Genomic DNA, 55759 nt, shown 5'->3' with positions numbered 1-55759 from the left:
GGGGAGTGGGGGAGCAGGGGAGCGGGGGTGATGGGGAGCAGGGCTGATAGGGAGAAATAACTAATAACAATTCCCAATGCCCAATTCCCCATGCCCAATTCCCAATTCCCCATTATATTGATTATGGTTGATAAGGATTATCCATATGGTGAGACAAGAGGCACTTAGAGTATGGTAGCTGACGTAATCACAAATTCAGTTCCCGTCACTGTTCTGACAGGCTATTTGGGAGCGGGTAAAACAACTCTACTCAATCACATCCTCACCTACGAACATGGCAAAAAAGTTGCTGTGATTGTTAATGAATTTGGGGAAGTGGGTATTGATAACCAATTGGTTATTGATGCAGATGAAGAAATATTTGAGATGAACAATGGCTGCATCTGCTGTACAGTGCGTGGTGATTTAATTCGGATCATCGGTAACTTGATGAAGCGGCGTGATAAGTTTGACCATTTAGTAATTGAAACTACTGGACTAGCCGATCCTGCACCAGTGATTCAGACATTCTTTGTTGATGAAGATTTGCAAGGACAACTATCTCTAGATGCAGTGATCACAGTGGTAGATGCCAAGCATATTTGGCAACATTGGGATGCAGACGAAGCACAAGAACAGATTGCTTTTGCTGATGTAATTTTACTTAATAAAACTGATTTAGTAGCGCCAGAAGAGTTAGATGAATTAGAAAAACGGATTCGGGCGATGAATGCTATGGCTAAAATCTACCGTACCCGCAACTCAGAATTAGAAATGAATGCCCTTTTGGGTGTGAAAGCTTTTGATTTAGACCGCGCATTGGAAATTGATCCAAATTTCTTAGGTGAAGATGCTCACGAACATGATGATAGTGTCTTTTCTGTGGCTTTAGTAGAAGCTGGTGCAGTCGATGGAGAAAAATTAAACGCTTGGCTTTCTGAGTTACTGCGTACCCAAGGCCCAGATATCTTTCGGATGAAAGGCATTTTAAATATTACTGGAGAAGATAATAGATTTGTGTTTCAAGGCGTGCATATGATATTTGATGGCAGACCCGATCGCCCCTGGAAACCCAGTGAAACCCGTAAAAACGAACTAGTCTTTATCGGTCGCAATCTTGACGAAGCCCAACTCAAACAAGATTTTCTCGCCTGTTTAGTATAGAAGGGAAGTAGGGAGTAGGGAGTGGGGAGTAGGGGAGATGAGGGGGATGAGGGGGATGAGGGGAGAAGTAGGAAGTAACTGCTTTTTCTCATGCCCCATGCCCAATTCCTAATTCCCAATTCCCAATTCCCAATTCCCAATTCCCAATTCCCCATCGCCCCTTATCCCCAGAGGGGGCCCCGAGTTCCCCATTCCCAATTCTCCATTCCCCATTCCCTCTACGATGAACACCACAACCAGCAAATCCAAGGAATTTGAAGAACACTATTCAGCGACGCTTTCAGATTATGTGACGGCGCTTGCATGGTCGCCACAAGGCAAAACTCTAGCAGCAACTACCGCAGCTGGTGAAGTTGTGCTGTGGAATGATGGTGAACTAACAACTTTACAAACTGGTAACGGTAAATCAGTTGACTGTTTGGCTTTTTCCTCGGATGGGAAATTTTTAGCCGTTGGTGGACAGGATGGACAGGTAAAAATCTGGCAGGATACAGAATTAATTGCTACTTTGGAAAATGCCCCAGCATGGGTAGATAAGCTGGCTTGGAGTCACACTGGTAATCAATTAGCTTTTAGTTTGGGACGTTACGTCCAAGTCTGGAATGCAGATACTCGTGAGATTGTCGTCACGCTGAATTTTGACAACTCGTCTGTATTGGGTATTGATTGGCGTAGGGATGGACAATACTTAGCTATTGGTGGTTACAAGGGAGTTAAGATTTGGCACAGTCAAAACTGGGATGAAGAACCATACGTTTTGAATATGTCAACTGTTAGTGTGGCTATGGCTTGGTCGCCAGACGGCAAATTCTTGGCTTCTGGTAACATGGATCGCAGCGTCACAGTTTTGGAATGGAATAACCCCGACCCTTGGGTAATGCGTGGCTTTCCCGGTAAAATTCGCCAATTGGCATGGTCAGAAGCTACCACGCAAGTGGGTGCGCCGCTACTGGCATCTTCCAGCGTTGAAGGTATTGTAGTTTGGGAAAAGTTAGAGGATGATTCTTTAGGTTGGGAAGCACGAGTTTTAACTAATCATGTGGATGTGATCACTGCGATCGCTTTTGCACCAAAAAGCTTCCTTCTCGCTTCTGCTGCTGCTGATGGCTGGTTGTGTATATGGAACGAAGCCAACCAAGTATCCCAAATTATCACAGGTGTTTCAGCAGGATTTTCCAGCCTAGCTTGGCATCCTCAAGGTAAGTTACTGGCCGCAGGCGGCGAAAAAGGCGAATTATTCATTTGGTCAAAAGCTTAGGGACTTCCAGAAATTAAATTATTCAATGAGCAAAAGCGAAGATTTTGATCAAATTCTTCCTCTTTCCCTGCTCCCCTGCTACCCCTAATCCCCAACGCCACATGCTCCACTTGGGGAGCCACCCCTGTGGGCGGGTCTCCCGACTTGAGGGGAGTGGCGTGAGACCCCAAGACCCTTCGGGTGACGCTCGCAAGCTCGCTACCGCTACGCTAACGGCAGTTACTCCACTTGGGGAGCCACTGCGTTGGGCGGCTTTGCCGACTTGAAGCACGTGGCGTGAGACCCCAAGACCGTACTGCCTCACCGCAGTGGCTCCTCACGAGCGGTCGTGGGGGCCCCGAGTTCCCCTGCTCCCCCTGCTTCCCCTAACGATTGGATATTTTTTTAGTTGGAAGTCCCTTAGCGGGGTCAAGGGTTCGGAAACAGTTTAGCAATATTACATAAACAAGTCGGTCTGCATCTGCCTGAAAGCAGCATCACAGATCACTTATCATTACTGAGTAAAAATATTCTGTTAGCAGTCAACAATTTCCCCAAAAATTCACCAATCTGTCGTCAAAACAATTCAATTTTCACACTTTGCGAAACCACCGCTACAATTGCTTTAGATTCACGACTTGATCTGCGAAATTGACCCGTATGAGTACGCCCCATCAATACATTCCACACCTTAACCCGATAATCTTGGTCAATTTGCGACCTTTAGCGTAATTACTTCAGCAAAGGTGGATTTGCACTACACCACTTACCGGAAGCACTACAGGACTGACAAAAAAATATTTCATACTAAATTGTTGATTGTTCACAGTCAACAGTCATCAGTCATCAGCCATCAATCATCAGTCATCAGCCATCAGTCATCAGTAGTTTTGAAACTCTAGCATTTCGCTAATTATCTAGTGATAATCATTATCATTTTATACATCTAGCAGGAATTAAGGATGTCAAAAAGGTTACTATTAAATTATTCCTTACGAGCTAGCCTTGTTGCTTTGACCATTGGATTTGTTGGGTGTGGAAATCAAGCAGCAAGCACCTCTTTTAATCAGTCCGCTAGCATCAACGAAAATTTGCCCAAAGTTGTAGCAACTACAAGTGTACTGTGTGACTTAATCAAACAGGTTGCCGAGAATACAATCAACCTTACCTGCTTAATTTCTCCAGGTCAAGACCCCCATGTCTATCAACCAAAACCAGAAGACCGCAAAGCCATTGAGCAAGCAAAGTTGATTTTCTACAATGGCTACAATTTGGAACCAGGATTGATCAAAATAATTAAAATAACTCAAAACTCTGCAACCAAAATAGCTATTGGTCAACTTGCAGTTCCCAAGCCACAGCAATTTCGGGAAAATGGCCGCAGAGTCACAGACCCTCATATTTGGCACAATGCCAAGAATACTATCAGTATGGTGGAGGTAATTAGCAGCAACCTCAAGAAATTAGAACCCAGCAATGCAGCAACTTATAGTGACAATGCCAGCCAAATCAAAAATCAACTAATCCAAATGGATAGTTGGATAAAGTCAAGAATTGCCAGCATTCCCAGCGGGAAACGCAAATTAGTGACAACCCATGATGCACTTGGTTATTACGCCAAAGCATACGGTCTTTCCTTGGGAGGGGCATTGGCAGGTATTAGCACTGAGGAAAAACCGACAAATACACAAGTTCAAAATTTAGTTAAAGACGTTCAGCAGGCTAAAGCCACGACAATTTTTGTAGAGACAACAATGAATCCTGAGTTAATTCAGTCCATAGCCCAAGAAGCCCAAGTGAAAGTTTCAGAAAGAGAACTTTATACCGATGGACTTGGGGAATCAGGAAGTGATGGGGATACATATCAGAAAATGATGGTTGCTAATACACGCACAATTGTAGAAGGGTTGGGAGGGACTTATTTAAAATTTGAAGCAAAATCTCAATAAGGAAACTTCCAGAAATTAAGTTATCTGGCTTGAAGTTGTTGAATGATGACTGATAGCTTTTGTCGGGGCGTCGCAACCGCGCCCCTACGCCTATCAATTATAAAATTTGTATTACCTGATATCTTGTATCATTCTCAATTAACTCTCAAGTTTCTGCGCTGCCCACCATGCTACTGCTTTTGTTTGCATCTCCTTGATAAAGCCATCTTTGCCATCCATATAACCATAGATATCGTCTGGATACTGTTTGGCTAACTGACGCTTCAATTCACTGTATTTGTGTGCATCTTCAGGATATGCAATCATGTAATCTCGAAAGGCTAAATGCCTTGTTATTTCCGTCGATGAGCTAAGGGCGAACGTGTGAATATGATGTGTTCTAGTGCCTGTTGTATCATGCTTACGGAAGTAACGACGACCTGGGATGCCAAATTCGCCCATGCCTTCATAACCTAATGCAGCGATCGCATCAGTTTGCTGATCTACTTTAGCAATGTCTTTGACCTCAACCAACATATCAATGATGGGCTTGGCATGGATATTAGGAATTGCTGTACTGCCAATATGGTGAATAACAACTAAATTTTCACCAAATGCAAAAGCAACTTGCTTTGATTCATTCTCAAATTTGCCACGCCACGCCGGGTCGTGTGGTACAATTTCTACTTTCATTGCCATGATGACTAATCCTGTAGTCTGGGCAATGAAAATTATACATTTCGCCACTGTTTGACCGCTTTTTGCAATTTTTCAGACAACCATTGATCAAATTGTGGATACACTGGCGATCGCGGCACTAACTCCCACCCACCAGAGTGTAAAATTTCTCTTAATGCTTGCTCCTGAACATGGGGATAGTCAGGATTGACTTCATCTTTTGGCCCAATTCCGCCTAAATCTCTAGCGCCAGCTTCGATACAAGCAAGTAACCAACGGTCATCTTTAACTAAATTCGGCGGAATTTGAATTGTAATATCTGGCGGTAAAATTTGTCGTGCTTTGGCAATGACTTCTGGTAACTGATGGGGGTCAAAAGGTGGTGCATCAAAACTTTGCTGATGTCCTGGGCTGTGGGGTTGCAGGATGACTTCTTGTATGTGATGGTAACGTTGATGCAGTTGGGATATGGCTGCTAATGTTTCCCACCAATCATCAGGGGTTTCCCCAATTCCCAACAGTAACCCCGTTGTAAAGGGAATCTGTAACTCTCCCGCCCATTGTAATTGTTGCAGTCTAACTTGTGGTAGTTTACTCGGCGCGTGCCGATGTACAGTATTTAACAATGCTGGTGTTAACTGCTCTAGCATCAAACCCATTGAAACATTAACATTTTTCAGCTTTTGCATCTCTTCCCAACTCAGCGGCCCCACATTTGTATGTGGTAAAAATCCCATTGCTAGTGCTAATTCACACAAATCATAAATCCGCTGCAACCATGCTTCACGCTTTGGCGATCGCGGATGCACTTCACCACTGAGTATTAGAATTTCACAAACATTTTCGCCTTGAAGTTGTTTTAAAACGCTTTCTGCTGCTAATAGTGTCATCCAGGGACTTTGACCTGGTTCGGTGCGGAAGTTGCAGTAGGTACAGCGATTAAAACACTCGTAAGTGGGAACGATTGTATAAGCAGGGCTATAAGTGACAATGCAAGAATTATTAGTTGGCATAAGACTAAAAGGAATGGGGAATAGAAAATGGGAATTTCCCTGTTCCCTCTTAGATACCACAACATCAAACATCCTCTAACACTTGCAAAATCAATGTTTGGGAGCTTTGCACAGGATTGTTAAGATTTTTTTCTCAAAATACTTTACAAAACGCAATAATTGCTTTACATTAGTTTACAGGTAGAAACACCTACCTAATCCATAAACAATAAACCGCACTTATAAAACCATGACAGCAACCTTACAGCAGCGCTCTAGCGCCAACGTATGGGAGCAGTTCTGCAACTGGATCACCAGCACCAACAACCGCCTATACATCGGTTGGTTCGGCGTACTAATGATCCCCACCCTGCTAGCTGCAACCACCTGCTTCATCATCGCCTTCATCGCCGCACCTCCAGTAGACATCGACGGTATCCGCGAACCAGTAGCAGGTTCCCTACTGTATGGAAACAACATCATCTCCGGAGCAGTAGTACCTTCCTCCAACGCAATTGGCTTACACTTCTACCCAATTTGGGAAGCAGCCTCTCTTGATGAGTGGCTGTACAACGGTGGCCCTTACCAACTAGTAATCTTCCACTTCCTGACCGGCGTATTCTGCTACCTAGGTCGTGAATGGGAACTATCTTACCGCTTAGGAATGCGTCCTTGGATTTGCCTAGCATTCTCTGCTCCCGTAGCAGCAGCAACCGCAGTCTTCTTGATTTACCCAATCGGACAAGGTTCCTTCTCTGATGGTATGCCCTTGGGTATTTCCGGAACCTTCAACTTCATGATCGTCTTCCAAGCAGAACACAACATCCTGATGCACCCCTTCCACATGTTAGGAGTGGCTGGTGTATTCGGTGGAAGCTTGTTCAGTGCAATGCACGGTTCTCTAGTAACTTCTTCCTTAGTTCGTGAAACCACCGAAAACGAATCACAAAACTACGGATACAAATTCGGTCAAGAAGAAGAAACCTACAACATCGTAGCTGCTCACGGTTACTTCGGTCGTCTAATCTTCCAATACGCTTCCTTCAACAACAGCCGTAGCTTGCACTTCTTCCTAGCAGCTTGGCCTGTAATCGGAATCTGGTTCACCGCGTTGGGTGTCAGCACAATGGCGTTCAACTTGAACGGTTTCAACTTCAACCAGTCTGTGATTGATTCCCAAGGTCGTGTGATTAACACCTGGGCTGATATCATCAACCGCGCTAACTTGGGTATGGAAGTAATGCACGAGCGCAATGCTCACAACTTCCCCTTAGACTTGGCTGCTGGTGATGTTGCTCCTGTTGCTATCAGCGCTCCTGCTATCAACGGTTAATTCTAGCCACGTCTAATCAATTAAAAAGCGCTCTCCCAATTGGGGGGGCGCTTTTTGGTGTCGGGCTTTAATTATGGTAGGGTGCGTTGCGCTACGCGACAACACACCCTACTTAGTGATAGTTTCTTAATTACGAATTAAGAATTACGAATTACGAATTAGTATTGCCCTGCAAGCCACCAGTGTGTACCAACAGCAAGCGATCGCCTTTTTGAAAAAATCCCCGCTGTAGCAAATCCATCACACCGTAAAACATTTTAGCGGTATATACGTAATCGAGAGGTATGTCATATTCCTGCCTAAACTGCTGGCTAAACAGTAACAGTTCATCATTTACCTTTGCATAGCCGCCCATATGATAATCACACATCAATTCCCAGGATGGTGGAGAATTTGATGGTTTCGGCAAACCAGAGACCAGATAATTCTTCACCAAGCTGTTGATTTCCTCAGTGAGAAATGCCCCATCTTTGAGGACAGGAAAACCTAGCACTCGCTGCCTTTGATGCAGTGAAAGCGCGATCCCAGCTAGGGTTGTACCTGTACCACAAGCTACGCAGATATAATCAAATCCTGTCGCTTCGCTAGCTATCTCCATACAGCCGCGCACACCATTCAAATTACTACCGCCTTCGGGAATAATAAATACTTCACCGAAACGTTGCTTTAATTCTTCGTGTAACGCTGTTGTGTTTCGTTGTCGGTATTCATTGCGGTCAAGATACACAAGTTGCATACCTTGCTGTATAGCAAAATGCAATGTAGGATTCAACGGTAGCCTTTCCTCACCACGAATCACACCGATAGTACGAAATCCAAAAAGATTACCAGCTGCTGCCGTTGCATAGATGTGGTTAGAATAGGCGCCACCAAAAGTCAGCAGCGTTGTAAAATTCTTCTGCTTAGCCTCCAACAGATTATACTTCAGCTTGAACCACTTATTGCCATTAACCCACGGGTGTATGAGATCGAGACGCAGCACATACAACTCAACGCCAACGCTGTGGGCGATTTTACTGTGGATTTGTTGCCTAGCAGGAGGAGCAAAAGTTAACGACATGAACAAACAATAATATTTTCAGCTTTGAGCGATCGCTATCAAAATACTCTATTTTTCTTTGATTTCAATTTGTAAAGATTTGTTTTTTCAGCCTTTACTCTTTCACTGCCTGACCGTAGTCCTTTGGGGCATTGGGAATTGGGCATTGGTAACTCTTACCCATGCCTCATGACGCCACTTGAGGGGAGTGGCGTGAGACCCTAAGACCCTACTGCCTCACAGTGGCTCCCCCATGCCCAAAAGTATATTAATTTTCTTTGTATAAATATTTCTTTGGATGTATATTATTAATAAATAGTCTCAAATACGTAAATCTACTTACATATAATTTTTATTAATTGTGGAGCAACTTCTGGAAGCAGTAGAAAAAATTCTGCAAGATAGGCCTTTCGGATACATTCAGCGGTTTGTGCTTCACCAATCTTGGTTAGGCAAAACTTATGGGGAGATGGCGAATGGTTCGGGATACCGTAGTGAATATATCAAGGAAGTTGGCTCTCAGTTGTGGCACGACTTGTCCGAAGTACTAGGACAGAGAGTCACGAAAAAGAACCTGCATTTAGTTTTGGGGAAATATCACCAAGACAGTACAGAGCTAAATTTACATCAGCCTCAAGAGGAATTTATAACAGAATATAGACCAGAAAAAGTTTTTTTAGACTCATTCTTAACTAACAAAATGGACTTTCCCAACGGCCCTGTGCCCCTGGATTCTCCTTTTTATATCAATCGTCCTCCCCTGGAACAACTGATTTTTAATGAAATTATGCAACCTGGTTGCTTGCTGCGAATCAAAGCACCCAGGAAAATGGGGAAAAGTTCACTGCTCAACCGGATGATTGCTCACGCTAGAAAGCAGGGTTGTCAAATTGTCTATTTAGACTTTCAAGAAGCTGATGAAGACATTTTTGCTTCGCTAGATAAATTTCTGCGTTGGTTCTGCGTTAATGTCGCCAGGCAGTTGAACCTTGTACCCAGTCTGGATGATTTTTGGGATGCGGAGATGGGCAGCAAGGTGAGCTGCAAAATCTACTTTGAGGGTTATTTACTGCAATACGTTGAAAATAGCCCCATAGTCTTGGCTTTGAATGAAGTCAATCGGATTTTTGAACATCCCAACATTGCTCAAGACTTCTTGCCCATGCTACGATTTTGGCACGAACAAGCAAAGCAGGATCAGACTTGGCAAAAACTGCGAATTGTGGTTGTTCACACAACAGAAATTTATATTCCCCTCCAGCTCAACCAATCTCCATTCAACGTGGGGGTGACAGTTTCACTACCTGCGTTTACCTTAGAACAAGTACAGAGTTTGGCGCAGCGCTACGGACTAGACTGGGCAGCAAACATAGAAGGAGCAAAACGTCTAGCATCCTTGCAAGCAATGATTGGAGGGCATCCTTATCTGGTGAACCTGGCACTTTATCATCTGCGCCAAGGAAAAATGACGCTGGAGGAGTTATTACAAACAGCATCTACACCAACAGGAATTTACAGTCAGCATTTGCGAGAACTATTGACGCTACTGCAAAAAGAACCACAACTTATGTCAGCTATGCAGCAGGTGGTGTCGGTTAATGAAACAGTAGAACTAGATGCGATCGCTGGCTATAAGCTTGAAAGTATGGGTTTAGTGCAACTCGATGGCAATCAAGCCCGCATCAGCTGCGAGTTATATCGCTTTTATTTTCATCAACAATTGGTAAAGCAAAATACTGCTAACGCTTTTGGTACTTCGATTGCAAAGAAACCACAAAAGTATTCCCTTGTCAATACAACTGATATACTGCCTCAGTTCATCAATTTACAATACTTCAAACAATATCTCGAAATGGAGTGGCCGCAGTGGCAAACATCGGCTGTACCCCTATCTCTAATTGTGTGTGAAATTGACTACTTTCACTTGTACAGTGACAATCATGGGTATTTAGTTGCAAATAATAACTTGCAGCGCATTGCCAGTACTATCCGCAACTGCCTGAAACATCAGGCTACTCTCATAGCACACTATGAACAGACCAAGTTTGCTGCAATCTTGCCACAAGCAAACGCTGATATTGCTATTGGAGTTGCAGAAAACATTCGTGAGATGGTAAAAGCATTAGCGATCGCTCACGCTAATTCTCAACTTGATCCACTTCCTACTCCCATTTTCAGTGTTAGTTTAGGAATTGCAAGTGTAAAACCTAGCTATGAAAATTCACCGAGTATGTTGATTGCTGCTGCTGAAGAAGCACTTGTGCAATCAAAGAGAAAAGAGTAGATTCGTCAGTCGCTTTCTATGAGCGACTGGCATCCAGTGCTAACAGCGGCACGACTGATCTTGCAAACAAAAGAAATCAAAGTTTTGATGAATCCTTAAAAATTTCTAGGTAGAAAGCCATTTTTTAGAAATAATTAAGTAGGTGGACATAATTAAATGGAAAACACCAGCTATAGAAATCCACTGGATTTGCCCTGTTTTACCTCCTAGTTTCTACGTTCTACTTACCAAAAAAATTCTAAATAAATGAACAATTATCGTTACCAAGTTGGTGGCACACTAACTACTGATGCTCCTAGTTATATTGAACGTCAGGCAGATGTGGAACTCTACAAAGCTTTGAAGCAGGGAGAGTTTTGCTATGTCCTGAGTTGTAGACAAATGGGCAAATCTTCACTATTAGTAAAAACCAAGCATCGCTTACAACAAGAGGGTTTTAAATGTACCACTATCGATATGACTAATATCGGTTCTGAAAATATAACTCCAGAGCAGTGGTACAAAGGAGTTGTGGGTGATTTATGGTTGGGTTTGAAGCTGTTAGGAAAGTTGAATTTAAAAGCCTGGTGGCAAGAACACAATGATATCTCTTTACTGCAAAAACTCAGTCGGTTTATTTCGGAAATCCTGTTAAATCAATATCCTCACGAAAGACTGTTTATTTTTATTGATGAAATTGATAGTATTAAGAATCTTGGTTTTTCTGTCGATGACTTTTTTAGCTTGATTCGCTTTTGCTACAATCAACGAGCGATCGCTCCTGAATATGAGCGGATTACGTTTGCTGTTTTTGGGGTCGCTACACCAAGAGATTTAATTCAACATCAAAATCATACTACTCCCTTTAATATCGGTAAAGCCATACAAATAGATGGCTTCAGCTTTGAAGAAGCCCAACCCCTAGCTCAGGGATTGGACATTAACGGTATCAATTCCCAAAGAGTTCTCAAAGAAATCTTAGCTTGGACAGGAGGGCAACCTTTTCTTACCCAAAAACTATGTCGGCTGTTTGTCAGTTTATCTCAGGATGATATGGGTAAAAAGCTCAAAGTTCTTCCGGGAACAGAAACATTTTGGGTAGAAAGCGTCGTGCGATCGCATATTATTGATCGATGGGAATCGCAAGATGAACCAGAGCATTTGCGGACAATTCGCGATCGCATCCTCAGAAATGAACATTCTGCCGGGAGATTGCTAGGAATTTATCAGCACATCCTACAAGGCATTGAAGTACCAATTGATGACAGTCAAGAACAAGTAGAACTGTTGCTGTCTGGTTTGGTATCTAAAAAGCAAGGTTTTCTCAGAGTTAAAAATACCATTTACCAAGAAGTTTTTAACATTGAATGGGTGGAAAAACAATTAGCTTACTTGCGTCCCTATTCCGAAGCCCTCAATGCCTGGATAGCCTCAAAGCAAGAAGACAAATCCCGCCTATTGCGTGGACAAGCCTTGATTGATGCCCAAACCTGGACACAAGGCAAAAGCTTGAGTAACTTAGATTATCGATTTTTAGCTGCTAGTGAAGAATTAGATCGTAAAGAAGTACAACAGGCATTGGAGGCAGAACGTGCCAAAGAAGTTGAAGCACGATTAAGTGAACAACAAAAAAGACAGGCTCAACAGCGAAAGTCTACCAAAGTTGTGACATTTTTGTTGCTGGGTATGACTATTAAGTTTATGATTTCTGTCATCTGGGGAGTATCACTTTTAAGGAAAATTGAAGTTTTGGAATCACAGCTTAATCAACAACAGACAAGCTTTCAGGAAAAAATTGGGAATAGAATAAGATGACTGATGACTGGGGATCAGGTAAATCACAACTGACAAATGACAACTAACAACTAACAACTAACAACTGACATCCCTACCATTGTGAAAAAGGATGTTTCACTAAATTGCTGTTGAAATATTTGGGGTCTTCAGAAACTTCTTTGTCTATCCAGTCTGGCAGTGCAATCTGTTGTTTTTCATCAGTGAGTTCGACTTCTGCCAATATTAGCCCTTTATTGACACCATCAAACTCGTCTATTTCCCAAATCAAATTATCCCACTTTACTTTGTACCTGATTTTTTCTATTAAAGGGCGATCGCACAATGTATCTAGCATTTCTTGAGCGTCTTCAATAGGAATAGTGTACTCAAACTCGGCTCTAGAATATTTGACACTGGGGCCTTTAATCGTTAAATAACCTTGGTTGCCTACTATGCGGACACGTACAGTAGCTTCTTTTTGTGTAGCAATGTATCCTTGACGATACAGAGTACCTTCGGTTAGTTTTCTCCAACTATCCCCTTTGACTAAAAATTTACGCTCTATTTCTTTTGCCATTTGAGGTTCGGTTGTTGCTCTGGTTGGTGGAGAATAATTAACTGGATTCTAGCCTCAAAAAGCGTACCATTTTATTAGCCATGTTATCAATATTACGAAATGTAGCTGACGCCAAACCTCGCTAGTTAGATAAAAGGTTTGCGTCAGTATGAAAGTGGGGAAAGTAATTTTTAGCGGTAATTTAGATAATTTGTATAGGCAGTTACAGTATTTTTATTTCATCTTACTATTCCAGCTTTTGAGCAATAAATAGGAGGCAGGAGATAAAGTAGTTACACATTTTAAGCCTTGCGTCGATTGCAAACTGAACTGTATTGGCTTTTGGAATTGCGATCGCTCTTTTTTGCACAGCAATCATCTAGCTGATTGCATTACAGTCATTACCCTGAGATTATGCAATGCTCCCACTTTTCCCACTTTTCCCACTTTTCTTACTTTTTGACCAGAAAAATTTATTGATTTAATCAACTTTTCCCACTTTCGACTAAACTAATTAAAGAAATCAACGGTTGCATTTGCATAACTTAAGTAAGTTTTGTTAAAAGCGTACTTTACCAGCTCTCTTTTCTCACTCACCTTCCCTAATTGATCTTGCCTCTGTCGCGGTCATACCTACCTGGAAGGCAATCCTTGTTCAATTTAAGAATTTGATGGTGACGCTGCTTACTAATCGCCAGACTAAGTAAACAGGGTTTTATCTGTCTAAATGATTACGTACCACTGCCACAGCAGTTTTTGCGAAAATTACTAACTATTTGCAATGAAAGCAAGTTTTTTACCAAGACTTTTCACACTCTGTTTAACCATAGAGTTGTTACTCAGCTTGAGCTTAGCTACTCCAGCTAAACCAGAATTCACAACCAGAAGTGCTACTTTCTCAAAACGGCTTGTTTTTCAAGATAGTTTTAACCCACCAGACACAGACCAACCAAAAGATAGCTCTGGTGCAGGTTCTCGCAGTCGAGTTAAACTTTATCAATAAGAAAAACTGATGAGTGATGACTGTCAGCAGAGTGTTTCATCATCTAGCTACGAATTATGAATTAGTATTAGAAACTATCTGCTCAATTAAAGCTTGATTTTCCAAGCTCTCTGCTTGCTTGAGATATTCGATCGCGATTTGTCCAGCAGCAGGTTGGTCTTTGCTAATAGCAACTAGCAACTCTACAGTTTGACAAAGCTGAATTTTTTCTAACTGCTTATTGGTAATCATTGGCAGAGTCATAGCTGCAACCACAAGCCCAATCATTGGCGGGACAGTGGGAATCCACCAACCGTTTAAAAAGGCAAGGTAAGCAATTGCAATCATTTCTCCAGAAGCGATGGTTACAGCAGCGATTACTGCTCTATGTGACTTGACTCGCCAACTTAAGGCTGCTCCCACCCCAGACCACAGCAAAATCCACAGCCACTCGAATTCTTCAGGCCAAACTCGTAGTGTAGAATGCCCTTCTAGGGCAGCATCTAAAATCTGACTGGTAATGTTTGCATGGACGATCACACCTGCCATTTGTTGGGGAGGGCCAAAAATGCGGTTACTATAGGGTGTTTGAAACATATCGTTGACGCTTTCAGCTGTTGAACCGATTAAAACAATGCGATCGCGTAACTTTTCTGGTGGAATCTTTTTACTTAACAAATCTGCAATGGAAAAGTTCTCAAATTGCGCTTGAGTGCCATGAAAGTTAAGCAAAATTTGATACCCCCCTGTATCAGCCCGTACATAGCCTCCGTCATTGGCTTGAAAGGGAACAAATACTGCTTTCCCCAACTGGATGTAATTAGCATTGTTCGGCAAGGATTTTGGGGTAATATTAGCAGTTTCTAGGTAGTGTAGCGCCAGTCGCAAGCCGAGATTCAAACGTAATTCGCCGTTTGCCAGTCGAATTGAAAGTAAGGCCCGGCGAATCTTGCCATCTCCATCTAGAATCTGATCGGAAAGACCCACTTGGCCCTTTTGAGCTAAAACTGGTGGTGCATAAACCTGGCTACCCACTGCCTTTTCAATACCAATCAAATTGGGAGTAGTGTTAAATTGTTTAACTAATTCTTGATAACCTGGTTCTACAGGCATATCTCGATACAAGTCTAGCCCAATTGCTTTTGGGTTGTAGCTTTTTAAAGTCTCGATGGTTCGAGCCAACACCCGATCTGACAGTGGGTATTGACCAATTTTTTGAATATCTGACTCATCAATTTTAATAATCGTAATCCTCTGGTCAACTTTTGCTGGGGGACGTGCTTGAAACAAGCTATCTAATATGGCCCACTCCATACCTTGTAGTAGTCCACTAAAACGCATTAGCAGCACTAAACTGGTAACTCCCCCAGCAAGACTTGCAATCCAGCCTTTGCCCAAACGTAATTTTTGAGCGTTGCGTCTAGCAGTTCTGCGTGCGTCTGCCAAGATTTGATTAGCTTGTTTAGCAGCAAAGATGGCAAATTCGGCTTTTTCGCGTTCAATTTGTCTTGCCTGTTTTTCTGCTGCTAAATCCAGTTCAATTTGCAGCTTTGCTAGTTCCTGACTAGCAGCTAAAAATCGATAATCTAAGTCACTGAGTTTTTTATTTTTTGACCAATTCAGTGCTGACTGCAATTTTGTTCCTGTCAGCAGTTGTGACTGATCTTGTTCTTTTGATTCTATCCAAGCATTCAAGCGTTTGGCGTAGGGACGCAGATGATCAATTTGTTTGGCAACCCATTCTGAGTTAAAGACAGCTTGATAAATTGGATTTTTTAGTTTTAAATATCCTTGTTGATTGACTACCAAACCTGACAGCAGTAGTTCAATTTGTTCTCGACTGTCATCGGTTGCTACGTCCACTCCTGCAAGAACTTGCTGGTATGTTCCTAAGATGCGTCCTGCAAGTGCCTCGTTACACAGCAGGCGATCGCGAATTGTCCGCAAATGCTCTGGCTCGTCCTGAGATGCCCATTTTTCAATGATGCAAGACTTCACAATACTTTCTATCCAAAATGCCTCAGTACCAGGAGGAATTGTCAATTGTTTACTGACTGTATTTTGACTAGAATTTACTACCAACTGACAAAGTTTTTGCGTCAGAAATGGCTGCCCGCCTGTCCATGCTAAAATTTCTTTGAGAATTGCCTGAGCATTACTGTCTTCAAATGTTAATCCCTTAGCTAATGGCTGAACTTCATCTAAGGTAAAACCATGCAGTTCTATTGCTTTACCGATATTAAACGGGGTGCGCTGAGGATTTTGAATTAATTCTGATGGTGTTGTGACTCCAAAAAGCACAAATGTAATGCGGTTGTATTCTGGATCAATTGCTCTTTGGTTATAGCAAAATCTAATGAGAGCAAAAAAATCATCAACTGCAAAATCTAAGCTTTTAATACTATCAACTTCATCAATAAATATAAATATCTTTTTATCGGGAAATTGGCTCAGCAGTACTTGGGAAATAAACTTATTTAGTCTTTGAGGTAAAGGAATATCTTGTTGCTCTTGCCACCAGGCTTTCAAGTTCAGCTTTCCTAATAACTTAAAACCTAACCATAACTCACCAATCACTCCCTTGTACCACTGCTGTGGGGTAATATTTTCACAGCCAATATTACTCATATCCACAGTTGTACATTTAAATCCTTCTTGTTGTAGACGATGCCGAGTCCTGACTAGCAGCGAAGACTTACCCATTTGCCGCGAGTTGAGAACATAACAAAATTCACCAGCTTGCAGCGCTTCATATAGTTGCGCGTCAGCCTGTCGTTCTACATAGCTAGGAGCATCAACAGTTAAACTACCACCAACTTGATATTTATATTGAATCATTTGACAATCTAGAGATACAGTAAAATGGCCGCACCTGGTATTAATTTGTATAAATACTTATTAGTTAAAGATTATACTAATTATCTTATCGCAATTACTACTTATTTTGGCAAGTCAATTCGTACCTAGTATTTAGGTATGAACCTTAATAATTACGTTACAGTATATCATAAGAAATGTATGCAACAAGTAAGCTACGAATTATCCGAACCTATACGTCGAATTAATTATGCTTTGCAGCTGCCAGGTTCAGTAAATAAAACTTTTTGATACTAATTGATGAAACACGGTAGTAACTAGATAGTCACCCTTGAAGGTACTTGACCGCTGACCGATAACAGTCATCAGCCAAAATGATTATCTCTGCAAATGTGATATGAAAAAACTTATAGATATTTATACTATTTTCTTACTTTTCTTACTTTTCTTACCTGTGAAGCAAGAATTATAATTAATCCTACTTTTATGACATTGATTTTATTGATTGATTTGCCAGTGAATCCCTACTTTGTCAAGTCGAAATTTCAAAAATCAACCTTTTAGCACTTGCTTTTATGAAAAATTTATTTTAAATACATAAAAGGTTGCACAATTTGAAAAACTGTCTTCTGCAATTATTGTAAAAAATTTTGCACAGACACATTAATCAAAGGAGAAACAATGGCTGGATGGGAAGCTTATCATAAATGTTTTAAGTTTCAAACTGGCAACACTAAAGCTTGGACAGAAAGTGCTGGTTGTAACTTCAGCCAAACCAGTGGCGAGCGAGTCTACAAACAGCGCATTACCTTCCCTGAAAAATTTACGGAGTCTGTCCCGACAGTAACCGTTTCACTAGCAGGCGACTACGGACTTCATCAGCGTATAAAACCTCAAGTTAACAACGTTGATAGCAGTGGGTTTGATTTAGAGTACGTTACTAGTTCTGATACCAAAGTATGTGGAGTCTTCGTTTCTTGGATAGCTATCGAACGTACCAACTTGTCTAACACAAATGTTGTTTTAAACCGAATTAATCAAAGATATACGTACGTACACTCATAGTGGAACAACAATTAAGAGAATGTTTCCAAGTCATTTTGAATACTCAAATCCTGACTTGAGGGGAGTGGGGAACTCGGGCCCCCGCGATCGCTTTCCTCGTGAGCCATCGCCGTCTTGGGTTTCCCCCAAGCATAGTTGTACTGAAGCAAAACCGATGAAAAATTTCTTCCCTTGCTCCCCTCCTCAACAGTTCTCCTGCCCAATTGGGTCACTCGCGCTTTAAACTAATTATTGACCTCACCGCTTCTGTGATACTGTCCATGCAACTACTTCAAACTACCGACAAAGATTTTTCTGCCAGATTCAAAACCCTTGTTAGCGATCGCCGGGAAGCTACAGTTGATGTAAGTGGGACAGTACGCGAGATTCTGGCTGATGTCAAGGTGCGTGGAGATGCCGCAGTCAAGGATTATACTAGCCGTTTTGACCACTACAATCCAGAGTCTTTGCATCTGAGCGCCAGCTTAATTGCTGAAAAAGCAGCACAATGTCCCGCCGATGTCAAGGCGGCTCTAGAACTAGCTGCCCAAAGAATTGCAGCTTTTCATCAAAAACAACTACCGCAAGATATTGGCTATACCGATACAGTCGGGGTAAAACTGGGATTGAATTGGGTTGCCTTGTCTCAAGTGGGAATTTATGTACCTGGAGGACGGGCTAGCTATCCTAGTTCTTTGTTGATGAACGCCCTACCCGCCAAAATTGCAGGTGTAGAACGCATTGTGATGACAGTACCAATGCCTGGCGGTGAACTTAATCCCGTGGTGCTGGCTGCTGCCCAAATTGCCGGTGTCACAGAAATTTACAGCATTGGTGGAGCGCAAGCGATCGCCGCATTAGCCTATGGTACAGAAAGCATTGCCCCTGTAGATAAAATTGTTGGCCCTGGTAATGCTTATGTTGCTGAAGCTAAACGTCAAGTATTTGGCACAGTTGGCATTGATAGTATCGCTGGGCCTTCAGAAATTCTCGTGGTAGCCGACAGTCAGAATAACCCAGACTGGATAGCCTGGGATTTATTATCGCAAGCAGAACACGATCCTAGCGCCCAATCAATTTTGATTACTGATTCCGAAACTTTCGCCCAACAGGTAATAGCAGCAGTCGAGCAAATTCTCACCACTCTACCCACCAAACAAGTCGCTGCTGCCAGTTGGCAAAACCATGCAGCCGTGATTATTGTCAGCGATTTAGCACAAAGTATACCACTACTCAATCAACTAGCTCCAGAACATGTGGAATTGTGCGTAGATAACCCACAACTGCTTGCCAATCAAATTAAGTGTGCTGGTAGTCTGTTTTTGGGACGCCATACCCCAGAAGCCATCGGCGATTATTTAGGAGGCCCCAACCATGTGCTACCGACTGCGCGTTCTGCCCGCTTTGCCTCTGGCTTGAGTGTCTACGACTTTCTCAAGCGGATAACTTATTTAGAATGCAATCAACAAGCGTTGCAGACAATAGGTGAAGCAGCCGTGACGCTAGCACAAGCAGAAGGTTTACCCGCCCATGCAGGTAGTGTATCTGTGCGTTTGCAATAGGGGAAGGGGAAGGGGAAGGGGAAGTAAATATTGGCAAGTAGATAAAAGTTTAAGATTGCAACCGAACAATTACTTTTTTCCTTTCCCCTTCTTTTCCTTCCCCTTCAAAAGCTAAAATAATTTCGGAGTTGGATAATGATTATTGAAATTCCGCGATCGCTTTATCAATCATGGGTATTTGAAGTCGATTTTGATGAAGGGGAAACTGGTATCGATATGCTTGATTGTGTTAGTGCTTGGATTGCAGGACACAATCCTCAGATTTTACATACTCCTGAGCCTGTATACCTGCAAGTTCAGGGAACAGATATCTTAATTCCTGTTAAGCAATAGCAGGATATTTAAACAGGGAATTTAGGTAATAATCGTCAAAAGTTATGTCATGTATATCGAGGACATAACTTTCTTGACTTGCCATGCTCTGTATTTAACTAGACTTCTTGTATAAATCTTTTTTTGTCTCACGCAGTGGCTCCACGATAGCGGGTTCGCCGTTAGGCGTTCTCGTACCCCTACGCTTAAGCAAGCTAGCAAGAGCGTCTTTGAAGGAGAAGAGTAGCCGCACCAAGCGTCTACAGCACGAGCGCACTTTGCTATACTTTCTCGCCTACTCTGAAAAGAAAATACATCGTTAGCTCAAACTGCGAGTTGGGAGAGGTACTTCTGTCGAGAAAGCTGTTGATAACTGATCAGTCATTAGTTATCAATCATTAGGCATATTTATGTCTGCAAGTTAACTCATGGAAGATAAAGTTAATAACAACTATATCTTTAGCTAGATGTTTCTGGTATTTGTAACATGTTGTATTGTAACCATATTATTAAGAGCAAGTAACAGAGGAAAAATAAGTTTTTTCACTCATTAATTATACTAATTATACACGGGAGGTATGAAGTTTGATTACTCAAGCAAAAAATATTGAAGTTTCAAAAACTCAAGAAGATCAATTGAGTTTAGAACCGACAAGAGTCAATGATGACTTGACTTTTAATGGACAAAATTTAAAAATAGCACAAATAGCAGCCCCTTGGTTTTCTGTACCTCCAAGAGATTATGGTGGAACAGAAGCAGTTATCAGTAATTTAAGTGAAGAGTTAGTCAACCAAGGACATCATGTTACTCTTTTTGCATCAGGAGATTCCAAGACAAGGGGAGAATTAAAATCTTACATAGAAACTTCACTTTCTATGCAAAAAATTCCTTGGACAAACTATCTTGAAGCTGAATATCACATGATTAACAGCTTTAGAGAAATAGCGCATAATCCACACAAGTATGATATTGTACATACCCATCTTTCCTCTGCATCAGACCTCATCATCTTGAAACTTACAGCTCAGATAGCAGTGCCGCATATATGCACTATACACAGTAATTTTCCTTTTGATAGAAGAGAAAATCATCTAGGTGAGGGAGATAAATACTATTTTCATTGGGCTAAGGATACTCCTCTAATTGCCATCAGTGATAGAGCCAAGGAAAACATGATGAGAGATTCCCAACTACCTTTAAATATTATCGGAGTTATCCCTCATGGTTTACCAGATAATCATTTCGTACAAGGAGAAATATCACCCCAAAAAAATCTGGTTTGGATTGGTAGAATTGTGAGAGAGAAAGGAACTAAATATGCAATAGAGGCAGCAATTAAAGCAAAAAGAAAAATTATTATTGCAGGGATAGTAGATAATTATTTACCTGCTCACATCGATTATTTCTATCAAGAAGTTCTGCCATTAATAGAAGCAAATCCAGATTGTGCCGAATATATAGGCCCGGTCAGTAATGAGGAAAAAATAGAGTTGTTAAAAAGTTCATACTGCTTTTTAAATCCTATACAATGGGAAGAGCCGTTTGGATTGGTGATGATTGAAGCTATGGCTTGTGGTTGTCCTGTTATTTCTTTTAATAGAGGAGCAGCCAAAGAGTTAATTAAACCAGGAATCAATGGAGATTTTGCAGCATCCGTTGATGAAATGGTTGCAAAGATTGAATCAGTAGGAAATAATATTGACCGCAAACAGATGGTTAAAGATACTTGGAATAACTATTCTGTTAAAACAATGGCGAAGCGTTATGTGTTGAAATATCAAGAAGTGATCAATTTTTATCAAAACCTTGGTTATTCACAAAGCATTCAGACTAAATCACTATAGCAATCCTTGTTGATTAGTACTTAGCCAAGTATCATCAATTTCTAGTTGAGGCTGTCAATAGTCAATAGTCTAAAAAAGCTTCCAGCATAGCTGCACTTTGGCTTGGTGCGGTGACAATCCTGCGTCAGTTTTGCTAACGCTAATCAACAGCCAAAAGACTTATATTCTCGACTTCTTCACCATTTTTCATGCTAGCTTGATTTTTGCTGCTTTGTACTAAATAATTTAAATAGTTGTATTGAGATGGTAAAGTAGCACTCAAGTATTCAGCTTTCTGTTTAATTTCATTAAATACAGACACAGCATTGTGGTCATCGATCAGATCTAAAATAGGTAGACTGGTCTCAGGCATGTAGTTTAACCCAAGCAACATCACAGAATAAGAGTAAGACTCGAAACCATGATAGTTCTGATTGATGTTCTTATTGTTTGGAAGTCTACTTTTCCACAGCCTTAACCTTTCACGCAGTTCTTCTGAGACTAGGATATCATGCTTGGTAGCCTTCCAGAATGGTGTGTCGGCTCGATCGCTAGCATAATAATGGAGTGTTAAAAAGTCCCGTACACCATCTATACAATTAGCGATCGCCTGATTATAGCTGCGGATTAGATCCTCATTGAAGGATTTGTCTGGGAAGTGGCTAACTAACTCTTCGATTCCGTGCTGAATAAAGAATATTCCGGTAGACTCTAGCGGTTCTACAAAACCACTAGAAAGACCAATAGCCACGCAATTTTTCACCCATGAATTCCTGTTGCGTCCTATCCTCATCTTGATATGCAAAGCCTTGCAATTATCAGCAGCTTCTCCCAGATGCTTGCGAAATTCCTCTTCTGCTGCTTCTTTAGAGATAAAGGCACTTGAGTAAACATATCCTGTGCCTGCTCGTCCGTAAAGGGGTATGTTCCATACCCAACCAGAACTTAACGCGGTTGCAGTCGTGTAAGGATTGATACCATGTTTTGCCATATCGCTTGGTATTTGCATAGCGATCGCATGATCGCACAGTAAAGATTCTGAAAAAGAAATGAATGGTTCATCCAAAGCTTGGTTGATCAATAAACCACTAAAACCAGTACAGTCTATGAATAAATCTCCACTGATCTCGCCATAGTTTTTAGCCTGAATGCAATCTATACTGCCATCTTCTCTTAAACCGACTTCGACTACATCATCAACAATCAGCTTTACACCCCTGTGCATTGCATAATCTTTCAGAAATTGAGCAAGCAGTTTAGCATCAAAATGATAAGCGTATGGGTACTGAACTTTTAAATTTGATAGTACATTTTTTTCTTGATTTTCCTCTTGATTGAATAACTTTTGAACTTTATCATCAAAGACTTGTCCATTGAAATACCTGGGTGACTTTTGATGATCGCACAGCATCGGAATTAAAAAGCAGGAATAATCAAATGCATCCTGTTCTTTCTTCATTTTCAGCCACCATTCTGAGACATCAAACCCATCTACTGCTTCATATCTCTGGAAAGGGTGATAAAAGTGTCTTCTCTGGGCGTTCCAATTGACAAATTTGATGGCCATTTTATATGTAGCTTGACATTTTGGCATCCATTCGGATTCTTGCAAACCGAGAAAATCAAAGAATAATTTGATAGTGCTAAATGTTGCTTCACCAACACCAATTGTTGTTAAGTTAGATGACTCAACTAAAGTAATCTGCATATTTTTCTTGAAAGCTTTACTCAGATACGCTGCTGTCATCCACCCTGCGGTACCGCCACCTACTATGACAATACTTTCTATGTTCTTTAACATATGAATATTTCCTTGAAAATTTTATAGGATAACTTTCCTGATATCCAAAACTAATTACTTTTATTGTCTGATTCAATAAATTAATTTTTGTATTAAGTTATTTTTATGTATTTACAATTATTTAGATATGGCACAATTTCAATATTCTCAGTTATTATCATTGATATTTTTTTTTAAGATAACTATCTAAAAACAACCTTGTTTTTAGTAGATAAATGCCAAACAACCAACTAAAAAAGACACGAATACACAAAAATACAAAGGATTTTAATTCGTTGATATGTAGGTAGTTATGATGGCTAATTGGCATTTAGTTGATGTAATTACAGATGAAGTTAGAAGTTACAGTTGCAAATTTTTGAATAACAGTAAAATACTGTATTCCAAGCTTGATTGACTGTAATTATTACTGGTTATAGCTACTAAAAATTTTTAATGTCAACAGTAAAATTAATAATTTAAAATGTAGAATCTTGTTGACAAGAATGGCTTAAATGTAGATATGATAGGGATTTCCAGACCATATGGCATGATTTTAGGCGCATCTTAGCTCAATACCTAGATGGCTTGGGACATCGGCTAATCAATGCTTCTGAGTGCAACCTGAAAGACGGCACATCTGACTGAGAGGAAAAGACTCTCGAAGAAATACTATGAAATGAGTGGGAAGCAGTAAATTTTACCATAATAAGGGGTAAATATTGTGACAGAGCCAATCAGAACAGACGTGCTGGAAGGCTTATTTGCAGGCGATGGGGAAATGTGTGCGTTGATGCGATCGCACGACTGGTCACAAACACCCCTCGGCCCTGTCAAGCAATGGCCGCAAAGTTTACGAACTACGGTCAGTATTCTTCTGTCTACGCGTCACCCGATGGTTCTGTTTTGGGGCCCAGACTTGGTACAATTTTATAATGACGGCTACCGTCCTAGCTTAGGAGCGCACAAACACCCCCAAGCCCTTGGACAGCGAGGTTCAGATTGCTGGGCTGAAATTTGGCAAATTATTGGTCCACAAATCCATAATGTGATGACCGAAGGACAAGAGACTTGGCATGAAGACCAACTTGTCCCTTTCCATCGCAATGGTTACTTTGAAGAAATTTACTTCACCTATAGCTACAGTCCAGTCCGGGACGAAACGGGAAGAGTCGGTGGCACACTCGTAGTTTGCACTGAGACCACTGGGCGAGTTTTGAGCAATCGTCGCTTGCAGACTTTGCGGGAACTAGGTGCAAATGTTATGAAGGCCAAAACCGTGGAAAAAGCCTGTGAGATTGCCACAGATAGCTTGTCTATTAATCCTTATGACATCCCGTTTGCTTTATTGTATCTGGTAGACACTAATAGTCAGCAGGCACGGTTGATTAGCACCACAGGCATTGAAAGGGGAACTGATAAAAGCCCCATTCAAGTGAACTTGACACAGGATGATGTCTGGGGTTTGGCGCAAGTTTGCCAAACTGGACAAGCAATGCTGGTGGATGACTTAGAGACTCGATTCCATAATTTGCCTGGGGGAGTGTGGCATACGCCTCCATTGGCTGCTTTGGTGATGCCAATCGCGCAACCAGGGCAGCAACAAGCCTTCGCGGGATTGCTAGTCATGGGTATCAGTCCGTGTCGCGCCTTTGATGACGAGTATCGGGGATTTTTTGATTTGGTTGTCAATAGTGTAGCAACAGCGATGGCTGCGCTAACGCCAAGGGCGATCGCTAATGCCCGTACCTATGAAGCTGAACGCCAACGATCACAAGCTTTAGCAGAGATAGATCGCGCCAAAACCGATTTTTTTAGCAATGTCTCCCATGAGTTTCGCACGCCGCTGACCTTAATACTAGCGCCAGTGGAAGATGCCTTAGCCGACACAGAAGCCCCATTATTCCCCAAGCAACGCGATCGCCTAGAAATTGTACAACGTAATGGCTTGCGGTTGCTGAAACTGGTGAATACACTCCTTGATTTTTCGCGGATTGAAGCAGGACGCGTTCAAGCAGTGTATGAACCAACCGACTTAGCTAGAACTACAACAGAACTTGCTAGTACCTTTCGCTCGCTGATTGAACGTGCTGACATGTCTTTGGTAGTGGAATGTCCGCCTTTGCCCGAAGAGATTTACGTTGATCGGGAAATGTGGGAAAAAATTGTGTTGAATCTGTTATCCAATGCCTTTAAGTTTACCTTGAGCGGCACAATTAGCGTGCGTTTGCAGAGTTTTGGCGATCGCGTTGAACTGGCAATTGAAGATACAGGCATTGGCATTCCACCAGACGAAATTAGCCATTTATTTGAACGCTTCCGCCGCGTTAAAGGTGCCCAAGGACGCAGTTTTGAAGGCTCAGGTATTGGCTTATCCCTGGTGCAAGAGTTGGTGAAACTGCACGGTGGTAGTATCCATGTCACCAGTCAAGTGGCACAGGGTAGTTGCTTCACCGTCTCGATTCCCACTGGATTTGCTCATCTACCTAACCAACGCATTAATGCATCTCGCACACTTGCATCAACTGCCATAGGAGCTACACCTTACGTTGAAGAAGCATGGCGGTGGCTAGCGGAAGTAGGAGATGGGGGAGATGGGGGAGATGAGGAAGCAAAGATAATATCCCCCTCATCCCCCTCATCCCCCAGCCCCAGAATCATCGTGGTGGATGACAATGCTGATATGCGGGACTACGCTAAACGACTGCTGGGGCAACGATATCAAGTAGAAGCTGTAGAAGATGGTATGGCGGCGCTGGCTGCTATTCGTCAACACCTTCCTGATTTGGTTTTGACGAACTTGGTTAGAGCATTTTTTACCGTTAAAGAATGGAGATGCAGTTATTGGCATTAGTACAGTTTGTGAAGAAATCACCGAACGCAAGCGCATCGAAGCTCAACGCCAACAAGCCCAGGAAGAACTCAGACAGTCCAAAGAAGAGTTAGAACTCCGGGTGGCAGAACGCACAGCCGAGTTAAGTCAAATCAACGCCGATTTACAACGCAGTGAGTCAACGCTCCGCAGTTTCTTCAACAGTGGAGCAATGCTGATGGGCATTGTTGAGCTACACAATAACGACATTCTACATATTTCCGATAACCGAGCTGTTGCTGAGTTTTTCGGCACAACTCCCGAAGCAATGCAGAATCGGTTTGCCAGCGATTTAGGCGTACCCCAGCAGACTATCCAGGAATGGGTGAGTTATTATCGTCAAGCCCAACAAGTTCAGGCTGCTGTGCGGTTTGAATATTCCCATGACACACCCAACGGTCAACGATGGCTCGCTGCTAGTGTTTGCCCAATTGCAGTTAGTCCCACTGGCTATCCCAGGTTTTCATACATTGTTGAAGATATAACCGCTTCTAAACAAGATAAAGAGCATATTGAAGCATCTTTACGGGAAAAAGAAGTCTTACTCAAAGAAATTCACCATCGTGTTAAGAACAATTTAGGCATTGTCAGCAGCTTGCTACAAATGCAGTCCAGACGAACTCAAGATGCACAAGCTAATGCCATCCTACGTGATAGCCACAACCGCATTGCCTCTATTGCTCTGGTACATGAAAAGCTCTATTGTTCCCAAGACCTTGCCAATATTGATTTTGCTCACTATATTCGTAACTTAACCGCTCATCTATTTGCTTCCTACAATACCAGCTCTAACCTGATTCAACTCAGTATTAATACTGAAAAAGTTAGCTTGGATATTGAAACAGCTGTTCCCTGTGGGTTGATTATCAATGAACTAGTGTCTAATGCTTTAAAATACGCCTTTCCCGATAATCGTGCTGGTCAAATTAAGGTCAAGTTTTATCAAGAAAACGAGCATAATTTAATACTCATTGTACAAGATAATGGAATTGGATTACCTGAGAACTTTGATCACAAAAAGTCTAAAACGTTGGGTATCAATCTTGTCCAAGGTTTGGTGAAGCAATTAAGGGGAAGCATTGATATTAACTGTCAGCAAGGAACAGAATTTAGAATTTCTTTTGGAAAAAGTAGGACATGAAATTAATGAACCTGTCTTCAGACAAACAGAAAACTCAAACCATTCGACTTCTTGTTGTTGAAGATGAGTACATTCTTGCCATGAACTTACAAGAAAATTTAGAGTCTTTGGGATACACAGTTATCGAGATTGCTGATTCGGCAGAAACCGCAATTGTCAAAGCCACTGAACTACGCCCCAGCTTAATTTTGATGGATATCTGTCTGCAAGGCAAGATGGACGGTATCCAGGCAGCAGAACAAATTTGGTCGAGTCTCAAAATACCGAGTATTTATGTTACAGGCTACTCTGACGTAAGTACTGTAGAGCGAGCAACGCTAACATTTCCTTTTGGTTACATCCTCAAACCTGTTAGGGAGCGAGAACTTTACGTTGCAATTAAAACAGCGCTTAATCGCTATGAACGTGAGCAATTTTTGAGTTCCATGCTTGAAGAAATGAAGGATAAATTGATTACCGTCGATGGAGAGTTAAGCATTGATACAATTCATCAATCAATGCTGTACAAGCAGATGCAAGCTGCTAATTTGGAACTACAAAGACTGGTTAATCTAGATGATTTAACGCAAATAGCCAATCGTCGCCGATTTGATGAGTGTTTACATGCTGAGTGGCATCGTCTCAAACGTGAACAGATGCCTCTGTCTTTAATTTTATGCGATATTGATTTTTTTAAGCGCTATAACGACACCTATGGTCATTTAGCAGGCGATGATTGTTTACGGCAAGTTGCAACTGCTCTCAAAAGTGTTGTGCAACGTCCAGCTGATTTAATTGCACGTTACGGTGGAGAAGAATTTGTTGTGATTCTTCCTAATACAAAACATCAAGGAGCAATTCATGTAGCTCGAACAATTTTACAAGCAGTACGCAACTTGGCAATTCCTCATGCTGAGTCTAGTGTTAGTAAACATGTCACCATTAGTGTAGGCGTTGTCAGTATTATCCCCAATTTAGATTTATCACCGCAAGACCTGATGGCAGCAGCTGACAAAGCACTTTATGCAGCCAAACAGCAAGGGCGCGATCGCGTGATCTCGTTTCAATTTAATCATAGCCAATGACAGTCATCAGTCATCTAAAGAATATATTGCTCACCGTCTGTTTCAATCGGTAGATAAATTGAAATCACTACTAGATAAGCTGTTAAACCAAGGTGAGTTAGTGATTAAGTGCCATCGGAAAATCAAAAATAAAGGCAATGTCAACTATATTGCAACTTAAATGCTGATTAGCTTACACTACTATTTTTTAGCGATCGCCAAACTTTTCGGTCTACTGAGATTTGCTCTTATACTTGGCTGATTTATTAACTTTACTTATGTCACAAGGTCAACTCAGCAATGCAATACTAGTATTTAAAATTACTAATCTTTAACCAAAATCCACTTAGACAAGTATTCACAAAAGAGTGATCGCAGAACTTTTTGGTCTACTGAATGTTGCATATTATTACTACTATCAAGCAACTAAATATATAGTGAGATATTAAAAAGAGGTTAATCAAAGCCACTTTCCCAAAAAGGGACTTTCCAAATATGCTTAGTGTTGATGACAAGGTTGTACTCTTACATCAGTGTATTGCCCAGGATGCTTGTGTTGATTGGCAAACTGGAGAAATTCCCACTTGTACAATTGCCAATTTGACTTCAGCGATACAAGCAAATCAATATTATTACGACAATCCTGAGTGGGCAAAAGGCTATTTTGATGCTTGTCATCGAGACGAAGCATTTAAACAATGTTGGCAAGCAGCAGTTGGTAGGGGATTTCCAGAAAATAAAATGCCCAACCGTCGCTTTCGCCCCGAAGGGGCGAAAGCGCCTCAGTCCTCGGTTTGAGCCAAAATATATTATTTGTGGACTGGTTCTATTAATGGTGTCAAGTTACAAGTCTGGGCTACTTGGTTATTCTATGCTGTTTTAATTGACTTATCCCCTGCCCCCCTGCCCCTCTGCCCCTCTGCTCCCCTGCTCCCCTGCTTGCCTAAATGTATCAACTTTGAGGTTATGTTTATTTACCCGTTTCTACTTGCTTCAATTCGGCAATGTATCGATTTCAGCTTTGACTACAGTGGGATCATCTGTGCGTTCGATGCGAAAACCAAGTTTTTCGCAAACTTTTTGCATGGCATAATTGTCAACCAGGATATCAGCAGTGATTTTGGTTAGTTGCTCATCTCGACTAACTTGCAGTAACCGTCGCAGTAATTCAGTGCCTATACCTTGGCATTGACAGCGATCGCTTACCAAAATAGCAAATTCTGCTTCGTTTGTATTATGTATTTTACTCAATCGACCGACTGCTAAAATTTCCCGTATCTGCGTTTGGGGATTTTGATATTCTACAACTAGAGCGATTTCGCGATCGTAATCAATAAAGCAAATACGTGTCAGCCGTTCATGGGCTACTCTTGACCGCAGCTTAATTAAATGGAAATAACGAAAATAAACACTTTGCTCTGAGAGTGTTTGATGAAATTGTACCATCAGCGGCTCATCTTCTGGACGGATGGGACGGATGGTAACTAACGTGCCGTCTTTCATCGTCCAATTTCCCACATATTGTATGGGATAGGGTCGAATTGCTAACTTTGGCAGTTGCTCTTGTTTCATATCTGCGTCGTGCAGGATCATCCTAGCATCGAGGGCAATTAATTCAAAAGACGAAGCCAGCAACGGATTAATATCGATTTCCTTAATCCAACGTTGTTCTACAACTAATTGACTAAATCGCACCATTAATTGTTCAAGGGCAGCCATATCAACACTTTTGCGTCCCCGGACTCCTTGAAGGGCTTTGTAAATTTGTGTTTGCTCCATCATGCGGCGCGCTAAAGTGGTATTCAGGGGTGGAAGTGCGATCGCGCGATCGTGAAAAACTTCGACAAGTTGTCCTCCTGTACCAAAAAGCAACACCGGGCCAAACTGTGCATCAAGACTACTGCCAATAATCAGTTCATAACCGACCATTTTCACCATTGGCTGCACGGTTACACCTAGGAAGAGTACTGAGGAGCCACTGCGGTCTTGGGGTCTCCCCAAGTGGAGCATGTGGCGTTGCTGAGGAGCCACTGCGGTCTTGGGGTCTCCCCAAGTGGAGCATGTGGCGTTGCTGAGGAGCCACTGCGGTCTTGGGGTCTCCCCAAGTGGAGCATGTGGCGTTGCTGAGTTTTGAGTGTTGAGTGCTGAGTAATGAGGGTCGTGTTGTAGTTTCTCGTGTAAAGATGATTCAATAGTGCGGTAGGCGTGTCGTACAGCATCAGCATCTTTTAAATTTAACTGCACACCGCCAACATCAGTTTTATGGGTAATTATCTCGGAAAACAGCTTTAAAACAACCGGATAGCCAATTTTTTGGGCACATTCAACTGCTTCATCTTCACTTTTAGCAACGCAAGTGGCAACTACAGGAATACCATAAGCTGCTAAAATCTGCTTTGATTCAAACTCTGTGAGAATAGTTCGCTGTGCCTGGCGTGCTGTTTGGATAATTTTTTCCACACATTTACGGTCTGGTATCCCTGACGACGCATCATTTGTTGGCATTACCGGAGTTTCGTAGATACCGCGCAGGTTATAACTAGATTGCCACATGTAAGTAAACAAGCGAGCGGCGGTATCAGGATAAGCATAAGTCGGGATATGATTACGATTGAGAATCATCTCGCCTGCTGCCACATCTGCGCCTCCCATCCAACTAGCAAGGATGGGTTTACCAGACATCTGCGCGTAGGGTTTCAATTGTTCGGCTGTTTGGGTGGGGTCTGTCATCGCTTGGGGTGTGAGAATCACCAATAAGCCTTCACTATTGGGATCTTTAGCAGCAATTTCCAAGGCTTTGGTATATCTTTGTGGGTCAGCGTCGCCTAGAATATCAATTGGGTTGCCATGACTCCAATGTGTTGGTAATAGTTGGTTTAAGGCTGCGCTAGTTTCCTCAGAAATGGGTGCAACTTCTCCACCAGCAGCAATCAAAGCATCAGTAGCAAGTACTCCCGGCCCACCTGCGTTAGTTAAAATTGTCAGGCGTGGGCCTTTGGGACGCGGTTGTTTTGCGAGTAACTCCGCCATATCAAACAAGTCAGAAATGCTGTTGACGCGCAACACCCCACAACGCCTAAAAGCTGCATGAAGCACTTCATCACTTCCTGTTAATGCGCCAGTGTGGGAAGCTGCTGCTTTGGCTGCGGCTTCACTACGACCTGCTTTAATCACAATAATCGGCTTAGTTAAAGCAACTTCCCGCGCTGCTGAGAGAAATGAACGCGCATCCCCGATTGATTCCATGTAAATTACAATACTTTTAGTGTGGGGGTCATCACCAAGGTAATAAATCAAATCTCCCCAACCCACATCTAGCATCGAACCAAGGGAAACAAAGGCGCTAAAACCAACGTTTTCTCTGAAACTCCAATCAAGGATAGCAGTACAAAGCGCTCCACTTTGACTAATAAAGCCGACATTTCCAGGACGCGCCATTGTACTGGCAAAAGTCGCATTTAAACCTGTGCGTGGACTCATCACACCCAAGCAGTTCGGGCCAATAATCCGCATTTTGCCACGATGGGCTTGCTCAAGTATTTGCTGTTCTAAGGCTACACCCTCAGCACCAGCTTCTTTAAAACCTGCACTCAAGATAATTGCACCTTTGACACCTGCATCTACGCACTGACTAATAATATCTGGGACTGTTGGCGCTGGGGTGGCAATAACTGCTAAATCAACTAATTCCGGGACATCATGTATAGTTGGGTAAGCTTTGATGCCCAGTATGCTGTGGCGCTTGGGATTGACAGGGAAAATAGTGCCACCAAAAGGATTACTAATTAAGTTCCATAATAGAGTGCGTCCAACACTATCAGCCTTTTCGCTAGCACCAATTACAGCCACAGTTTTGGGTGCAAATATGGCATCGAGGGGATTAACTTTCTCGGCTCGTAAAATATCATAAGCGCGTTCGACGGCTGGCTGCATAGGCTTTTGCATACTTTTGAATAAGTAAGTAGGTTGGTGCGAATAAAGTTAATTGGTGTTCGCGTAGCGTCTTTGACAGGAGGGGGTTGTTAGTTGTCAGTTGTCACTGGTCAGTTGTCAGTGGTCAAAGTCTCAGACATATTTACGTTTCGTAAAATAGTTATGTTGATTTTCACTTACTTGGTGTAAAAATTAATCTTCCCTACTGCCTACTAATAATTTGGGTAATTTTTTGAATGGCGATCGCTATTCCAGTTTCGGCAATTGGTGATAAAGTGTAGCCTAATTCAAAGTTTACTCCTGGGACTTTAATCCACCAAGCTGGCGGACAATAACCGTAAATTGCTTGAGTCAGAGCTAAGAGCGATCGCGGTTCGGCTGTATGTGCTGTGATATAATTGCCGGATGCAGGTAAAATTGGTTCTACTTGCACCTGAGAACTTTCGGACATCAAACAAGCATCGATAAAGACTGCCAAATCACTGTTTGCTAAAGCTTCAGCAAGTTCAGGTGTGAGTTGGTGGACAGCAATAGATTTCATGTTTGATAGATGCAACGCCTTAGCTACTCGTTGCCCAATACCATCATCACTACGCAACTCATTACCATAACCAATCGCTATTACATGACAATTCATACTTGTTAACTGCCTAACCTCATTTTGAAGTTAGTTAAAAAACTTGAGGAACTTGTGAGGAGCTAGAGAAGCTTTGAACTAATCCTCACAGTTTTTTCCAAATATTGACATTTGTGATGGAAGTAAATGTAATTTAATATATAGTTAATCCTTTATCGATCAGCAAAGCACCCGAATTGGCAAGACGTTCGTACCAATGCTGATTCACTACTGAGGCAGATCAAAAAGTTCTTTGACTTTCCAGTTATTGAAATCGTTTTCTTATGCTCCAAAGACTGTATATACACAACTTCAGATGCCTAGAAAACTTTGAACTGCCCACAAAGGGAATGTCATCTGTTCTCTTAATTGGTAAAAATGGTGCAGGTAAATCGACTGTTGCCTATGCATTAGAGGTGCTTCAATCCGTCGGGCGAGGTATAAATAGAGTTGGTCAACTTGTCCAGTCGAAAGATTTTGCTCGTGGCAGGTCTGATGTGCCGATTCGCTTTGAAATAGAAGTATTACTTGACGATAAATTATACAAATATATCCTTGCCTTGGAGTTACCAGAAAAATTTAAAGAACTTAGAGTTTTTGAAGAACAACTGTTAGTTTCAGGAGAACCAATATACTCACGAAAAGAAGCCAAAGTCACTCTTTACAATCGTGAAGCTCAATTTTCGGTGGATTGGCATCTTGTGGCCCTTCCAGTAATACAGGAGCAATCAGAGACTGATCGACTTCGTATTTTCAAAACTTGGCTTGCTCGCATGATTATTTTAGCTCCCATCCCAAGCTTGATGACTGGAGAATCTAACGGTGAAACTTTAGAACCAAAGCGAGAGGGTTCAAACTTCGGTGAGTGGATTTCTGGGTTACTTAGTCGTTATCCTGCTGCTTATACACAAGTTGATAAATATCTTCGAGAAGTTATGCCTGACATTCAGGATTTTCTGAATGAACAGATTGGCAAAGACTCTAAAAATATGATTGTTCGGTTTGAAGCAAATAATGCAAATCTGAGTATTGATTTTAAGGATTTATCAGATGGGGAGAAATGCTTTTTTCTTTGTGCTGTTGTTTTAGCTGCTAACAAATTTTATGGGCCACTTCTTTGCTTTTGGGATGAGCCTGATAACTATCTATCCTTATCAGAAGTTGGACATTTTGTTACATCACTGCGACGTTCATTTAAGAATAGTGGTCAAATTTTAGTGACATCTCATAATCCTGAAGCAATCCGAAAATTTTCAGATGAAAATACCTTAGTTCTCCATCGAAAAAACCACTTAGAACCAACTTTAATAAGACCGCTCAGTGATATATCTATTCAAGGTGATCTTGTAGATGCCTTGATTCGTGGCGATGTAGAACTATGAGCATAAATAAGTATCAGCTGCACGTTTTTGTATTGCCAGAAGATGATGCTAATCGCCAGATCGCAAACGGATTTACTCTGAATCTAAACCTCAACAGTCGGGCTATTCAAGTTTTACCAGAGGCTCGTGGCTGGGAAAATGTTGTAGAGATATTCACGAATGATTATGCTACTACAATGCGACAATATCCAAAGAGAATGATTGTCTTGCTGATTGATTTCGATGAAGATGAAGATAGACTGAGTTATGTTAAGGATAAGATTCCAATGGATCTAATTGACAGAGTATTTGTTATTGGAGCACTATCTGAACCAGAAATTTTAAGGAGAGACATTAGAAAGAGTTTTGAGGATATAGGAGAATCTCTTGCCAAAGATTGCTCTGACAATACGAATAAATTATGGGGACATGATCTTCTCAAACACAATAGAACTGAGTTAGATCGTATGATTGTATCTATCAAACCATTTCTGTTTGATTTGCAATAATGTTGTTGAATGGCAGATGCCCAACACCCTGTTTCAAATAAACACACCAGGGTCAACTTGAAAAAAATCTCCTAAAGCCTTAGCTTGAGATTTACTAATATCTTGCTGATTATTAACTAGTTCATAGACAAGATTTTCAGAACCCAAAATATTTACTAAATCTGACTGTTGGATATTCTTTTGCTCCATCAAAAACAGTAACATAGAATGAGGTGTCGATTCTCGACCTGGTAAATAGTATTCTTGTTCAAATTTTTCTATTAAAGTAATTAGCAGTTCATAAAGTTCATTTTCTTCAGGACTGCGATTAGGAAGATGCATCAATTCTTCGACTATCGCCAAAGCTTTTTCATTGTCTTCTTCATTTTTAATTAACTTTGGTTGATACTTAACTAATAATTCTTTATATTTATCTTGATTAAAAATAAGGGTCATTTTTCCATTCCTCCTTATCATATTCAGCATGGGTAAGGATATATTTTATATAAATCAATTGCTTTTCATAATCTATACTTACAATTAGCCGATATTTATTGCCTTTGATGTTGAATACAGTAAAATCACTAACTGCTTCGGCTGTTGGGAAAACAGATTGCACTTCAACCAAATTATACCAATCTGCATTGCTAGCAATTTTATACCAGTTATCAAGTGCTGTACGACAATCAGCGTGTTTTTCACAAAACTCTCTTAAGCGTCGGTAGCTGATAACATGCATTTTTCGTAATTAACTAATTTTAACCCAATTCTAGAGCTTTTTGTGTCTTTGTTCTTATTTTCTCCGTTTTCATATTCTAATGGGATAAAAATATTAGTAAGTATTAGCCGTAATGCACTATATCTATCGGTGCGTTAAGCGTTGCTATAATGCACCCTACTGGCTATTTTCTCAAATTTAGTTTCGTGCCTAATTCTCAGTTTAGCTGTTTGAGGAATTCACCAAAGGTATCCGTATCCTGGCTCAGAGGATGTTTGGAAAGTGGTTTTGAATACTCAAATCCTAGCTTGAAGGGAGTCGGGAGTAGGGAATAGGGAGTGGGTAAAACGAAAATTTTGATATTTTTAGCTTTGTTTGAGGTTGATTGTACTTAGATTTTATCTAAAATCTAAATTATTGAGACTTTTTAAACAACCTCTCAATACCTAGTACTAGCCAAAACCGCTAATTTCGTCTTCGATTTCAAAAGTTTGTGTTTGATTGACTTTTTTGGTTGATTACTTTGTCCTGGTGTCACATAAAAGATTGCGAGATTGATGGTATTTTATTTAGGCACAAACTCCTTTATCCCAATTGCGATCCAAGCTATGACACTTAATTTATATTTATTGCGGCATGGAGAAACTACTTTTAGTCAAAGTGGTAATTTCTGCGGTGAAACTGATGCTCTGTTGACACCCGAAGGGGTGCAGATGGCAGAGAGTTTTGCCAATGTTTATCAAAAATTGAAGTGGGAAGCGGTTTATGTTAGCCCAATGAAGCGCACAATAGCAACTGCCAAGCCATTGTGTGATGCCATTGGTATGAATATGCAGTTGCGTGACGGGCTTAGAGAAGGTAGTTACGGCGAATGGGAAACTAAGAGTAAATCGTTTGTCCAAGAGAATTACCCAGAAAACTATGTAAAATGGTTGACAGAACCCGCTTGGAATGCACCACTAGGTGGAGAAACTGCGGTAGATATTGCTAACCGTTCTATGCCTGTAATTGCTGAAATTCAAGAAAAACATTCCCAAGGTAATGTTTTAGTAGTTTCCCATAAAGCCACGATTCGGATTATGCTTTGCAGTTTACTGGGAATTGATTTGGGGCGCTATCGCTATCGGGTGAATATTTTGGTCGCGTCGGTAAGTATGGTTAAATTTGACGTTAATGGCCCTTTGTTAGAAATATTAGGCGATCGCCATCATATACCTGATCGTATTCGCTCTCGTCCGGGAACATAATAGTCCCTACTAGTAGGTCAAAATAATTCGTAATTGATAATTCATAATTCGTAATTACACCCCATACCTCAAGTTAGTTTCTCTGAACAATGAATAACTTTTTTTATTTTCCATTAATAAATTAAGTTGCTCTGCATCCTCAATTTATTAAATATTAATTACGAATTACGAATTACGAATTAGTAATTATTTGGTCATTTGGCACGCTTATAGCCATTGTTGGAAAAGGAGTTTGCGTGTTCTAGTGTGATACTTTGTACAAGCGCCAGAACCACCCAATCGATGTTGCAGCGATCGCCAACGAGTGGGATGGGGCGTACTCGATTAGCTCGCAATCTGCTGTATCTGCTGTTAATTCCGCCAAATTTCATTTACAATACTCCCATTTATCCCAACTAGTTGAATATGCAAAGGCATTTGTCCTGCGGCATGAGTTGAACAACTTAAACAAGGGTCAAAAGCTCTAATTCCAGCTTCAACACGGTTTAACATACCTTCAGGAATTTCTGAACCATGAATAAAATGTCGGGCAATTTGCGCGACTGTACGATTCATTGCCAGATTATTCTGACCTGTGGCAATGACTAAATTTACTTTCTGAAGCAACCCATTTTCATCAACTTTGTAATGGTGAAATAATGTACCGCGTGGTGCTTCACTCACACCCACTGCTTCTAATTGATTAATGCCAGCATCAGCACGCAGTCGATTTGATAGTAAATCTGGGTCATCTAGTAATATTTCAATTCGCTCAATTGATGCCAAAATTTCAATTAATCTGGCGTAGTGATAGAAAAATGATGAGGTGACAGTGCCTTTTCCTCTATCTCTAAATTCTTTCAACTCCGCATCAGCTAAAGGTGTACCAATGTGACTGCAAATATTCAGACGTGCCAGCGGCCCTACCCGATAAATACCACTATCTAAACGACAATAGTCGCTTTCATTAGGATAACCCAAAGGACGATAGTAAGGAGACTTTAAATAAGAATCAGGTTGAACTGCTTCACCAATAAATTCTTGATAATTAGTTGCATCCAGTTTATCAGCAATGATATTTCCCGCACTATCTACAAAACGAATATATCCGTAGTAGTTCTCCCATAAACCATCAGGGGTAACTAACCCCATAAATAAAGTAGGAAAATTCCCAAAGGTTTGCACTTCTTTTTGATAATCATCGAGTAAGCTTTTAAATCTCCCCAGTGCATCTAATATTGTGGTGCGTACTTCGGGAATGCGGTTCTGAATATGGGTGCGTCCTTCTATGGATAAAGGTTCACGGACACCGCCAGGAACCGCCCATGATGGATGTATTTTACGCCCTCCTAATTGTTCAATAATCTCTTGTCCAAATTGACGCAAGCGAATTCCGCCACGGGCAAATTCTGGTTCAGCTGCAATTAAGCCAAATATATTACGTTTTTCGGGGTCGCTATCCATTCCTAATAACAAATCTGGGGCGCTGAGATGGAAGAAACTCAAGGCGTGAGATTGAATAATTTGCCCCAAATTCATCAAGCGACGCAGTTTTTCAGCTGCTTTGGGAATTGTCACAGCGAGGATGCGATCGCCCGCCTTCGCTGATGCCAACAAATGACTCACTGGACAAATTCCACAAATTCGCGCCGTAATTCCTGGCATTTCCCACAAGGGGCGACCTTCACAAAACTTTTCAAAACCACGAAATTCTGTGACATGAAAACGAGCATCGCTCACTTGTCCTGTATCGTCCAGATAAATACTAATTTTGGCGTGTCCTTCAATGCGGGTAACTGGGTCGATGATGACTTTTTTCATGACTGATGGCTGATGACTGATGACTGTAAACAGTGGGATATTTTTTTGCTTGAAAGCGCCCAACGGGCACGTTCTTCGCTCCCGCAAAATATGAAAAAAACACTTTCAAACCCCTACTCCCTACTCCCTGTGTTTCTTGAAAGTTCCTTACCGAGCATCAGGCCAAGTACTGTACCAGTTATCGTAGATTGTTTTGGCTTGTGGATATTCATCACAGTATTCTTCAAAGGCTGTTTTCACTACTTTCTCAGCCCTTTGATGTGCTATCTCAGCTTGTAATTCTTCTATTGCATCCCAAGCAGCTGCACATTCTTCTGAATACATGCCTTTTTGATCGCAAATGGTACGAGCTTTTTTAATTTCGTCTTGAAGCTGTTGTTCTAATAGAATAGTGTGGGGTTGCTCAAGAAAGTTACTATTAGCTATAATGTCAGCCAAAGAAATGATACCCAGTAGTTCGCCCTGAATCACCGGCGCTCTGTGTAAATTATGGTCGGCGAATAACCGTGCGATGTATTCTAAGCCAAGGTCAGGATTAACGATAATACAAGGCTTGGTCATCACTTCATAAACACGCACCTTAGAGGGATCTTTGCCATAAGCAATCACTTTATACACAATATCGCTTTCGGTAATAATGCCGTAGGCGTCTTGTTCATGGCGGCGATCTACAACCAGCGCTTTCCAGTCCCTTGCTTTTAATAGTCTGACTGCTTCAGCCACCGTTGCAGAACTGCGAATTGTGGCAACGTCTTTAGTCATAATGTCTACAGCTTTTAGCATAGTCAATCACCTCAAAAATCTTTTAGAATCCAGGACTGATACCAATTCGTAATTCGTAATTGTAGAAACGATTCGGCGAATCGTCTCTACTGCGTTGCGGGGTTTGAATGTGTTGCCGGATTTTAGAGAAATGGTATTAAACAAAATTATGAAAAAACTAAGTGTTTCTTGAAAGTTAACCAAACTTGATAAATTCGCGTCCTACAAGCAGTGGTTTTTCTCCTTTTAACAATGGCTCTAACGCTGCTTTAATCCGAGTTGCATCAGGTGGACAACCTGGTAAGTACACATCAACTGCTACTAATGAATGGACTGGTATGACTCGATCTAATAAGGGTGGTACAATACCCGGTTCATAGGGAATTGTGGCGTGAATATCGGCTGCTTCGATGTAACAACGTTGGAGAACAGGTTCGGCACTACCTAAAGGGTTGCGTAAAGCAGTAACATTGCCAGTGACAGCACAATCGCCAAAAGAAACAAGAATTTGCGATCGCTCTCTGACTTTGCGAATCGTTTCCAAATGCTCCTCGTTAGCAATTGCACCTTCGACTAACACCACATCCACACCTTCTGGATATTCTTTAATATCAGCGAAGGGACTATAAACTAAATCTACCAGTGTTGCTAAATCAATCAGCCATTCATCCAAATCGAGAAAAGACATGTGACAGCCAGAACAGCCGCCTAGCCAAACCGTTGCTAATTTTAAACGAGCCATAATAATTCGTAATTCGTAATTCGTAATTCGTAATTCGTAATTCGTAATTCGGGAATTGGGAATTGGATTTTACTATTAGTCATCAGATCTCACCCATTACCTATTACCCATTACCCATTACCCATCTCTAAAGGTTCCATTCCTGTTTCTCCCGTGCTGTGACTAGGAAATTGAGTTTGGCGCGATCGCGTTTCATTTCACCGACGCTGGAGCCTTGGTAAAAAATTGCACCTGTTGGACAAGCATTAACGCATTTGCCACAGGATGTACAAGTATCTGAGGTTCCCCAAGGTTGATTTAAATCGGTGATTACATGGGAATTTGTGCCTCTGCCTGCCATGTCCCAAGTATGCGCTCCTTCGATTTCGTCACAAACACGTACGCAACGAGTGCAAAGAACACAACGGTTGTGGTCTACGCCAAAGCGATCGTGAGAAACATCGACTTTGCGATCGGGGAAATGGTAATCTAAACGTACATGATCCATACCCATTTCAATTGCCAAGTCTTGCAATTCGCAATTACCATTAGCTACGCACACCGAGCAAATGTGATTACCTTCAGCAAACAGCATTTCTATAATTGTGCGACGATATTTTTGCAGGCGATCGCTAGAAGTTTGCACTTCCATCCCCTCAGCAACTTTCGTTACACAAGCAGGTTGAAGTTTATTACTGCCAGCAATTTCTACTAAACAAAGCCGACAAGCCCCAACATCTCCAACTCCTTCTAAATGGCACAAAGTCGGAATGTGAATCCCCGCATCCTGCGCTGCTTGCAGAATTGTTTCCTCTTCACGAGCGCTGATTAATTGTTCATTGATTGTTAATGTTTTTACTGCCATTTATTATTTATTCCTTATGAAGCTAATGTGCATTAATGCACAATTTTTCCAGTTCTTTGTAAATACAAATGACAAATAACTATTGACTATTGACTATTGACTAATGACTAATCAAAACCAAATATTCATCACGGAAGTAACGCAAGGTACTAAATACTGGATTGGGCGCAGACTGACCAAGACCGCACAAGCTGGTATGCTTTACCATGTCACATAGTTCTTCTAGCAGTTCTAAGTCAGCAAGAGATGCTTTACCCTCACTAATCTTTGTCAACAATTTATACAACTGCACTGTCCCCACCCGACAGGGAATACATTTACCGCAAGATTCATCCATGCAAAATTCCATGAAGAAGCGGGCGACATCCACCATGTTGGTAGTTTCATCCATGACAATCATGCCACCGGAACCCATCATCGAACCGAGTTGAGTGAGTGATTCATAATCCACGGGACTATCAAAAGCTGCTGCTGGAATACATCCCCCAGAAGGGCCACCAGTTTGCACTGCTTTGACTACACCGCCATTGGGTACGCCACCGCCCATTGCTTCTACAATCTGTTTTAATGAAGTTCCCATGGGTACTTCTATCAAACCTGTGTTACGGATTTTGCCTGCCAAGGCAAAAACTTTTGTGCCTTTGCTCTTGGAAGTGCCAATGTTGGCGAACCAGTCAGCACCTTTGCGGATAATAGGTGCAACATTGGCGTAGGTTTCAACGTTATTAATTAAAGTAGGATAACCCCACAAACCAGATTCAGCAGGATAAGGCGGACGGGGATGAGGAGTGCCGCGTTTACCTTCAATAGAAGCCATTAAAGCAGTTTCTTCACCGCAGACATAAGCTCCTGCACCGATACGAATATCAATTTTAAAATCAAATCGAGAGTCAAAAATTTGACTGCCCAAAATGCCAAGACGTTGGGCTTGGCGAATTGCAGTTTGCAGACGGTTAATAGCAACGGGATATTCTGCGCGGATGTAGATGTAGCCTTGATTTGCTCCTACAGCATAAGCTGCGATCGCCATTCCTTCTAAAACGCGATGAGGATCACTTTCTAGGACACTACGATCCATAAACGCACCTGGATCGCCTTCATCGGCGTTGCAGATTACGAACTTGCGATCGCCTTTTGCTTTAGCAACTGTTGCCCATTTGACACCTGTAGGATAGCCAGCACCACCACGTCCCCGTAAACCACTGCGGGTAATAGTATCTACTACTTGGTTGGGTGTCATCTCCCGTAAGACATGGTAAAGGGCTTGATAACCTTTAGCAGCAATATAAGATTGAATGCGTTCGGGATCAATTTTGCCACTGTTTTCTAAGACAATCGGCATCTGGTATGTAAAAAATGGATGAGTTAAATCGCCTTGTTGGACTGTTGTCTCTCCTTCATTGAGAGCGGCGATAATTGAAGGTGCATCATCAGGTGTAACTTTCTCATACAATTTGCTATTTAGAGATTGCTTACACTCTTCCCCACTCCCGACTCCCGAACGCCACATGCTCCACTTGGGGAGACCCCAAGACCGCAGTGGCTCCTCCCGACTCCCCACTTCCACTAATGGCCCTTGACAGCACAAACGCATACAGCCAACGCCACGAACCTCCACTGTTTCTGTTAAATTCTCTGCTTCTACAGCCTCTTCTAAACGCTGTTTCACAGCTTGTGAATTGGCAGACAGACAACCCGCTGCAACACAACAGCGAATTTGCACAGGTTTCTCTAAAGCACGTTCTTTTTGGGCAATTTCAAGTAATTCAGGTAGATCCATCTTGCAACCATCCTTTGATGTGATCAAGAACTGATTCAGGGGTTTGATTGCCTAAAACAGTGCCATCAAATACTACAGCCGGTGCAATCCCACAGGCACCTAAACACCTTGCTGTTAGCAGTGAAATCTGACCATCTGCCGAGGTTTCACCAGCTTGGATGTGGGCAGACTTTTCTAAATTTGCCAGGATAGCTTGAGCGCCTTTGACGTAACAAACGGTACCCGTACATACCACACAAGTATGTACACCACTAGGTGCAAGTGAAAACAAATGGTAGAATGTGGCAACACCATAAACTCGACTAGGTGGCAGTTTAAGCTGATGTGCAATGTAAATTAATACATCTTTTTCTAAGTAACCAAAAAGTTCTTGCGCTTTATGCAATATCTCAATGAGTGCATCCTGTTGATACTGGTAGCGTTTGATAGTTGCATCCAGCATCTTGAAGCGCTGATCACCACGAGTTGCTCTTGGTGCTTTTACCGTGTTGTTAGTTTTAACAGCAGATGCTGAATTCATGGTTTGAGCCTTTTGAGAAGTTAGATCAATTCAATGGACTTTTCTAAGTTCTTTCGTCGTTATTGCTCTGGCCTCTTTTTCAGGTGTTCCAAGTTTTACAATTAGGATGATAGAAGAACAATTTGAGAAACTTGTGAGGACAGTTAAGTCAGTAGGCGCGATAAAATCGAACTCTGTAAACTTTTGTAAGAAAGGGTAAAGGTTTTAACCTTTACCCTTATTAATATAATTATGTTTATTTTTGCCGACTTCCTTTACTAACCGCAATAAGCCAAGTTGCTCAATCCAGGAGTATTTACTAAGTCAGTATTGACTATCCAACCATTACCGGATAATTCACCGGGAAAACTTCTAGCAAGGTCGATTTCTACCCATATGTAATTTTCGGATCTGTAGGACTTAACTACATTACCTGTTGTCAAGTTCACAAACACTCTTGTATTTGGATAAAGTGTTGTGATGTAGTTTCCTCTCGTACTAGGTTCACTACGTATAATAATTTCTGGTCGTACAATTTGCCGACAGACACTGTTAATAGTTGGTCTATTCCAAGGTTTTTGCTCACTGTTATTCGTTTCACAATACTTGAGTACAGCAGTTTGAATAAACCCGGAAGTAGGAGATTGAATTCTCACAAATCTATCTCCATTAGCTGGGATATATGCTAAGGAAACCTTTGTATTTGCAGAAAATATCCTAATAGCGTTAGATGTTGTTGAGGGTTCTTGGAAAATTGGAGTATCTACTTTAGTTGCACGACAACTAGCCGATGGAGAATTGAACTGATTTTCTTCTATTTGAGCTAAAACAGGTAAACTAAGAGCAAAATTAGCAATATTTACTACACTAAAAATATACAATAACTTATGAAATTCCACGTTTTTGACCTCAATTTCACTCATGAAAGAGTGCAAAATAGATTGTAAGTGTATCAACTCTGACGTGAAAATATTTTACTACTGTTGAGGGGTATTATTATTTACTTAATAAAAAAGATGAAGTATCAAAATTTATACTTCATCTTAGCCTCAATAAGCCGCTTAAAAGATGTTTAAATGCTTCATCCTTTAGCCTTGAAAAAGCGCTGGCGCATACGATCCACAAAAGTATTGACTTCTGGGATTTTCATGAATGAAGCGATCGCTCCAAATACTACAATCCCCACTAAACCAGATATGCTTAACTGCAACAGTAGAATCAGTAAACCCTGTTTACCTAATACCTGCTGACAAGCAACCAGAGTAGCGTAGCTGGCTATGCCAGAGACGATACTACCCGCAGTTAAACCGAGAATTGGCACAGTCCACTCACGCCAAGGTAAACCATTCAGCTTGCGATCGAGCAACCACAACAGCATCAACATTGAGCTACAATTGACACCCACTGTTGCTAACACTAAACCAGGGGCACCAAAAGGTTTAACGAAAATCCAATCGAGTGCAACATTGAGCAAGATGTTAAAAGTACTAATGCGAAAAGGTGTCTGTCCATCGCCCAAGGCATAAAACACCCGCACTAAGACATCACGCCCCAAATAAGCAAACATGCCAATACCGTAAGCAACCAACAGCGAAGATACCAACTCTGTAGCATCTTGCTTAAAAGCACCACGCTCATATATTACCTGTACAATTGGTACAGATAAAACCACCATTAATGCCCCCAAAGGTAGCATAGTAAAAGCGGTGAGTAATAAACCCTGACGAATGCGTAATTTTAAATCTGGCCAATTTTCTGGTTCGGCAAGTTTGGCAAATATCGGTAACAGGGGCAACAAAATAATATTAGAAATAATTCCTAAAGGTGTTTGCACCAGCAAATTGGCATAGTTAAAGCCAGCCGCAGCACCAGGAATTGGACTAGCAAAATAAAGGTCTGTGGCAACATTAATTGGCATCATCCCGGAGGAAATTGTTGCCGGAGTCATGATTCTAATTACTTCTTGAACACCCGGAGATTTAAAATCAAATCGCAACCGTAATGTGCCTAATCCTAACCGCCATTGCACAATTAACTGCACCAACCACTGAAGAATTGCTCCTAACAAGGTTCCCCAAGCTAATACCATGCCACCGATAAAAGCATATTCTGGCTTAATAATGTCTTTGCCATATTGCAAAGCTAAAATACCGATGCCTGCGACAACAGTCACACTTGATAATAAAGGACTAATGGAGAGTAACCAGTATTGATTGGCTGTATTGAGAGTGCCAAAGCCGATGCCAATTAAACCGGAAAATAAAGCCATTGGCGCCATGATTTGGATCTGTTGAATAGCGATCGCCCTGGTTGTCGGTGACAAACCATGACCGACAATATCAACAATCTCATCTGCCAAGAAAATCTGAGCAAATGTCACCAGCAACAGCAATCCACCCACCAGTGTTGTCACCGTTTCCACTAAGGAAGCAGCTTCTTGTTGCTTGCGCCTGGCTAAAACGCTGACGATCGCACTATGTAATGGCCCATTCACCCCACCCAGTAGTATTAAGAGAAAGCCTGGAATAATATAGGCGTAGCTGTAGGCTGTAGCAGCAGCACCAACACCAAAAGCAGCTGCGATCGCTTGCTGTCGTATTAAACCAAAGACTTTACTAATTAATGTGGCTGCGGCAACAATACCAGCAATCCCGGCGAATGAACGAGAGGGTTTTTGCTCTTGATTAGTCACGAAGTATACCTGACAACTCTGCTAGAGTGCATATTTCTGAAACATTTAACCTGAAATTTTAAGGGATGTCAGGCAAAATAGTCATTAAATTTTAATCTGATGGGAATCATTTTAAGTGCGATCGCTGCAAATAAAAATGCAAGTTGGTATAAATACAGGTTGCCTTAGCGAGAACGTTTTATTTGACACATATTTTTCAAATGGTCATTGCTCATATTGCTGGTCAAATAAGACTGTAAAAATACTACCGTTTGCATGATTATTTTTAACAGTAATGTTGCCGTGATGTACCTCGATTCAGATCTTGCACCTGACCCTGAGTACGCCTTGAACTTAAGTTCAAGGCTTATAGCTCAAGTCCGTTTTAACGGACTGAAATTGATGTTTAGTAAGCTTTAGCTTACTTCAGCTTTGAGCCTGTGAAATTTATTTCTTGGCGGTAAATTGGGCAGGTGCAAGATTTGAGCGTGAAAATCCCCTCTCTCGCAATGCCGATGCTTCTACGTCGCTACTGCTTCACTAGTAAATCAGTACAACCCACAGGAAAAAAAACTTACACTTGCATCAGTTCTAGCAAAAAATCAGATGCTCTCTGGGAATACTAACTTTATGAGGCAAAAACGTAATTTTATTATTAAGTAGGCATAAATGAGTATTGCGAGCCAAACCCCCATAATTGCTGGATATCAAATTAGCTCTCAACTGTATGCAGGTTCCAGAACCAGAGTATATCGAGCTATTAGAGAGCAAGGAACACTTGCAGTAGTCATTAAACTTCTGACATCTAAATATCCCAGCTTCAACGAATTATTGCAATTCCGCAATCAATATACCATTAGCAAAAATCTCAACATTCTCGGTATTATTCATCCCTTATCGTTAGAAACCTATGAAAATGGTTATATTTTGGTGATGGAAGATCGGGGGGAAATTTCTTTACGAGAATATATTCAAACCACTACTCTTTCACTGGTTGAATTTTTGGCGATCGCTATTCAATTAACCGATGTTATCCACAGTTTACACCAAAACCGTGTAATTCACAAAGATATCAAACCTGCAAACATTCTGATTCATCCCCAAACAAAACAAGTTCAACTGATCGACTTTAGTATCGCTTCCCTGTTGCCTAAAGAAACCCCAGAAATTAAAAGTCCCAATTTCTTAGAAGGAACCCTCGCTTATATTTCTCCCGAACAAACTGGCAGGATGAACCGAGGCATAGACTACCGCAGTGATTTTTATTCTCTGGGTGTCACCTTTTATGAATTATTAACAGGAGAATTACCATTTATCTGTGATGATCCGATGGAATTGGTGCATTGTCATATTGCCAAAATACCTACGGCATTAGGGAATAGGGAAGGGATTCCGCAGGTAGTTTCAGATATTGTCATGAAATTAATGGCGAAAAACGCCGAAGATAGATATCAGAGTGCTTTAGGATTAAAACACGATTTAGAAAATTGTTTATATCAACTTAAAGATACTGGGAAAATTACAAATTTTGAAATTGCTCAGCGGGATGTGTATGATCGCTTTCTCATCAAAGAAAGACTCTATGGACGTGAAGCAGAAGTTCAGACTTTACTGGATGCCTTTGAGCGCGTCACCAACGGCACATCTGAAATGATGTTGGTGGCAGGATTTTCAGGGATTGGTAAAACTGCGGTAGTCAATGAAGTTCACAAACCTATTACTCGTCAGCAAGGGTATTTCATCAAAGGAAAATTTGATCAATTTAATCGTAATATTCCCCTATCAGCTTTTGTCCAAGTCTTACGAGATTTAATGGGACAATTATTGTCAGAAAATGACGCGCACTTAGCACGATGGAAAACCAAGATTCTCGAAGCTGTGGGCGACAATGGACAAATTCTGATTGAGGTAATTCCTGAACTGGAACGAATTATTGGTCAGCAACCTTCTGTGCCAGAACTATCACCAACTGCGGCACAAAATCGCTTTAATTTATTGTTCCAAAAATTTCTTGCAGTTTTTACAACAAAAGAACATCCGTTAGTAATGTTTCTGGATGATTTACAGTGGGCAGATTCAGCTTCCCTTGTGTTGATTAAACTCCTGATGCAGGATCACAGCTATTTGCTATTGTTGGGGGCTTATCGAGACAATGAAGTTTCGCCGGCACATCCATTCATCTTGACGGTGGAGGAACTGAAGAAAGCTGATAAGACTGTTAATACAATTACTCTTTCACCTCTTGCCTTGAATGATACAAATCAGTTAGTTGCTGATACATTGCATTGTACGACACAGCGATCGCGTCCTCTCACAGAATTAATTGATCGCAAAACTCAAGGAAATCCGTTTTTTATCACCCAGTTTCTCAAAGCATTACACGAAGACGGACAGATTAAGTTTAATCGTGACCAAGGTTATTGGGAATGTGATATTGTCCAAATTAATGCGCTTTCCCTCACCGATGATGTGGTGGAATTTATGGCGCAGCAGTTGCAGAAATTGCCAAAAGTAACGCAACAAGTACTCAAGTTAGCGGCTTGTATCGGGAATCAATTTGATTTAGCAACCTTAGCGATCGTTTCCGAACAATCACAAGCTTCTTCGGCGACGGCTTTGTGGAAAGCCTTACAGGAAGGACTGATTCTGCCACAAAGTCAATTATATAAATTTTATCTCAGCCATGAACAGGCAGATGCAAACACTAGCAACATCGAAAATGTAACCTATCGGTTTCTACACGATCGCGTCCAACAAGCCGCCTATTCTCTGATTCCTGAGGAGCAAAAACAAACAACCCATTATCACATCGGACAACTACTCCTACAAAAGATTTCTCCAAAAGCAAGAGTTGAACGCATTTTTGAGGTGGTCAATCAATTAAACTATGGTACTGCTTTAATTACCGAACAAAGCCAACGAGAGGAACTCGCACAACTTAACCTCACAGCCTGTTGCAAAGCCAAAAGTGCAACCGCTTATCAGGCGGCTCGTGAATATGTGACAGTGGGTTTGTCTCTATTAGGAGAAAAAGCTTGGCAACAGCAATACCAAATTACTCTTGCTTTTCATGAATTAGCTGCTGAATTAGCTTACCTGTGTGGTGACTTTGAAATGATGGAACATTTCATTGAAATTGTCACCGAACAGACACATTCCCAACTAGAAAAAGTCAACGTTTACCGAATCAGAATCCAGGCTAATGCCTCTCAAAATAGGCTTGCTGAAGCTGTAGCCATCGGTACACAAATCCTGCAACAGTTGGGTGTCACCTTTCCCGAAACACCAACACAGACGGATATTCAACAGGCAATCCAAGAAATCAGCGAACTGATTGGTGACAGAGAAATTGCAGATTTAATTCACCTCAAAGCGATGGCTGATGCAGAAAAACTGGCAATTGTGCAGATTGCCAACAGTATTTTACCAGCAGCTTTCAACTTTGGCTCTCCCATATTCCCATTAGTAATTTGTTTGTCAATTAAATTATCTATTCAATATGGAAATACATCGACATCAGCCTATAGCTATGCTTGCTATGGCATCCTTATTTGTAGACTTTTGCAAGATGTAAATATAGCAACAAAGTTTGGACAACTGGCACTTGGTATCATAGCCAAATTTGATGCCAAAGCGATAAAAGCTGAAGTATTAACTGTGCTAGGACTGTTTATTATACACCGCAAATCTCACATCAAAGAAACACTATCAGTCTCCCAAGAGACTTATGTTACTGCACTCGAAGTTGGCAACCCAGAGTTTGCTGGATATTCTGCCTACAGTTTTTGTTTTAATTCTTTTTGGTGCAGTCAGCCCTTAGCAACTTTAGAACAAGATGTCCGCAGCTACTGCAATGGGTTGATGCAGTTAAATCAATTGACAACAGCTAATTACTGCCGGATTTATTGGCAATCTATTTTAAATTTGCTCTTAGTTGGGGAGTATCCGGTTATTTTATCTGGGGAGGCTCTGCAAGAAAGTGAATTTCTGCCTTTGTTGCTGTCTGCCAATGACTTGATTGGATTGTATTTCTTTTATTTGTATAAGCTGCTGCTTTGTTTCTTATTTGGGGAAATTGAGCAAGCGACAAACTATGCAGTTCAAGTCAGACAATATTCAACTGCTGGTGCTGGGTTGATCGGTGAAGCTGTGTTTTATTTCTACGATTCTCTGATAATTTTGGCACAGTTGAGTCAACCTTCAGATGGGACATTAGAAGTATTAGAGCAGGTAGAACAAAACCAAACACAACTGCAACAGCACTGGGCACACTATGCCCCGATGAATCACCAACACAAAGTTGATTTAGTAGCAGCTGAAAAATGCCGAGTATTAGGACAAAAAACAGCAGCCATTGAGTTATATGACAACGCGATCGCCCAAGCTAAAGAAAACGGCTACATTCAAGAACAAGCCTTAGCTAACGAACTTGCTGCTAAGTTTTATCTCGCTTGGGGTAAGGAAAAGGTAGCCGCAGGCTATATGCAGGAAGCCTACTACTGTTATGCTCATTGGGGCGCAAAAGCCAAAGTCGCCCATTTAGAACAACAATATCCGCAACTACTAGCGGCTATTCTCCAACCAAGTAACTTTGCCATCACATCTGAACCAACTATCTCGTCAACTCTGATGAGGAGCGTCAGTGGCGGCCAAAATTTGTGGTTAGATTTTCTGGCAGTGATGAAAGCAGCACAAGCCATCTCCCAAGAAATTGAATTAGAGAAACTGTTAACGAGCTTAATGCAGATTGCCATCGCTAATGCCGGCGCACAAATCGGTCATTTCATCCTGCGCCAAGATGAACAATGGTTAGTCGTCGCTCAAGCCGATCAACAACGAGCAAAAACTTTAGAAACTCCGCTAGATAGATATCAAGAAATTCCTCAGAGTTTGATTTATGCAGTGGCACGGACTCAAGAGACGGCTGTGTTTGAAAACTTGAGCGATTCAGTGCAATTTGCAGGCGATCGCTATATCATGACACACCATCCCAAATCAGTTTTGTGTACTCCCATTAGTCGGCAAGGTAAACTCATCGGGATTTTGTACTTAGAAAATAACTTAACTATGGGTGCTTTTAGTGGCGATCGCATCGAAATTCTACAACTTCTCACCAGCCAAGCTGCCATCTCTGTGGAAAATGCCCGTTTATATCAACAAACTGAAAACTATTCCCACACACTAGAAGCAGAGGTAGAGCTAAAAACCCACGCTCTCAACCAAAAAGCCGAAGATTTAGAGCAAACCTTGAAAAAATTGCAACAAACTCAAGCGCAATTGATACACAGTGAAAAAATGTCATCACTAGGTCAACTGGTAGCTGGTATTGCTCATGAAATTAACAATCCAGTTAATTTTATTAAGGGTAATATCACGCATACAAAAAGTTATATTGCAGACATGATCAGTTTGTTGGCATTGTATCAGCAAGAATATCCCCAACCTAGTGCAGTTATTCAAGCCAAGAAAGAAGAAATTGACCTTGATTTTCTGTTTGAGGATGTCAATCAAATTTTAGAATCTATGAAAGTAGGCAGCGATCGCATTAGCCAAATTGTCTTGAGTTTACGCAACTTTTCTCGCTTGGATGAAGCAGAATTCAAAGCTGTAGACTTACACAGTGGCATTGAAAGCACGCTGTTAATTTTGCACAATCGCTTACAAGCCTTTGAAAATAAACCTGAAGTGCGCGTGGTTAAGAATTATGGCAACTTACCTATGGTGAATTGTTATCCTAGCCAGCTCAATCAAGTTTTCCTAAATATTATCAACAATGCCATTGATGCCATTCGAGATCATCCCGAAACCAGTGAAAACCCGGAAATTCGGATTCGTACTGAAGTCATAAACAGTAAACAGTTACGAATTGCGATCGCCAATACAGGTAGTACGATTCCCGTGAGTCTTCAAAACCGTGTTTTTGACCCGTTTTTTACCACAAAACCCATCGGTCGTGGTGCTGGTTTGGGTTTATTTGTCAGCTATTCAATTATCCAACAACATGGCGGCACTTTGACTTTGCGATCAGAGCCAACAGAGCAAACAGAATTTCAGATTGTTCTCCCTATCTGTTGAATAAGTATTACAGATGTGCATCCCTACTGTTGTAAATTAATTTCTTGAAAATGTTCAGAAGCTTGATTTTTCATTACTAAGCAAGGAGCTTAGAGCCAATATCCGCCTTGTCCAATAAACAACCCAAGAAACCGAAGTAACTTGGGTTGAATAGTAAAGTTCAGTTTATTTTGTGTTTGCTCATGAATTTTTATATATTTACCTTTCATCAAAAACCAAAATAAACTCAAATTAGTAATTAATAATATATAACTTAATAAATCACCTTTATTTTGCATGTTTTGCACAAAAATCTTGTTGTTAATTTGCTATTCATAGAAATAACCTAGCGACATCCTAAACTATCTCGCGTAGACACACCTGTAACTGAATTTATGCCATCTGCTTTTTCACACAGTAGCGACACTTGATAACGGTCAATTAAAGCATCTGTAAAATCAGCGCCAGAAATATCAGCATCATAAAAGCGGCTGCGTGTCAAAGTTGCTTCTGTAAAAATGGCATTTTTCAGGTTTGCACCATCTAAAGTAGCACGGTCAACTAAAGCACCAGTTAAATTTGCACCTTCTAAATTGGCTTTTAATAAAACTCCCTTAGTCAGAATTGCGTTGGTTAAATTTGCTCCTTGGAAATTTGCACCCCGCATTTCCGCAGCAACAAAAGTCCCACCTGCTAAGTTAGCGCCCTGAAAGTCACGATTTTCTAGATTTATGTTGCTGTAGTTGATTGAGTTTAATTGAGAAAAAGCCGGTTTGGGATTAATCATTATCCAAAACCAAGCTAAAAGCAAAATTACAATTAAACTAAACAATTTGAGTAAAATCTTTTTCATAACTTTATTTTTTTTGTCAGTTGCTAGTTGTCAGTTGTTAGTTGTTAGTTGTCAGTTGTTAGTTGTTTTTTTTCTTTAACCACTGACCACTGACCACTGACCACTGACCACTGACCACTGACCACTGACTATTTCCAATCTTTCCCAATACGAATTGTAATGTCCGATTCTAAATCACCAGTAGCTGCCACCTCTAGTTGACCTAAGCCGAGAATTTTTTGCAATTCAACTCCTGGTTGTTGCTTTCCTTTGCGAAGGATAATCTGAGTTTGGCGTTGGGTATCCGGCCAATCCGATACTGTGTAAATATTTTTAAAGCCTTTCTGTTTCAGATAGGCAATAACTTTTTCATTTACTTGAGGCTGATTGGAGGCATTTTGAATAGCAATTTTGAGGTTAGAAACTGGACGTGAATCTTGTTTAAGACCAGGAATGTCTACCCCTACATAATTATTCAGTAGGCTCTGTTGTCCAGTCAAATTCAGCCAGTAACTATCAGGGTCTTTGCTGAAACGGCTGAATGTACCAGGCAACATGGTCATTTGGAAATTATCCCGCTCTAAATTCACGGAAAAATTCACCAAAGCCATCATTTCTTCTATCTTGAGGTTTGTGTCAAAATATTTCCGCATGATGCGGGTTAATTGGGGCAACCTGGGTAAAACGGTAGGACTGTTAAGGCGTTGGAGTAATGCCGCAAAGAGTGCTTGCTGTCGCTGTACTCTTGGTAGATCTCCTTGTCCTGGTTCGCGCCACCGTGCAAACTGTTGTGCTTGTTCGCCGTTAAGGGTTTGCCAACCGCTAACTAAAGTCATTGGCTGTCCACTGCTAGAGTCTCGATATTCCATTGTTTCAGGAACAAAGACCTCTACCCCACCTAACTGATCGACTAACTCCCTCAAGCCACTAGTGGAGATACGGACGTAGCGATCAATAGGCGCATTGTTGAGGGTACGGCTGACTACCCGTGCTGCTAAGACTGGCCCGCCTTGGGCATTGGCGTCAGATACCTTAGTTAATCCCTTTTCTGGGATGGCAATCATTGTATCCCTGGGAATTGAAAGTACCCGCATGGATTTGTCGCTGGGGTTGAGTCTGACCAGCAACATGCTATCGCTTTTGCCAGCAAAACTCTCTGGTGAGCCATCAACAGTACCCCTGACTGGTTCAATCCCCATAATCAGGATATTCATCGGGCGTGATAGCTGGTACTGGGAGATTTTTCCCCATAACTCCCCTGGTAATGGCATTTTCTGCTCATCTTTACCAGCAAATCCTAATTCTTCATCTGTTTTATCCAGATTGCTCCATAAAGGAGTCCACAGCGCCAAAGTTGAGACCAACAGCCCAGATAAGACAATGCCGACGACAACTGTCAAAATCCACAGTAGCCATCGAGGCATGGTCAAGCCCAACCTCTCGTAAAGCTCGTTAGGGATAGCACTGACAGACTCTACGACACTACGTTGGGTATTTGCTTGCTGTTGTGGTGCTTCTAGATCTGAAGCTGGTACAGTTTGCAGCGTTCCCTGAGTTTCTGGCACTTGTATTTGCTGAGGTTTTACCTCTAGATCCAGTTCTGATATCTGTTGAGGTGTAACCGAATTCTTCGACCATTGAAATTGTTTAATCACTATTATCTCCCCACTCAACCACTCCCTAAAAGTATGTTAATGCAAGCTACAAATCTTGCCAGAGGAAAAGCTCACTGTACACTATGTATTGTTCTTCAGTATGTGTGTATGACAACATGAGTAGTTATTTGTTCCCAGTAATCCTTGCCGGAGGCAAAGGTGAGCGTTTTTGGCCTTTAAGTCGCCAAGATCGACCTAAGCAATTTTTAAGTCTTGATGGTAGCTCTAGAAGTCTATTACAAGCAACTGCCGATCGACTGTTATCCATTGGAGGAAATTGGGAGTCCTTGTGGGTCATCACCTCTAGTCAAATAGCTGAAGGAATACGCCAACAGCTACCCGAACTACCATCTCAAAATTTATTGATTGAGTCGCAGGGTAGAGACACCGCCGCAGCCGTTGCTTGGGCAAGCTTGGAAATCAAGAAGCGTTATGGAGAAGACGCTATCATCGGCTTTTTCCCCTCAGACCACTGGATAGCTAACGAAAAGGCGTTTGCACGTACCTTAAGTGCTGCTAGTGAGCTGGCGGCAACCAAAGAAGCGATTGTCACATTGGGGATCAAACCTACTTTCCCATCAACCGGTTACGGCTACATTGAGCAAGGCGAAAAAATTGGTAGCTTTAATGAGTTGCCAGCTTATCACGTCAACCGCTTTACTGAAAAGCCCAACCTGGAAACAGCAGAAACTTTTTTATCTACGGGTCGTTTTAGCTGGAATAGCGGCATGTTCGTGTTTAGGGCTGGGGTGGTTCTTAAAGAATTACACACCCATGCTCCAGAAATCATCGAACCTTTAGAACAACAGGGGCCTGATGTCTATCCCCAGTTACCTAAGAAGAGTATAGACTATGCACTCATGGAAAAGACTACTCTAGCATATGTCTTACCAGTAGAGTTTGGTTGGGATGATTTAGGTGATTGGAATGCGATCGAACGTTTACTGAAAAAAGAAGAGACTCCCAATGTAGAACTCGCTACTCATGTGGGATTGGATACGCAGGGGGCTATTGTTTACGCTACTAATCCAGAAGATGTAATTGTTACTATTGGTTTAGAGGATGTCGTGATTGTCCGCGATCGCAATGTCACTCTCATTGTTAATAAAAACCGCACCCAGGAAATCAAGCTAGTTCTCAAAACCCTGCAAAACGATCCCCGATTTACTGAACTGCTTTAAATGTAAAAGTTAAAACCCTTGGCAGAGGCTCAAATGGGTATTTATCTATTATAACTTAACTGTCTCTAACTTTGAGCCTCTAGCCAAAAAAGTTGGGGAGCAGGTGAGCAGGTGAGCAGGGGAGATGAGGGAGAAGTCAAAAATAACTTCTTTTTTCAGTAAACGTTCGATCGCATTCCAATCACCTAAATCATCCCAACCAAACTCTACTGGTAAGACATATGCTAGAGTAGTCTTTTCCATGAGTGCATAGT

At 41.4% G+C, this 55759-nt stretch carries 41 protein-coding genes and 1 pseudogene; 21 read left to right on the top strand and 21 right to left on the bottom strand.

The window, feature by feature from the left end:
• The first annotated feature begins 171 nt into the window (after positions 1-171).
• From I8748_RS18535 to I8748_RS18525, 3 genes are all read left to right on the top strand, one after another.
• On the top strand, positions 172-1143 hold the full coding sequence (locus I8748_RS18535; protein ID WP_198126042.1) for a CobW family GTP-binding protein: 972 nt from the start codon (positions 172-174) through the stop codon (positions 1141-1143).
• 223 nt (positions 1144-1366) lie between these two features.
• Positions 1367-2401, top strand: a complete 1035-nt coding sequence (locus tag I8748_RS18530; RefSeq protein ID WP_198126041.1) for a WD40 repeat domain-containing protein — start codon at positions 1367-1369, stop codon at positions 2399-2401.
• A gap of 941 nt (positions 2402-3342) precedes the next feature.
• A complete protein-coding gene (locus tag I8748_RS18525; RefSeq protein ID WP_198126040.1) occupies positions 3343-4329 on the top strand; it encodes a metal ABC transporter solute-binding protein, Zn/Mn family in 987 nt (328 codons plus the stop codon).
• A gap of 138 nt (positions 4330-4467) precedes the next feature.
• On the opposite strand, the gene I8748_RS18520 is transcribed toward I8748_RS18525, so the two are convergent.
• Both I8748_RS18520 and cofG read right to left on the bottom strand, forming a co-directional pair.
• Positions 4468-5055, bottom strand: coding sequence for a GrpB family protein (locus I8748_RS18520; protein ID WP_318781241.1), 588 nt, complete (start codon positions 5053-5055; stop codon positions 4468-4470).
• The gene (cofG, locus tag I8748_RS18515) at positions 5040-5999 is read right to left on the bottom strand and encodes a 7,8-didemethyl-8-hydroxy-5-deazariboflavin synthase subunit CofG (protein WP_198126039.1); all 960 of its coding nucleotides are present in this window, start codon (positions 5997-5999) and stop codon (positions 5040-5042) included. Before cofG ends, I8748_RS18520 begins: the two co-directional genes overlap by 16 nt.
• Positions 6000-6228: 229 nt before the next feature.
• Between cofG and psbA the strand changes: the two genes are divergently transcribed.
• Complete coding sequence (gene psbA, locus I8748_RS18510) at positions 6229-7311, top strand: photosystem II q(b) protein (RefSeq protein WP_198123038.1); 1083 nt, start codon at positions 6229-6231, stop codon at positions 7309-7311.
• A gap of 151 nt (positions 7312-7462) precedes the next feature.
• On the opposite strand, the gene I8748_RS18505 is transcribed toward psbA, so the two are convergent.
• Positions 7463-8371, bottom strand: a complete 909-nt coding sequence (locus tag I8748_RS18505) for a 1-aminocyclopropane-1-carboxylate deaminase/D-cysteine desulfhydrase (protein WP_198126038.1) — start codon at positions 8369-8371, stop codon at positions 7463-7465.
• A gap of 340 nt (positions 8372-8711) precedes the next feature.
• On the opposite strand from I8748_RS18505, the gene I8748_RS18500 reads away from it, so the two are divergent.
• Positions 8712-10634 carry an AAA-like domain-containing protein gene (locus I8748_RS18500; protein ID WP_318781240.1) on the top strand — a complete coding sequence of 641 codons (1923 nt, stop codon included), beginning with the start codon at positions 8712-8714 and terminating at the stop codon, positions 10632-10634.
• 246 nt (positions 10635-10880) lie between these two features.
• Complete coding sequence (locus tag I8748_RS18495) at positions 10881-12428, top strand: AAA-like domain-containing protein (protein ID WP_198126037.1); 1548 nt, start codon at positions 10881-10883, stop codon at positions 12426-12428.
• Between the two features lie 73 nt (positions 12429-12501).
• Here I8748_RS18495 and I8748_RS18490 read toward each other — a convergent pair whose 3' ends face one another.
• Positions 12502-12966: a CYTH domain-containing protein gene (locus tag I8748_RS18490; protein ID WP_198126036.1), complete on the bottom strand. Its 465-nt coding sequence runs from the start codon at positions 12964-12966 to the stop codon at positions 12502-12504.
• Between the two features lie 760 nt (positions 12967-13726).
• Here I8748_RS18490 and I8748_RS18485 point away from each other — a divergent pair.
• Complete coding sequence (locus tag I8748_RS18485; RefSeq protein ID WP_198126035.1) at positions 13727-13948, top strand: hypothetical protein; 222 nt, start codon at positions 13727-13729, stop codon at positions 13946-13948.
• A 54-nt stretch (positions 13949-14002) separates the two neighbouring features.
• Here the strand turns inward: I8748_RS18485 and I8748_RS18480 are convergent, their stop codons facing one another.
• Positions 14003-16765, bottom strand: coding sequence for a CHASE2 domain-containing protein (locus I8748_RS18480; RefSeq protein ID WP_198126034.1), 2763 nt, complete (start codon positions 16763-16765; stop codon positions 14003-14005).
• Positions 16766-17425: 660 nt separating this feature from the next.
• Between I8748_RS18480 and I8748_RS18475 the strand changes: the two genes are divergently transcribed.
• The 4 genes from I8748_RS18475 to I8748_RS18460 all read left to right on the top strand — a co-directional run bounded on the left by I8748_RS18475 (position 17426) and on the right by I8748_RS18460 (position 21507).
• On the top strand, positions 17426-17809 hold the full coding sequence (locus I8748_RS18475) for an H-type lectin domain-containing protein (RefSeq protein WP_198126033.1): 384 nt from the start codon (positions 17426-17428) through the stop codon (positions 17807-17809).
• 260 nt (positions 17810-18069) lie between these two features.
• Entirely contained in the window at positions 18070-19350 is a 1281-nt protein-coding gene (hisD, locus tag I8748_RS18470; protein ID WP_198126032.1) for a histidinol dehydrogenase, read from the top strand.
• Between the two features lie 135 nt (positions 19351-19485).
• On the top strand, positions 19486-19683 hold the full coding sequence (locus I8748_RS18465; protein WP_198126031.1) for a hypothetical protein: 198 nt from the start codon (positions 19486-19488) through the stop codon (positions 19681-19683).
• Positions 19684-20247: 564 nt separating this feature from the next.
• Positions 20248-21507 carry a glycosyltransferase family 4 protein gene (locus I8748_RS18460; RefSeq protein ID WP_198126030.1) on the top strand — a complete coding sequence of 420 codons (1260 nt, stop codon included), beginning with the start codon at positions 20248-20250 and terminating at the stop codon, positions 21505-21507.
• A 139-nt stretch (positions 21508-21646) separates the two neighbouring features.
• Here the strand turns inward: I8748_RS18460 and I8748_RS18455 are convergent, their stop codons facing one another.
• Positions 21647-23287, bottom strand: coding sequence for a tryptophan halogenase family protein (locus I8748_RS18455; RefSeq protein WP_198126029.1), 1641 nt, complete (start codon positions 23285-23287; stop codon positions 21647-21649).
• A 703-nt stretch (positions 23288-23990) separates the two neighbouring features.
• Here I8748_RS18455 and I8748_RS18450 point away from each other — a divergent pair.
• The 5 genes and pseudogenes from I8748_RS18450 to I8748_RS18430 all read left to right on the top strand — a co-directional run bounded on the left by I8748_RS18450 (position 23991) and on the right by I8748_RS18430 (position 29120).
• Positions 23991-26120, top strand: coding sequence for an ATP-binding protein (locus I8748_RS18450; protein ID WP_198126028.1), 2130 nt, complete (start codon positions 23991-23993; stop codon positions 26118-26120).
• 100 nt (positions 26121-26220) lie between these two features.
• Complete coding sequence (locus I8748_RS36070) at positions 26221-27279, top strand: sensor histidine kinase (RefSeq protein WP_318781239.1); 1059 nt, start codon at positions 26221-26223, stop codon at positions 27277-27279.
• A 5-nt stretch (positions 27280-27284) separates the two neighbouring features.
• Positions 27285-28343 carry a diguanylate cyclase domain-containing protein gene (locus I8748_RS18440; protein WP_198126027.1) on the top strand — a complete coding sequence of 353 codons (1059 nt, stop codon included), beginning with the start codon at positions 27285-27287 and terminating at the stop codon, positions 28341-28343.
• 10 nt (positions 28344-28353) lie between these two features.
• Positions 28354-28503: pseudogene (locus I8748_RS18435) on the top strand (IS630 family transposase); the annotation flags it as partial.
• A 314-nt stretch (positions 28504-28817) separates the two neighbouring features.
• Positions 28818-29120 carry a hypothetical protein gene (locus I8748_RS18430; protein WP_198126026.1) on the top strand — a complete coding sequence of 101 codons (303 nt, stop codon included), beginning with the start codon at positions 28818-28820 and terminating at the stop codon, positions 29118-29120.
• 195 nt (positions 29121-29315) lie between these two features.
• Here I8748_RS18430 and I8748_RS18425 read toward each other — a convergent pair whose 3' ends face one another.
• The gene (locus tag I8748_RS18425; RefSeq protein ID WP_198126025.1) at positions 29316-32267 is read right to left on the bottom strand and encodes a bifunctional acetate--CoA ligase family protein/GNAT family N-acetyltransferase; all 2952 of its coding nucleotides are present in this window, start codon (positions 32265-32267) and stop codon (positions 29316-29318) included.
• 190 nt (positions 32268-32457) lie between these two features.
• Positions 32458-32892, bottom strand: a complete 435-nt coding sequence (locus I8748_RS18420; protein ID WP_198126024.1) for a hydrogenase maturation protease — start codon at positions 32890-32892, stop codon at positions 32458-32460.
• A gap of 263 nt (positions 32893-33155) precedes the next feature.
• On the opposite strand from I8748_RS18420, the gene I8748_RS18415 reads away from it, so the two are divergent.
• Positions 33156-34253, top strand: coding sequence for an AAA family ATPase (locus I8748_RS18415; RefSeq protein ID WP_198126023.1), 1098 nt, complete (start codon positions 33156-33158; stop codon positions 34251-34253).
• The gene (locus tag I8748_RS18410; RefSeq protein WP_198126022.1) at positions 34250-34741 is read left to right on the top strand and encodes a hypothetical protein; all 492 of its coding nucleotides are present in this window, start codon (positions 34250-34252) and stop codon (positions 34739-34741) included. Before I8748_RS18415 ends, I8748_RS18410 begins: the two co-directional genes overlap by 4 nt.
• A gap of 33 nt (positions 34742-34774) precedes the next feature.
• Here the strand turns inward: I8748_RS18410 and I8748_RS18405 are convergent, their stop codons facing one another.
• Positions 34775-35176, bottom strand: coding sequence for a helix-turn-helix domain-containing protein (locus I8748_RS18405; RefSeq protein ID WP_198126021.1), 402 nt, complete (start codon positions 35174-35176; stop codon positions 34775-34777).
• Positions 35160-35459 (bottom strand): type II toxin-antitoxin system HigB family toxin, encoded by a 300-nt coding sequence (locus I8748_RS18400; protein ID WP_198126020.1) that lies wholly within the window; start codon positions 35457-35459, stop codon positions 35160-35162. The genes I8748_RS18405 and I8748_RS18400 overlap by 17 nt, the downstream gene beginning before the upstream one ends.
• A 587-nt stretch (positions 35460-36046) precedes the next feature.
• Here I8748_RS18400 and I8748_RS18395 point away from each other — a divergent pair.
• Entirely contained in the window at positions 36047-36685 is a 639-nt protein-coding gene (locus I8748_RS18395) for a histidine phosphatase family protein (RefSeq protein ID WP_198126019.1), read from the top strand.
• 351 nt (positions 36686-37036) lie between these two features.
• Here I8748_RS18395 and I8748_RS18390 read toward each other — a convergent pair whose 3' ends face one another.
• The 8 genes from I8748_RS18390 to murJ form a co-directional block, all read right to left on the bottom strand.
• A complete protein-coding gene (locus tag I8748_RS18390; RefSeq protein ID WP_198126018.1) occupies positions 37037-38485 on the bottom strand; it encodes a Ni/Fe hydrogenase subunit alpha in 1449 nt (482 codons plus the stop codon).
• Positions 38486-38632: 147 nt separating this feature from the next.
• Positions 38633-39268, bottom strand: coding sequence for a CP12 domain-containing protein (locus I8748_RS18385; protein WP_198126017.1), 636 nt, complete (start codon positions 39266-39268; stop codon positions 38633-38635).
• A 175-nt stretch (positions 39269-39443) separates the two neighbouring features.
• The gene (locus tag I8748_RS18380; RefSeq protein ID WP_198126016.1) at positions 39444-39989 is read right to left on the bottom strand and encodes an NADH-quinone oxidoreductase subunit B family protein; all 546 of its coding nucleotides are present in this window, start codon (positions 39987-39989) and stop codon (positions 39444-39446) included.
• Positions 39990-40116: 127 nt separating this feature from the next.
• Entirely contained in the window at positions 40117-40833 is a 717-nt protein-coding gene (hoxU, locus tag I8748_RS18375) for a bidirectional hydrogenase complex protein HoxU (RefSeq protein ID WP_198126015.1), read from the bottom strand.
• A 100-nt stretch (positions 40834-40933) separates the two neighbouring features.
• Positions 40934-42613 (bottom strand): NuoF family protein, encoded by a 1680-nt coding sequence (locus I8748_RS18370; RefSeq protein WP_198126014.1) that lies wholly within the window; start codon positions 42611-42613, stop codon positions 40934-40936.
• Complete coding sequence (hoxE, locus tag I8748_RS18365; protein ID WP_198126013.1) at positions 42600-43133, bottom strand: bidirectional hydrogenase complex protein HoxE; 534 nt, start codon at positions 43131-43133, stop codon at positions 42600-42602. Before hoxE ends, I8748_RS18370 begins: the two co-directional genes overlap by 14 nt.
• A 257-nt stretch (positions 43134-43390) precedes the next feature.
• The gene (locus I8748_RS18360; protein WP_198126012.1) at positions 43391-44035 is read right to left on the bottom strand and encodes a hypothetical protein; all 645 of its coding nucleotides are present in this window, start codon (positions 44033-44035) and stop codon (positions 43391-43393) included.
• Between the two features lie 158 nt (positions 44036-44193).
• On the bottom strand, positions 44194-45804 hold the full coding sequence (gene murJ, locus I8748_RS18355; RefSeq protein ID WP_198126011.1) for a murein biosynthesis integral membrane protein MurJ: 1611 nt from the start codon (positions 45802-45804) through the stop codon (positions 44194-44196).
• Positions 45805-46452: 648 nt separating this feature from the next.
• On the opposite strand from murJ, the gene I8748_RS18350 reads away from it, so the two are divergent.
• Positions 46453-51858: a trifunctional serine/threonine-protein kinase/ATP-binding protein/sensor histidine kinase gene (locus tag I8748_RS18350; protein ID WP_198126010.1), complete on the top strand. Its 5406-nt coding sequence runs from the start codon at positions 46453-46455 to the stop codon at positions 51856-51858.
• 325 nt (positions 51859-52183) lie between these two features.
• Here the strand turns inward: I8748_RS18350 and I8748_RS18345 are convergent, their stop codons facing one another.
• Positions 52184-52690: a pentapeptide repeat-containing protein gene (locus I8748_RS18345; protein WP_198126009.1), complete on the bottom strand. Its 507-nt coding sequence runs from the start codon at positions 52688-52690 to the stop codon at positions 52184-52186.
• Positions 52691-52818: 128 nt separating this feature from the next.
• Positions 52819-54324, bottom strand: a complete 1506-nt coding sequence (locus I8748_RS18340; protein WP_198126008.1) for an LCP family protein — start codon at positions 54322-54324, stop codon at positions 52819-52821.
• Between the two features lie 116 nt (positions 54325-54440).
• On the opposite strand from I8748_RS18340, the gene I8748_RS18335 reads away from it, so the two are divergent.
• Positions 54441-55505 (top strand): mannose-1-phosphate guanylyltransferase, encoded by a 1065-nt coding sequence (locus tag I8748_RS18335; protein ID WP_198126007.1) that lies wholly within the window; start codon positions 54441-54443, stop codon positions 55503-55505.
• A 48-nt stretch (positions 55506-55553) separates the two neighbouring features.
• Here I8748_RS18335 and I8748_RS18330 read toward each other — a convergent pair.
• Positions 55554-55759: hypothetical protein (locus tag I8748_RS18330; protein WP_214662649.1), on the bottom strand; the 206-nt coding region annotated here is incomplete at its 5' end.

Origin of the sequence: Amazonocrinis nigriterrae CENA67 (genome assembly GCF_016056305.1) — a bacterium.
GTDB lineage: Bacteria > Cyanobacteriota > Cyanobacteriia > Cyanobacteriales > Nostocaceae > Amazonocrinis > Amazonocrinis nigriterrae.
Note: the sequence above shows the minus strand (reverse complement) of the source record. Positions and strands in the feature narration are given on the sequence as shown.

Coding starts and splice junctions, on each gene's coding strand:
- I8748_RS18535 (WP_198126042.1), top strand. CDS start 172: ATGGTAGCTGACGTAATCACAAATTCAGTTCCCGTCACTGTTCTGACA.
- I8748_RS18530 (WP_198126041.1), top strand. CDS start 1,367: ATGAACACCACAACCAGCAAATCCAAGGAATTTGAAGAACACTATTCA.
- I8748_RS18525 (WP_198126040.1), top strand. CDS start 3,343: ATGTCAAAAAGGTTACTATTAAATTATTCCTTACGAGCTAGCCTTGTT.
- cofG (WP_198126039.1), bottom strand. CDS start 5,999: ATGCCAACTAATAATTCTTGCATTGTCACTTATAGCCCTGCTTATACA.
- psbA (WP_198123038.1), top strand. CDS start 6,229: ATGACAGCAACCTTACAGCAGCGCTCTAGCGCCAACGTATGGGAGCAG.
- I8748_RS18505 (WP_198126038.1), bottom strand. CDS start 8,371: ATGTCGTTAACTTTTGCTCCTCCTGCTAGGCAACAAATCCACAGTAAA.
- I8748_RS18495 (WP_198126037.1), top strand. CDS start 10,881: ATGAACAATTATCGTTACCAAGTTGGTGGCACACTAACTACTGATGCT.
- I8748_RS18490 (WP_198126036.1), bottom strand. CDS start 12,966: ATGGCAAAAGAAATAGAGCGTAAATTTTTAGTCAAAGGGGATAGTTGG.
- I8748_RS18485 (WP_198126035.1), top strand. CDS start 13,727: ATGAAAGCAAGTTTTTTACCAAGACTTTTCACACTCTGTTTAACCATA.
- I8748_RS18480 (WP_198126034.1), bottom strand. CDS start 16,765: ATGATTCAATATAAATATCAAGTTGGTGGTAGTTTAACTGTTGATGCT.
- I8748_RS18475 (WP_198126033.1), top strand. CDS start 17,426: ATGGCTGGATGGGAAGCTTATCATAAATGTTTTAAGTTTCAAACTGGC.
- hisD (WP_198126032.1), top strand. CDS start 18,070: ATGCAACTACTTCAAACTACCGACAAAGATTTTTCTGCCAGATTCAAA.
- I8748_RS18465 (WP_198126031.1), top strand. CDS start 19,486: ATGATTATTGAAATTCCGCGATCGCTTTATCAATCATGGGTATTTGAA.
- I8748_RS18455 (WP_198126029.1), bottom strand. CDS start 23,287: ATGTTAAAGAACATAGAAAGTATTGTCATAGTAGGTGGCGGTACCGCA.
- I8748_RS18440 (WP_198126027.1), top strand. CDS start 27,285: ATGAACCTGTCTTCAGACAAACAGAAAACTCAAACCATTCGACTTCTT.
- I8748_RS18430 (WP_198126026.1), top strand. CDS start 28,818: ATGCTTAGTGTTGATGACAAGGTTGTACTCTTACATCAGTGTATTGCC.
- I8748_RS18425 (WP_198126025.1), bottom strand. CDS start 32,267: ATGCAAAAGCCTATGCAGCCAGCCGTCGAACGCGCTTATGATATTTTA.
- I8748_RS18420 (WP_198126024.1), bottom strand. CDS start 32,892: ATGAATTGTCATGTAATAGCGATTGGTTATGGTAATGAGTTGCGTAGT.
- I8748_RS18415 (WP_198126023.1), top strand. CDS start 33,156: ATGCTCCAAAGACTGTATATACACAACTTCAGATGCCTAGAAAACTTT.
- I8748_RS18410 (WP_198126022.1), top strand. CDS start 34,250: ATGAGCATAAATAAGTATCAGCTGCACGTTTTTGTATTGCCAGAAGAT.
- I8748_RS18405 (WP_198126021.1), bottom strand. CDS start 35,176: ATGACCCTTATTTTTAATCAAGATAAATATAAAGAATTATTAGTTAAG.
- I8748_RS18400 (WP_198126020.1), bottom strand. CDS start 35,459: ATGCATGTTATCAGCTACCGACGCTTAAGAGAGTTTTGTGAAAAACAC.
- I8748_RS18395 (WP_198126019.1), top strand. CDS start 36,047: ATGACACTTAATTTATATTTATTGCGGCATGGAGAAACTACTTTTAGT.
- I8748_RS18390 (WP_198126018.1), bottom strand. CDS start 38,485: ATGAAAAAAGTCATCATCGACCCAGTTACCCGCATTGAAGGACACGCC.
- I8748_RS18385 (WP_198126017.1), bottom strand. CDS start 39,268: ATGCTAAAAGCTGTAGACATTATGACTAAAGACGTTGCCACAATTCGC.
- I8748_RS18380 (WP_198126016.1), bottom strand. CDS start 39,989: ATGGCTCGTTTAAAATTAGCAACGGTTTGGCTAGGCGGCTGTTCTGGC.
- hoxU (WP_198126015.1), bottom strand. CDS start 40,833: ATGGCAGTAAAAACATTAACAATCAATGAACAATTAATCAGCGCTCGT.
- I8748_RS18370 (WP_198126014.1), bottom strand. CDS start 42,613: ATGGATCTACCTGAATTACTTGAAATTGCCCAAAAAGAACGTGCTTTA.
- hoxE (WP_198126013.1), bottom strand. CDS start 43,133: ATGAATTCAGCATCTGCTGTTAAAACTAACAACACGGTAAAAGCACCA.
- I8748_RS18360 (WP_198126012.1), bottom strand. CDS start 44,035: ATGAGTGAAATTGAGGTCAAAAACGTGGAATTTCATAAGTTATTGTAT.
- I8748_RS18350 (WP_198126010.1), top strand. CDS start 46,453: ATGAGTATTGCGAGCCAAACCCCCATAATTGCTGGATATCAAATTAGC.
- I8748_RS18345 (WP_198126009.1), bottom strand. CDS start 52,690: ATGAAAAAGATTTTACTCAAATTGTTTAGTTTAATTGTAATTTTGCTT.
- I8748_RS18335 (WP_198126007.1), top strand. CDS start 54,441: ATGAGTAGTTATTTGTTCCCAGTAATCCTTGCCGGAGGCAAAGGTGAG.